Source organism: Ornithinicoccus sp. (genome assembly GCF_057176825.1).
Map to the genome: position 1 here is coordinate 2590224 of NZ_CM169976.1, position 54929 is coordinate 2645152.

Genomic DNA, 54929 nt, shown 5'->3' on the forward strand with positions numbered 1-54929 from the left:
GGTGATGTGGGCCAGGTCCTGCACGCCGCGCTCGCGCAACTGGTTGACCGCGACCCGGATCTGTTGCAGGGAGACCCCGGTGTCGAGCAGGCGCTTGATGATCTTCAGGACCAGGATGTCCCGGAAGCTGTAGAGCCGCTGCGTGCCCGACCCGGAGGGGTTGCGCACGGACGGCTCCAGCAGGCCGGTCCGGGCCCAGTAGTCGAGCTGGCGGTAGGTGACGCCGGCGGCGCCGCAGGCCGTCGGACCGCGGTAGCCGATGCCTTCCTCGAGGGCGGGGATGTCGTCGGTGAAGAGCAATCCCTGGGCAGGCTCGTGCCCGCTCGCTCCCTTGTCACCGCGCACTTCGGCTCCCGTGCCCACGGCATCCTCCTGGATCGATGGGGCGGTTCGCGTCTGGCACCGGGAGGCGCCGACACCGCACAGATCACAACGTCAGTATTTACTGACGGTAGGCCCAGCCAGCGAGAACGTCAACGACCGACGCGCCCCGGAGGTGGTCCGTCCGTGTGGCACAGGTCTCACCCGGGGCCCGGCTCCTGGCCCGGCTCACGCCCAGCCTCGAAGTCCTCGGCCGAGACCGAGTCGAGGAACTCGCGGAACCGTTCGACCTCGTCCTCATCCTCGTCCTCGTCGTCCTCCATCGCCAGGGTGACGCCCGCCGCATCGAGCACGGCGTCGGTGGCCACGATCGGGGTGGCCGAACGCAGCGCCAGGGCGATCGCGTCGGAGGGACGCGAGGAGATCTCGGTCGCGCCGCCGTCCAGGACCAGCACCGCGTAGTAGATGTTGTCCTCCATCGAGGTGATCTGCACCTGGTCCAGGGTGTGGCCCAACGTCTGCAGGACGGTGACCATCAGGTCGTGGGTGAGTGGCCGCGGCGGGGTGACGCCCTGCTGGGCGTAGGCGATCGCGGTGGCCTCGGGGGCCGCGATCCAGATCGGCAGATACCGCTGCCCCTCGCGTTCCCGCAGGAGCACGATCGGGTTGTTGGAGGGCATCTCCACCCGGACGCCGAGCACATCGAGTTCCTTCACCGGAACTACGCTACTCGCTGTTGCTGTGATGCGCGCCGTGGTGGGTGGCCCGACCGGCGCGCCCCCTCCCGGTCAGCGGCGGCGCTCCAGGCCGGCCCGCACCAGGGCCACGTGCAGGGCCAGGGTGTGGCCGAGCAGCTCGGCCTGCACGGCGTCCGGGTCGCCCCCCTCGGCACCGCGGGCGCGACGGCGGCGCAGCGGCTCCAGGATCTGCTCGGTCAGGCCCACCTCGCGGTCCGCAGCCACCCGGAACAGCCGCAGGTGCCGGGGCTCCAGTCCGAAGGAGGCCAGGGCCGCGCACTGGCGCGCGATGTCGACGTCGTCGGCGCCGTGGCGTCCGGCGGCGTCGAGTTGGAACAGCCCGTAGGCCTTGAGCGTGGCGTAGCCCGCCTGGTCCAGCCCGCTCTGCTCGCGCAACTCTGCGGGGCTGAGGCGGACCGAGCGGCGGCGACGCAGGTCCTCCGGTGTGGGCAGGGCCTGCGCGGCCGGGGCGCCACGGCCAGAGTCCGGGGGCACGGCCGAGGGCTTGTCCGGCTCCAGGCCACGGTCCATCCGGTCCAGCGCGTCCTTGATCACCTTCAACGGCCAGAACCGGTCCCGCTGGGCACTGAGCACGTAGCGCAGTCGCTCCAGGTCCTCCTCGGAGAACCGTCGCAGGCCGGACTCCCGGCGCTCGGGGCAGACCAGACCCTCGGACTCCAGGTAGCGGATCTTGGAGAGGGTGAGGTCGGGGAACTCAGGCTGTAGGCGCTTGAGCACCCCCCCGATGGACATACCCCGGTCGGCGTGCTGCGCTCCCCCGGCCAGAGTCACTGGCGACCGAGGTAGTAGACGAGTCGGAACTTGCCGATCTGGACCTCGTCGCCGGGCTCGAGCGTGGCCTCGTCGATCCGCTCACGGTTGACGTAGGTGCCGTTCAGGGAGCCGACGTCCCGCACCTGGTAGCCGTCGCCCTCCCGGGCGAACACGGCATGCCGCCGGGAGACCGTCACGTCGTCGAGGAAGATGTCGCTGTCCGGGTGGCGGCCCGAGCTGACCTCGTCGGCGTCGAGCAGGAAGCGCGCGCCGGTGTTGGGCCCGCGCAGCACGATGAGCAGGGCGGTGCCGGGGCGGAGGGCCTCGACGGTGCGCTGGTCCTCGGTGGAGAGCCGCGGCGGATCCTCCTCGAAGCTGTGCTCCACCGGGGGCAGGTCCACGCCCAGCGGGATCCGCGCCGTCGTCGGGTCCACACCAGGGTCGTGGTGCTCCCGTTCCCGATCGCTCACTGCGCGCCTACTTCCTCCCATGGCGGACCCGGGGGCCCGCGGTGACTGGTGCTGCAACTCTAGTCGAGTCAGTCGATGTGGCCCTGGTAGCCCTCGACGTCCAGCAGACCGTCCAGGGCGGCACCGTCGGACAGGCGCATCTCGAACATCCAGCCCTCGGCATACGGGTCGCTGTTGATCAGCTCCGGCGTTTCGTCCAGCGCACCATTGACGTTGGTGACCTCGCCGTCCAACGGGGCGTAGAGGTCACTGACTGACTTGGTGGACTCCACCTCGCCGCAGGCATCCCCCGCCGTGACCGTGTCCCCCACCGCCGGCAGGCTGACGTAGACGACGTCCCCGAGGGCATCCTGCGCGTAGGCGGTGATCCCGACCCGCACGACGCCCTCGCCGAGGTCCTTCACCCACTCGTGATCCGTCGTGTAGCGCAGGTCCTCGGGGTAGTCCAGGTCGCTCATGGGTCTCCTCATTCTGCTGGTGCGGACGCCGGGAGTGCTCCCGGCAGGGCTTCCTCGCGGCACCCCTCAGGGCTCCTCGGAAGGTACGGGTTGAGCGTAACGAGGCTCATCAGCCTCGTGCAATGCATCGATCCTGAGTGTCGCACTGTCCAGCACCGTCACGCCGCCGCCCACCCGGCGGACACTGTCGGTGAGACCGCCCGGGATCGCCAGGGCGCCGGCCAGGGTGTGCGAGTCCCCGATCGCGGTGACCAGGTAGGGCGAGGTCAGCGGGACGCCCTCGACGGTCAGCTGCCCGTCGGGCGTGATGCCGACCCAGGTGGACGCGACGACGCGCACGCCCCCCACCTGGATGGCCTCCGCCCCGGCATCACGCAACTCCTGAATCAGGTCCACCATGATGGTCGTGGTGACGGTCCCGTCCGGGTCCTCGATCAGGATCGTGACCCCGGGCCCCTGGACCGGCACGGTGCCGGCCAGCACCTGGTAGCTCTCCAGCCGCGCCTGCGCCGCGGCCTGCACGTCGCCCGACCCGCTCTCCAACTGACGCCGGTCGTTCTCCAGCTGGTTGACCTCCTCCTCCAGGGAGTTCGCCCGGGTGGTCACGTCGTCCAGCAGCGCGATGAGGTCGGCCTCCCGCAACTGGGACAGGTCGGCCTCCTGGGTGGTCCGCACCTGGGCGACCAGGGCGAGCCCGAGCGCGAGGGTGAGGACCCCGATCAACAGGTTGCCCCCGGACAGTCGCGGCGAACGGCCGCGCCGGGGCGGTGTGCTGCCCATCAGGCCCCCAGCAGGTGCCGCCGGATCGCGGCGACGTTGGAGAAGATGCGCAGCCCCAGCACCACGACGACACCCGTGGACAGCTGGGAGCCGACGCCGAGCTGGTTGCCGAGGAACACGATGAAGGCGGCCACGACCACGTTGGTCAGGAAGCTGATGACGAAGATCCGGTCGTTGAAGATGCCCTCCAGCGAGGCCCGGAGCCCGCCGAAGACCGCGTCCAGCGCCGCGATCACGGCGATCGGCAGGTAGGGCTCCAGCCAGGTCGGCACGCTGGGCTCCAGGAGGAGGCCCGCGACGATGCCGACGACCAGTCCGAGCAGGGGAATCATCGGTGGTCCTCCTCAAGGTCAGGAACGGTGGAGACGCGGGTGGTCAGCCTGGTGGCAGCGGGCACGGTGACCTCCTCCGCGGAGACCACCTCCACACTCAGACGGTAGTCGTCGCGCAGCTCCTGGACGTAGCGGCCGGTGGCACCGTTCGACATCTCCTGGAGCAGCACCTCGGGATCGCCGATGGCCGAGACGACATACGGGCGGGCGAGCCCGCGGAAGTCCACGACGATCGCCTCCCCCGCGAACCGGATGGACGCCGTGGAGGTGAGCCGTTGGTCGTTGATGGAGACGGCCTCGGCCCCCCGGGACCACAGGCCGTTGACAACCACCTGCAAGTCGCGGGCGAGCACCCGTTCGTCCGAGCCGGCCGGTGCCAGGTCGTCAGACGGCGCCGCGTCGTCCATGGTGATGACCACGCCGGGACCCACCAGGGGTGAGGCGCCCGCCCGCAGGCCGGCCACCCGCAGCTCCTCCGTGAGATCGCCGGTGCTGTCCTGGGAGGCGGCGTCCTGCAACTGCTCGACCTCGCCGCGCAGCACGGCGATGTCCTGCACCATCTGGTCGCCGAGGTGTTGTTGCTCCTCGATCCGCTGCACCAGCTCCTGGCGCGCGCCCGCCGCCGCCGGGTCCGGCGACCGCAGCGTCTGTGCCGCCACCGTCAGCAGGAAGCCGAGCAGGACCGCGGAGACGATCAGCAGCAGGCTGTGCGATCCGGTCGACGCGGGGAGCCCACGCTCCTGCCGGGTCCGGGCGGCGGTGGCGTAGCCGGGGTCCAACGGGCGGTCGCGCACCTCCCGGAGCAGCGCCATCGACGCGCCCGGGTCCGGGTCGGGCCGTCCCCTGGGCAGGCGCCACCGTGGCATCCTCACGGGGTCACCGCCCCGCGTTGCCGGCGCCGCTGCCCCACCATGTCCGCCACCTGCACGGCATACATCCCCGCGCCGATCCAGTACAACGCGGTGCCCCACCAGACAAACGCCCACCCGACGGGGAGTGCCACGTCGGCCAGCCAGGAGTCACCGTGCGCCAGGAGCAGCAGCGGGAAGGCATAGACCAGGTTGAAGGTGGCCGCCTTGCCGACAAAGTGCACGGGCGGCACGGGCAGCCGGTAGTAGCGGGCGATCGGATACATCGCGGCGATGCAGGCGTCGCGGGCGACGAGCAGAAGCACCAGCCACCAGGGGATGATCTCGCGCCAGGCGAGCCCGAACAGGGTGGAGGCGATGTAGAGCCGGTCGGCGATCGGGTCGAGATACTGCCCCACCCGCGAGGTCAGGCCGAAGCGGCGGGCGATCTTGCCGTCCAGGTAGTCGGTGACGCCCGAGAGCATGAGGACCACGAGGGCCCACCCGTCCTGGTGCACCAGGATCAGCCAGAGGAACACCGGCACCCCGGCCACCCGCAACACCGACAGGACGTTGGGCACCGTGAGCCACTCGTCCCGGACGGGGACGACCTGCGGCCCGCGCCGCGGCTCCCCTCCGGTGCCGCTCCCCTCGATGTTGCTCACGGTGCACAGCCTAGGCTGCGCCGGACCGATGAGTCCGCAGTGTCGCCCCGGTCGGTCAGGAACAGCGAGCCCGACCGGGCTCCCGCGTTCCGAGCAGAGAGTGAGCACCGCCATGCAGACCCCGATCACCCCGTGCTTGTGGTTCGACTCCCAGGGCGAGGAGGCGGCCGCCTTCTATGTCGACGTCATCGAGGACTCCCGGATCGTCAGGACGACGCACTACACGGCCGACACGCCGAGCCACAAGCCGTTGGGCAGCGTGATGACGGTCGAGTTCGAGCTGAAGGGCCAGCCGTTCACGGCACTCAACGGCGGCCCGCACTTCACCTTCAACGAAGCCGTCTCCCTGCAGTTGGTGTGCGACGACCAGGAGGAGTCGGACCGCTACTGGTACGCCCTCGGCGAGGGCGGGGAGTTCGGGCCGTGCGGCTGGTTGAAGGACCGCTTCGGCCTGTCCTGGCAGGTCTACCCCCGCGAGCTCAACGAGCTGGTCTCCGATCCCGATCCGGAGCGGGCACAGCGAGCGACCCAGGCGATGCTGGGCCAGTCGCGCATCGACGTCGCCGAGATCCGGTCCGCGATGAAGGGCTGAAACCGCAGGTGCCGGACCGCTAGGGTGGGCCCCGGTGTGCCGGGAAGTCTGGTCGGCCGTTCACCGGAAGGACCGGTGGACGTATCGGATGCCGAGGTGCCCAGATGACTGCTCCCGACACCACTCTCCGGGCCCGGCTGGTGCGGGCCGTCTCCCAGGAGACCACGGCCGGCGCGCTGCTGTTCACCGCGGCGGTGATCGCCCTGGTCTGGGCCAACAGCCCGTTTCGCTCCTCCTACCAATCACTATCCGAGACAGTGGTCGGCCCGGCCTCCCTACACCTCGACCTGTCCCTGGCCACGTGGGCCGCCGACGGTGTGCTCGCGCTGTTCTTCTTCGTGGTCGGGCTGGAACTGAAGCAGGAGTTCGTCTCCGGCAGCCTGAGCAACCTGCGTGAGGCGGCCGTGCCGGTGCTCGCGGCCGTCGGGGGGATGGCTGTGCCGGCGCTGTTGTATGTCGTGGTGGTCACCTCGATGGGCGACCGCGAGGCGTTGAACGGCTGGGCCATCCCGACCGCGACCGACATCGCCTTCGCGGTGGCCGTGCTCGCCGTCTTCGGCCGCGGCCTGCCCCTGGCGCTGCGCACCTTCCTGCTGACACTCGCCGTGGTTGACGACCTGCTGGCAATCGTGGTGATCGCGGTCTTCTACACGGCCCAGATCAACCTGCTGGCCCTGGCCGGGGCACTCCTCACCGTCGTCGCCTTCGGCGTGCTCGCCAGGATGGCCCTGATGCGGTGGTGGGTCCTGCTGCCCGTGGCCCTCGTGGCCTGGGTGCTGATGCACGAGTCGGGAGTCCACGCGACCATCGCCGGGGTGCTCCTGGGCTTCGCGGTGGCAGCGCGCCCGGTCCACGGCGAGCACCACCCCCGCACGCACCAACTGGTGGAGCGGCTGCAGCCGTTGTCCTTCGGGTTCGCCCTCCCGGTCTTCGCCTTCTTCTCCGCGGGGGTGACGATCGTGGACGGCGACGGCATCGGGTCCGTGCTCGGGCAGCCGGTGGTGGCGGCCATCGTCACGGGCCTGGTCGTGGGCAAGATCATCGGGGTCCTGGGCACGACCCTGCTGGTGACCCGGCTGACCCCGCTGGTGGCACCAGGTGGGATCGGCGTGCGCAACCTCGTGCCCATCGGCTTCCTCACCGGGATCGGCTTCACCGTCTCACTGCTGATCGCCGAGCTGTCCTTCCCCGACAGCGAGGACCATCTCGCGGGCGCCAAGATCGGCGTGCTGTTGGCCTCGTTGATCGCGGCGATCCTGGGTGCGGTCGCACTGCGCCTGGAGGCCCGGAGGCTGCACCAGACCTCTTCCTCAGAGCACCAGGAGAGCGACGCCGACGACACCGCCTGAGGAGCTGAGCGTGCGGCGAGCTCGCCACACGTGACAAGCCCTGATGAGGATCTCTCCTCATCAGGGCTTTTCGTCGGGATGACAGGATTTGAACCTGCGACCCCCTGACCCCCAGTCAGGTGCGCTACCAAGCTGCGCCACATCCCGTGAGCTATTCAGTTGCGGGCCGCCCGGCCCAGGGCTCACTCAGGGAAGCACATCGGTGAGGATGGTCCGCCCGGACAACTCGTGAGCGACCTGAACCTTATCGCACCGGATCGGGTGACTCCGAATCGGCCGGCCCGCGCGGAGCAGCCCGCCGAGCGGGAGCTCCGGAGCCATCACCGTCGGCGCTTCTCCCGCACCCGGACCGAGATCTCGATCGGGGTGCCGGGGAAGCCGAACTCCTCGCGCAGCCGACGCTCCAGGAACCGCCGGTATCCGTGCTCGATGAACCCGCTGGCGAAGACAACGAAGCGCGGCGGTCGGGTGTCGGCCTGGGTGGCGAACAGGATCCGGGGCTGCTTGCCGCCCCGCACCGGGTGCGGGTTGCCGGCGACGACCTCGCCGAGGAAGGCGTTCAGCTTGGCGGTGGGGATCCGCTGCTCCCAGGACTCCAGGGACGTCTCGAGCGCCGGGACGAGCTTCTGCAGGTGCCGGCCGGTGAGGGCGGAGATGTTGACCCGGGGGGCCCAGGTGATCTGGACGAGGTCGCGCTCGATCTCGCGCTCCAGGAAGTAGCGCCGCTCCTCGTCCACCTCGTCCCACTTGTTGTAGGCCAGGACCAGTGCCCGCCCCGCGTCGATGACCTGCTGGATCACCCGGATGTCCTGCTCGGCCAGGGCCTCGGAGGCGTCGACCAGGACCACGGCCACCTCGGCCTTCTCCAGAGCGGTTTGGGTGCGCAGCGAGGCGTAGAAGTCGGCGCCGCGGGTCTGGTGGACCCGCCGGCGGATGCCCGCGGTGTCCACGAACCGCCACACCCGGTCCCCGAGCTCGATCAGCTCGTCCACCGGGTCGCGCGTGGTGCCGGCGACGTCATCGACGACGACCCGCTCCTCCCCCGCCAGCTTGTTCAGCAGGCTGGACTTGCCGACGTTCGGTCGACCCAGCAGGGCCACTCGGCGAGGCCCTCCCCGGGCGTAGGCGCCCCCGACCGCGGACTCCTCGGGCAACACCTCGAGGATCGCGTCGAGCACGTCACCACTGCCCCGGCCGTGCAGGGCCGACACGGGCCAGGGCTGCCCCAGACCCAGCGACCACAACGCGGCCGCGTCGGCCTCGGTGCGTTGGTCGTCCACCTTGTTGGCGACGAGCACGACGGGCTTGCCGGAGCGGCGCAGGAGCCGGACCACGGCCTCGTCGGTGTCGGTAGCGCCGACGGTGGCGTCGACCACGAAGAGCACGGCGTCGGCCAGTTCGACGGCCACCTCGGCCTGCTCGGCGACCCGCAGGTGGATCCCGCTGGCGTCCACCTCCCACCCACCGGTGTCCACCAGGGTGAAGTCGCGCCCGGACCACTCGGCGTCGTAGGCGACCCGGTCCCGCGTCACACCCGGCACGTCCTCCACGACGGCCTCCCGGCGGCCGAGGATCCGGTTGACCAGCGTCGACTTGCCCACGTTGGGCCGACCGACGACCGCCACCACGGGACGGGTGGCCGGGACCGAGTCAGGACGGGCGTCCGCGTCACCGGCGTCGACCAGTGCCAGGTCCTCGTCGGTGAGCTCGAACTCCTCCAGCCCGGCCCGCAGCGCGGTCTCGACGGCGCCGTCGTCCCCGGCGGGGGCGGTGGTGTCGGTCGGGTCTGTCACGGGGTCTCCTGCGTCGCTTCTGCGGCCGGGGCCGGGGGGAGGCTGGTGCGGGCCCGCACCTGCCGCTTGATCCTGCCCAGCATGCCGACCATGCCCCGCATCCGCAGCGGTGACACCGCCTCGGCGAGGCCGAACCGGTAGGGGGCGTCGTCGGGCACGCCCAGCACGTCCCTGGCGGGTAGCCCGTCCAGGCTCTCTCGCAGGATGCCGGCGAACCCTTTGGTCGTGGGCGCCTCGGCCGGGGCGTCGAAGAACAGGTGCACCGTGCGCTCGCCCTCCTCCTCGACCTCGACGGCGAGGAAGACGGGAGACTGGCACTCGTCCACCCGCTCCATCTGGTCCAGCTTGCCGGCATACCGCTCGGGCAGGCCGGGCAGTTCCTGGCTCAGCTCGAGCAGCAGCTGCAGCCGCTCCTGCTGGCTCACGGCGTGGAAGTCCTGCGCCAACTCAGCCATCGGACCGGGCAGGTCGTCCAACGCACCGGGTGCCCCGGCATACGAGCTCGTCATCAACGCTCCACCGGGACCCGGACGGAGTTGCCCCACTCGGTCCAGGACCCGTCGTAGTTGCGCACGGCGTCGAAGCCGAGCAGGTGCTGCAGCACGAACCAGGTGTGGCTGGAGCGCTCGCCGATGCGGCAGTAGGCCACGGTCGGCTCGGTCGGGTCCAGCCCCTGCTCCTGCAGGTAGATGGCCTCGAGCTCGGCGCGGGACTTGAAGGTCCCGTCCTCGTTGGCGGCGCGGGCCCACGGCACGGACTTCGCGCCGGGGATGTGCCCGCCACGCATGGCGCCCTCCTGCGGGTAGTCCGGCATGTGCAGCAGTTCGCCGGAGAACTCGCCCGGGGACCGGACGTCGACCAGCGGGCCGCCCAGGTGCGCCAGGACGTCCTCCTTGAACGCCCGGACGGTGCTGTCGTCACGCTCGACGACGGGGTAGTCCACAGCCTCCGGCGTCGCCACGTCCGTGGTCATCTCGCGGCCCTCGGCCACCCACTTGGCGCGGCCGCCGTCCAGCAGGCGGACGTCCTCGTGGCCGAAGAGCGTGATCACCCACAGCGCGTACGCCGCCCACCAGTTGTTCTTGTCGCCGTAGATGACGATGGTCGTGTCGCGACCGATGCCGCGCTCGCCCATCACCTGGGCGAAGCGCTCTCCGTCCACGTAGTCGCGGGTGAGCGGGTCGTTGAGGTCGGTGTGCCAGTCGAGCTTGAGGGCGCCGGGGATATGACCGGTGTCATAGAGCAGCACGTCCTCGTCGGACTCCAGCACGACCAGGCCGGGGTCACCGAGGTGCTCGGCGAGCCACTGGGTGGACACGAGCCGCTCCGGGTGGGCGTAGTCGCCGAACTCGGTCTGCGGGTCGGTCTGGGTGGTCATCGGGTCCTCCGTCGGGTGGGGGGTCACTGGGTGGTCTCTCCGTATGCCGTGGCGCTGGCGGCCTCGAGCACCGCCGCCACTGACTGGGGGAACGTCAGGGAGGAGGTGTCGATTCCGACAACCCCCTCGGCGGGCTCGAAGAAGGCCGAGACGGTGGCATCGTCCCGGTCCCGGCGCACCACGAGGTCGTGGGTCGCGGCGATCGCCTCGGCGTCCGCGGAGTCGTAGAGCTCGCGGGCGCGGCGGGCGAGCCTGGCCTCCTCGGACGCGGTGAGCAGCACGCGGACCTCCGCGTCGGGTGCGACCACCGTGGTGATGTCGCGGCCCTCCACGACGATGCCCCGGCCGACCGCACGGGCCTCCTGGATGATGGCGCGCTGCTGCTCGCGCAACACCTCGCGCACACACAGGTTGGTGGCGACGGTGGAGACCACGGCCGAGGTCTCCTCGCTGCGGATCGCCTCCCCCACGTCGCGTCCCGCCAGGTGCACTGCCGGTGCCGAGGGGTCGGTACCCATCTCGAGGGGGAAGGTGCGGCACGCCTGCGCCACGGCGGCCTGGTCGGCCAGGTCGATCTGCTGCTCGGTGCACCACACGGCCAGCGCCCGGTACATCGCCCCGGTGTCCAGGTAGGCCAGCCCGAGCTCGCGGGCCACCGCCCGGGAGACGCTGGACTTGCCCGACCCGCTGGGTCCGTCCACGGCGATGGTGACAGGGGTGTCCAGCGTGCGGCTCATGGGGCACAAGCGTAGGCGACGCGGGAGGGTGACCCGCTCACAGACCAGCGGCCCGGTAGAGGGCGCCGACCTCCTCCTTGCTCAGGGCCCGCGTCTTGCCGGGTCGTAGCTCGGCCAACCGCACCGGGCCGACCTGGACGCGGGCCAGGGCCTGCACGGGGTGTCCCACCTCGGCGAGCAGACGTCGCACGACGTGCTTGCGACCCTCGTGCAGGATCAGCTCCACGATCGCCTTGCCGGGCTGGGAGTCCACCAACTTGAAGGAATCGACCGCGACCGGCCCGTCCTCGAGCTCGACCCCGGCCCGCAGCCGCTTGCCGACGTCGCGGGCGACCGGTCCGGGGACCTTGGCGATGTAGGTCTTGGGCACCCCGTACGAGGGGTGCTGCAGCCGGTGCGCCAGCTCGCCGTCGTTGGTGAGCAGCAGGAGCCCCTCGGTCTCGGCGTCGAGCCGGCCGACGTGGAACAGGCGCTCGGTCCGGTTGCCGACATAGTCGCCGATCGAGGGTCTGCCCCGGTCGTCGCTCATGGTGGACACCACGCCCAGCGGCTTGTTGAACGCCAGGTAGACCTTGTCCGCCTCCAGCACGACGCGGGTGCCGTCGACGTGCACCACCTGGCGGCCGGGGTCGACGCGGACGCCGAGCTCGGTGACGATCTGGCCGTCCACCTCGACGCGGCCCTCGGCGATCAGTCGCTCACAGGTCCGTCGGCTCCCCCAGCCTGCGGAGGCCAACAACTTCTGCAGGCGCACCCCTGACGGGTCGTGGACGTCGACATCGGGCACCGGTTGACGCGGGGCTGTCTGGCGCCGGGGGCCTCCCCCGCGTCCGCCCGCAGAACCGCCCGAGCCAGCTCTCGGCATACGGGATCCGCCGCGTTTGCCAGCGGGACCGCCACTGCCACCGCCGCGCTTGCCGCCCGGGCGTCCGCGCTTCTCACCCTGCGGACTCATGCCTGTCCCTCCGCCGCCAGCTCATCGAGCACTTCCTGGGCCGGGAGGTAGGGGGCCAGAGCCGGCAGGTCGTCCAGGCTGTCGAGCCCCATCCGCTGGAGGAAGAAGTCGGTGGTGCCATAGAGCACCGCTCCGCCTCCGGACTCCCCGTCCTGCCCCACTTCCTGCACCAGGCCGCGGGCCACGAGGGTGCGGACGACCCCGTCCACGTTGACCCCGCGGACGGCGCCGACCCGCGCCCGGGAGATCGGCTGCTTGTAGGCGATGACGGCGAGCGTCTCCAACGATGCCTGGGTGAGCTTGGCCTGCTGCCCGCCGAGGAGGAACCGCTCGACGACCGGGGCGTACTCGGGGCGGGTGTAGATCCGCCACCCCCCGGCCAGGCGCCGCAGCATGAATCCGCGTTCCTGATCGCGGTACTCCGTGGCCAGGGCGTCCAGCACGTCGACCACGTCGTCGACCGGGAGCTCCAGCGCGGAGGCCAGTGCGGCCTCGTCGATCGGCTCGTCGATGACCATCAGCACGGCCTCGACTGCCGAGCGGGCACCGCCGGGGAAGTCGTTGATGTCGAAGGCGACCTGCTCGATCTCGTCGGCCTCCGGGGGCGCGGCGCCTGATGGGTCAGTCATGGGATTCCTCGGTGCGGGCGTCGTCGTGGGATGGGTCGGTCTGGGGGCCAGCGGGTGCCTGCTCGTTGTGGGGCCTCGGGGGCGCCGTGGCGGCAGGAGCCTGATCGGTATCGGGGACCGCGTCGTCGAACTCGTCCTCGATCTCCACCGCACCGGTGTCCGGCCCCTCCCACTGCACGGACAGCTCGCCGAGGGCCTCGTCCTGCTGGAAGGACAGCAGCGACTCGCGGAACAGCTCCAACAGGGCCAGGAAACGCGCCACGATGACCAAGGTGGTGTCGGCGTCGGCCACCAGGTCGCGGAAGGTGGCGTGCCTGCGGCCGCGGAGGCGCTCCACCACGAGGGCGGCCTGCTCGCGCACCGAGACCTGTGGGGCGTGCAGGTGGGTCAGGCCCACCGTGGGTGGCTGGCGCGGGATCATCGCCCGGGCGGCGATCATCGCGAGCTGGTCGGGCGTGATGCTGAAGACCAGCTCCGGGAGGAGCCTGGTGAACCGGTCCTCGATGCCGACGTCGCGGGGGAAGATCCGGCCGACCGTGGACATCCTGCTGTCGAACTCGCTCGCGACCTGCTTGAAGGCGCGGTACTGCAACAGGCGGGCGAAGAGCAGGTCCCGGGCCTCGATGAGGGCCAGGTCCTCCTCGTCGTCCTCGCGGGTGGTGGGCAGCAGTCGGGCAGCCTTGAGGTCCAGCAGGGTCGCGGCGACCAACAGGAACTCCGAGGCCTGGGACAGGTCCCAGTCGTCGTGGCCCTCCTGCGCCTGACGCAGGTGGGCGATGAACTCGTCGGTTACCCGGGCCAGTGCGATCTCGGTGACGTCGAGCTTGTGCTTGGCGATGAGACCGAGGAGCAGCTCGAAGGGGCCCGAGAAGACGTCCAGGTGCACCTCGAACGGCGCGGCGCCCCGACGGGTGAGGACTCCCCCCGGTGTCTCGGCGGCAGGCTCGCCGGTGGTCTGGGCGGCGGGCTCCCCGAAGGCCTGGGCGGCAGCCGCCGCCAAATCCTCCGCGTCGGCCGGTCCCTCCGGACTGACCGGGCCTGGGGTGTCCGCCAGGTCGGGCGGGCCCGACTGGGTCTGCGACAAGGTCAGGGGGCGCCGCCGCGAGCGATGAGCTCGCGGGCCAGCTGGCGGTAGGCCTCGGCCCCGCTGTGCGTGCTGGCGTAGGAGGTGATGGGCTCGGCAGCCAGCGTCGCGTCGGGGAACTTCACGGTGCGGCTGATGACGGTGTGGAACACGGTGTCCTGGAAGTGGTCGACGACGCTGCGCACGACCTCCTTGGAGTGCAGCGTCCGGCTGTCGAACATCGTGGCGAGGATGCCGTCGATCTGCAGGCGCGGGTTCAGCCGCTCGGTGATCTTGTCGATCGTGTCGATGAGCAACGCAACCCCACGCATCGCGAAAAACTCGGTCTCCAGCGGCACGATGACACCGTGGGCGCAGGTCAGCGCGTTGACGGTGAGCAGCCCCAACGAGGGCTGGCAGTCGATGAGGACCACGTCGTAGTCGTCGAGCACCGGTCGCAGCACCCGCGACAGCACCATCTCCCGGGCCACCTCGCCCACCAGCTGCACCTCGGCGGCCGACAGGTCGATATTGGCGGGTAGCAGGTCCAACCCGTCCACGCGGGTGGTCTGGATCAGGTCGCGGACGTCGTGACCGCGCTCGACCAGCAGGTTGTAGACGGTGTGGTCCAACTCGTGGGTCCGCACGCCGAGACCGACCGACAGGGCTCCCTGGGGGTCGAAGTCGACGAGGAGCACGCGCCGGCCGTACTCGGTGAGGGCGGCACCCAGATTGATGGTGGTCGTCGTCTTGCCGACGCCACCCTTCTGGTTGCACATGGCGATGACCCGTGCGGGGCCGTGCCCGTTCAGGGGCTCGGGCACCGGGAAGTCAGGCATCGGCCGACCCGTCGGGCCGACCTGGCCGGACCCGACCGTCTCGGTCCCCGGAAGCCGGTCGTGCTGCTTGCCGCCGCCCGCGCTGGCCGCGTCCTGCGTCGTCGCCTCGGATGTCACGCTCACTCCGCCCTCACCTGTTGTGGTCGGCATCCCGCCGATCAGGTCGACCCTAACCGGACTCGCCGGGCCGGACCAACGTTGGGCGCGCGCGACTGCTCGTCGCCGACCCGCGGCATACTCACATCGCCGCCCCACGGCATACATCGCCGTCCCACGGCATACGGACCACGGGGACGATCGTGGTCACTGGGCCCGCGGGTGCGCCTGGGCGTAGACCTCCCGGAGGTGCCGTGCCGTCACCAGCGTGTAGATCTGGGTCGTAGTCACCGAGGCGTGCCCCAACAACTCCTGGACGACCCTGACGTCGGCGCCCCCGTCGAGGAGGTGGGTGGCGAAGGAGTGGCGGAGCGTATGCGGACTGAGGTGCCCGGTCAGGCCGGCCCGGTCAGCCGCTGCCTGGATGATGGTCCAAGCGCTCTGGCGCGACAGCCGACCGCCACGTTGGTTGAGGAAGACGGCAGGGCTCCCCCGCCCACGGGCAGCGAACGACGGGCGGCCCCGGACCAGCCAGGCCTCGAGTGCCTCCTGGGCGTAGCGCCCGAGCGGCACCACGCGCTCCTTGTTGCCCTTGCCGAACAGCCGTACCAGGCCGTCGTCCGCCGCGCCACCCGCCGCCACGTCGTCCACGTCCAGCCCGATCGCCTCGCTCACCCGGGCACCACAGCCGTAGAGGACCTCCAGCAGGGCGCGGTCGCGCAGCGAGGCCGGGGTGTCGCCCACCGACGCGGCGTCCAGCAGTGCCTCCACCTGCTCCAGCGAGATCGCCTTCGGCAGGCGGCGCGTCGGCACCGGCGGAGCCACCTCGCGGGCCGGGTCGGCTGGGGTGTCGCCCTCCACGGCGAGGAAGCGGTGCCACCCCCGCACGGCGACCAGGGCCCGGGCCGCGGATGACGCCGCGAGCGGGGGGTGGTCCTCACTGCCCTCCCGCAGGTGGGCGAGGAACTGCGTGACGTGGGCCTCCGCGATGTCCTCGGGCCGCCGCACGTCGCGGGCCTCCAGAAAGGCGATGTAGCGGCGCAGGTCGCGGGAGTAGGCCTGCTGGGTGTGCTGGGACACGCCCCGCTCGACGCGGAGGTGGTCGATCCAGCCGCGCGCGGCCCGCGCCAGTGCGCTCTGGCGGGGCGTCGGCGTAGCGGTCTGGGTCGCCATGGGGTCATTGTGGATCCCGTGACCGACAAACCGGCCGAGGCAGGCCGGGGAACGCCCACGAGGAGGACCCGATGAAGTGGTATGCCGAGACCCCCGCCCGTCGTAGCCGTCAGGTGGCCGGGGATCTGCTCCTGCTCGCCTGGGTCGTCGCGTGGGTGTTGGTGGGCCGGGGCGTCTTCGGTGTGGTGCGGCAGTTGGCTGCGCCCGCCGAGCCGTTGCAGGACGCCGGAACCACCTGGTCGGACCGCCTACAGGAGGTCGCCGCCAGCGCTGTGGAAGTGCCGTTGGTCGGGAGCCGTCTGGAAGCGCCCCTGATCGGGGCGGCTGGCGCCGGCGACCGGCTCGTCACCGCCGGCCAGCGACTCGACGAGGGTGTCACCAGCCTTGCCTGGCTGCTGTCCGTCGCGGTCGCCTCGCTGCCCATCCTGATTGTCGGCGGTCTCTACCTGGTCGTGCGCATCCTCGGCGCCCGGCGGATGACGGCGCTCGCCCGGGCCCGTGGTGTCGCCGGTGAGCAGGAGCTCCTCGCGCTGCGGGCCCTGGTGCGCCAGTCCCCCCGCCGGCTCGCCACGGTCGGCACGGATCCGGCCGGGGGTTGGCGTGCCGGTGACCCCGAGGTGGTTGCCGCCCTGGCGTCGCTGGAACTGCGCCGCGCGGGGCTCCTGCCGAGCGCGTAGTCGGGATGATCGGCGTAGCCGTAGTGGTCGGCGTAGCCCGGGTGGCGCGCTGCTGTGATCACCGCAGGTCAGCGCCCTCGATCGCCCCCGCAGAAGATTCGCACAAATTTTCTTGTCGAACGTATTGACGAAGCGGAGTCGGCACGCTAGATTAGGACAAAGTTCCGGTACGGGTGTTGGGGAGCACTTCCGGACCAGGCAGGCGGGATGCCGAGGGAGGTGTGGGGTTATGGCGGTACAGCCGCAGGAGTTGTGGGATCAGGAATCGTTGTCGGGGAGCACCCCCGCTGCCGACCCGGCGCCACATGGCGCCTCCGCCCTGCCACTACACGCCGTGCACGAGCCCGTGCCGCACCCTGTCGAGGAGATGCTCACGCACCTGGAGTCCGCCGTGAGCTCCGTGCCCCGCAACGCGTGGGGTGGGCTGGAGGCCCCGGTGATCAGGTCCCTGTACTCCCGACTGGCACGTGTCTCCGAGCAGGTGTCGGCGCACCGGATGGCCGCTGCCCGAGCGCTGGACGCAGCCGGCGCAGCGAAGAAGAGCGGAGCCACCTCCACCGGGGCGATGTTGGGCGACGACTTCGGCGGGAACCGGAGGGACGGCGACGACCTGGTCCGGCTGGGCGACAACCTGGAGCGGGCCAAGGCCAGCGCCACCGAGGAGGCCTTCGCTGCGGGGAAGATCACGCAGGCCCAGGCCGGCATCATCGCCCGGATCCTGGGTGGGCTGCCCAAGGACGTCAGCGACCAGGAGCGCGAAGCCGCCGAGACCACACTGCTCGCGGAGGCGCCGTCGCTGAGCCTGCGAGACCTGCGGGCACGCGGCGACCGGATCACCGAGGCATTCCGTCCCACCCGGGAGCAGGCCGACGCGGACGAGGAAGAGACCGTGCGCAGGCGCGAGCGGGCGGCCCGGGCGGCGACCGAGTTCTGGATGAAAGAGACCGGCGAGGGCACCTACAGGGGTGGCTTCACGATCCCGGCGCTGCACGGCGAGATGCTGAAGACGATGCTGGACGCCGTCGCCTCCCCCAGGCGTGCCCACCTGCGCGCCGCCGAGGAGGCGCAGCTCGGTGGAGCCGGGAGCCCCGAGGGAGCGAGCAACGGCGTGGGGAACGCGACGGGGGCGTTCGGCGCGGGTGTCGGTGGGGGCGGTGTCAGCGGGGGCGGTGCCGCCTCGGCCGAGGGCGAGGGCGCGACCGCGTCCTCCAGCATCAGGGCAGCGGACCTCGTCCCCGACACGCGGACCTACCCGCAGAAGCTGGGGCAGGCGCTCTGCACGCTGATCGAGCACACCCCGATGGAGGGCTTCGCGCGCTCCGGGGGCTCGGCCGCCGTGGTGGCCGTCTCCCTGTCGCAGGAGAAGCTGGCCTCGGGGATCGGGTGTGGCACGACGACCACGGGCGTGCGGCTGACCGCCGGGGAGATCCGTCGGCTCGCCTGCAACCAGCAGATCCTGCCGCAGGTCTTCAACGGGAGTTCCTTGCCGCTCGACCACGGCGCGCTACGCCGCCTGTTCAGCCGGCACCAGCGGATCGCGATCGGGCAGCGAGACATGGGATGCGCCATGCCGGGGTGCGATCGGCCCCCGGGCTGGTGCGAGCTGCACCACGCAGGGGACCCCTGGTCCGAGGGCGGCCCGACGAACCTGGATCAGGGTGTGATGCTCTGCGCGTTCCACCACCATCTGGTGCACGAGGAGCACTGGCAGATCCGGTTCCATCCCGAGGACGGGATACCGGAGTTCCGCAAGCCCGGGCAGACCGCGTGGGCCCGCAACCGCCGCTATCGACCGCCGCGAGATCTCGGGGTGGCGCCCGCAACAGCCTGACCCAACCCTCGACCGGAGAACGCCGACCCGGACCCCTGTGGGGGCCGGGGCACAGGCGTGCCTGGGGGCGCGGGCAGCCGATGTGAGGCAGGCTGTGCCCATGGCACCACACCGGGTGAGCGACGACATCGTGCGCCATGCGGTCCGGGAGTACGCCGCCCAACACGCGGAGCTGTCCCGGACGACCGAGGGGTTCGTGGGTCTGGTCACCCGCCTGTTGGACGACGCGGGGATCAACTACCTGAGCATCACGGGCCGCACCAAGAGTGTGGCTTCGTTTGCCGGCAAGGCGGTGCGGCAGAAGGACGGCCGCCCGCTCTATCAGGACCCGCTCCGAGAGATCACCGACCAGATGGGGGTGCGCGTGATCACCTACCTGGCGGCGGACGTCGCGGCGGTGGCGGAACTGGTCTCCGCCGAACTGACGGTGCTGGACGACCGGGACATGGGCCGGGAGACCGCGGCGGAGGGCCAGTGGGGCTACGCGAGCCGGCACATCCTGGTGTCGCCGGACTCCACGACCGATCTCTCGCCGGGCGAGGAGCCGCTCCGGGGCCGCAGTCTGTCGCTGCAGGTCCGCACGATCCTGCAGCATGCCTGGGCCGAGTTCGAGCACGACATCCGCTACAAGGGCCATCTGCCCGAGGAGCACGCCCCGGACCTCAACCGACGATTCACGCTGGCGGCGGGCCTGTTGGAGCTGGCGGACCGGGAGTTCACGGCGATCCGGGACCGGATCCAGGAGACGCTGACCGACCAGCAGACCGAGCACGACCCGAGCGACCCGCGGATCGGCGCGCAGGAACTGGCCGCCTTCCTGGCCGGCAAGTTTGCCGAGGCCGGGTGGTCCAAGACCGACCACTACGCGTGGATCTCCGGGTTGTTGCTCGAGCTGGGCATCACCTCGTTGGAGGAACTCGGTGGCCTGCTGGCCTCGGTGGACAGCGCAGCCATCATCGACCGGATGGGTTATCGCTACCCACCCGGTGCGGTGCGCCGCCTGGACGACGCGTTGCTGGCCGTCTTCGGCCCCCACTACGTCGCACTGCACGGCAACGACGACCGGCGGGCCCTGCTGCAGGATCGCCTGGAGAAGCTGACCTAGACCTGGTGCCGCTCGCGGAGCACCTGCTCGATCTCGGCCCACCCGAGACCGCGGCTGCGCAGGAGGACCAGCAGGTGATACACCAGGTCGGCCGCCTCGCCGGCGAGGTCAGCGTCCTCCTGGGCCACCGCGGCCAGGGCGGTCTCGACACCCTCCTCCCCCACCTTCTGGGCGATGCGGCGGGTGCCCGCCTCGAACAGCTCGGAGGTGTAGGACCCTGCGGGGCGTTCGGTATGCCGATCCGCCACGAGGGCGTCCAGCTCGGCCAGGAAGTGGCGGCCTGACCCGGCTTCGAAACCTGACCCGGCGTCGGAGCCTGACCCGGCGTCGAAGCACGACTCAGCGCCGGTGTGGCAGGTGGGACCGGCCGGGTCGGCGAGGATGAGGACGGCGTCCTGGTCACAGTCCAGGTGGACCGAGCGGACCGCCAGTGTGTTGCCGCTGGTCTCGCCCTTGACCCAACGGGCATCTCGGCTGCGGCTATAGAAGGTGGCCAGACCGGAGTCGAGGGTGTCTTGAGAGCGCGGCGGCGTCCTGATAGCCGAGCATCAGGACCCGACCGGTGCGGGCGTCCTGCACGATCGCGGGGACGAGCCCGCCCTGCTTGCTGAAGTCCACGTTCACACTGCCTCCAGTGCAGGCCGAACCTCGACGCCCTCGGCGGCGAGATACCGCTTGAGGTCTGGGATGGGGACGGCACCGGAGTGGAAGACGCTGGCGGCCAGCGCCGCGTCCACGTCCGCGTCGGCAAACACATCCCGGAAGTGCTCCATGGTGCCGGCGCCACCGGAGGCGACGAGCGGCACCGCGCACACGTCCCGGACCGCGCGGAGCTGCTCCACGTCATACCCGTGGCGGACGCCGTCGCTGCCCATGCAGTTCAGGACCACCTCGCCGGCGCCCAGCTCCTGGACCTGCTGCACCCACTCCAGCGTGGTGACCTGCAGCGCCTGGGTCTGGTCGGGGTTGCCGGTGAACTGGCGGATGCGCCACTGGCCGTCGGCGTCGCGCAGGCTGTCGACGCCCACGACGACGCACTGGACCCCGAACTCGCGGGCCAGCTCGCGGACCAGTTCGGGGCGCTGGGTGGCGGGGGTGTTGACCGAGACCTTGTCGGCGCCGGCGTGCAGCACGACGCGCGCATCCTCGACCGAGGAGATGCCGCCCGCGACGCAGAACGGGATGTCGATCACGCGGGCGACCCGCTCGACCCACCCGGCATCGACGCGGCGGCCCTGCGGGCTGGCCGTGATGTCGTAGAACACCAGCTCGTCCGCGCCCTCCTGGCGGTAGCGGGTGGCGAGCTCGACGATGTCGCCGACGTCAAGGTGGTCCCGGAATCGGGTGCCCTTGACGACGCGGCCGTCGCGCACGTCCAGGCAGGGGATGATCCGGCGGCCCAGGCTCATGCGACCCACTCCTCGGCGACGGCGTCGGTTACGGTGAGCCGGCCCTCGAACAGGGCCTTGCCCAACACCGCGCCGGCACAGCCCACCTTGCGGCAACTGCGCAGGTCGTGCACGTGCCGCATCCCGCCGGAGGCCTGGATCTGCACGCCCGGCACCGCGTGCGTCAGGAAGGTGTAGAGGTTCACGTTCGGGCCGCTGAGGGTGCCGTCCCGACCGATGTCGGTGCACAGCAGGTGCGTCAGCCCGGCCTCGGCATACGTATGCAGCATGGTCGGCAGGTCGTGCTCGGCGACCGAGGTCCACCCGGAGACGGGGAGCACCCAGGTGCCGTCCTCGGCGGCCTTGGTGTCCAGGGCCACGGTGATGCGGTCGGGGCCGAAGCGTTCCAGCCAGGTCGCGACCTCCTCCGGGTGGTGCACCGCCATCGAGCCGACGACGACACGCTGGGCGCCCGGCGTCGAGGAGCTTCTGGACGTCGTCGGCGGTGCGCACGCCGCCGCCGGTCTGGACCTGCAGGCCGGTGCGCTCCACGATCTGCTCCAGGACGGGGGCAAGCGTGTAACCGCCGGCCCGGGCGGCGTCCAGGTCCACCAGGTGCATCCAGCGGGCGCCGGCGCGGGCATAGCTGTCAGCGACGGCGACCGGGTCGTCGGAGTAGCGCGTCTCCTTCTCGTAGTCACCCTTGTGCAGCCGCACGACGCGGCCCTCAAGGACGTCGATGGCCGGATAGACGGTGAACTCACTCATGCAGGAACCTCCGAGACAAAGTTTGTCAGGAGTCGTGCGCCGACGTCGGCTGAACGCTCGGGGTGGAACTGGGCGCCCCACCGCGTGCCGCGTCGAACCACGGCGCTCCAGTCGCCGGCGTGCGTGGTGGCCGCGACCGTGTCGGGGGTCACCGGGACCCCGTAACTGTGCACAAAGTAGGCCCGGGAGCCAGCGGGTATGCCATGAACTGCCGGGTCGTCGCGTGTCCCCCACAAGGTGTTCCACCCCATGTGGGGGACGCGCTCGGTGGGGCTGCCGGGGATCGGAACCACCGAGCCGGGCAGGAGCCCCAGACACGTGGTGCCGCCGTCCTCGGCGGAGTCCTCGAACAACAGCTGCATGCCCAGGCAGACCCCGAGCAGGGGCTGCTCCAATCCCCGGAGCACCTCCACCAGCCCGGCGTCGTGCAGCCGGCGCATCCCTGGGCGGGCGGCGCCGACTCCGGGCAGGATGACCCGGTCGGCGGCGCGGATGGTGTCCGGGTCGGAGGTGAGCGCGGAGCGGACGCCGAGACGGTCCAGGGCGTAGCGGACCGAGCCGATGTTGGTGCCGCCGGAGTCGACAAGCGCCACGGTGGTGCTCACAGCACGCCCTTGGTGGAGGGGAGTTCGGCGCCCTCGACGCGCAGCGCCTGCCGCATGGCCCGGGCCACCGCCTTGAAGCCGGACTCGATGACGTGGTGGGCGTTGTCCCCGGACACGGTCAGGTGCAGGTTGAGCCGGGCGGACTCGCACAGGGAGCGCCAGAAGTGCTCGACCATCTCCGTCGGGAAGTCCCCGACCCGCTCCCGGTCGAAGGTGCTGTTAAACACCAGGTAAGGGCGCCCGGAGAAGTCGAGCGCGGCCTGGGCGTGGGCCTCGTCCATCGGCAGCGTGAAGCCGTAGCGGCCGATCCCCCGCTTGTCGCCGAGCGCCTCGTCCAGTGCCTGGCCGAGCGCCAGGGCGACGTCCTCGATGGTGTGGTGCTCGTCGATGTGCAGGTCGCCCTCGCACTCGACCGTGAGGGAGAAGCCGCCGTGCTTGGCCAGTTGGTCGAGCATGTGGTCCAGGAAGCCGACCCCGGTGGCTAGATCAATCCTGCCCGGTCGGTCCAGGTCCACCTCGACCCGGATCCGGGTCTCGCTGGTGTCGCGCTGCACGGTCGCGGTGCGGGGGCGGTCCACGAGGCGGTGGGCGATCTGGTCCCACGTCACGGTCGCCCCGGACCTGGTCGCCCGGCTGGGCACCAAATAGGCATCGATGCCCAGGTTGGCGGCCAGTTGGGCGTCGGTCTCCCGGTCGCCGACGACGACGCTGCGGTCCCAGTCGATGCCGCGGTCCTTGAGCAGCTCGGTGAACATGCCGGTGCCGGGTTTGCGGGTGGGGGCGTTGTCCTCCGGGACGGGTGCCGTCGATCAGCTGGTCGCGGAAGGTGATGCCCTGGCTCGAGAGGATCTGCAGCAGCAACTGGTGGGGGCCGTCGAAGTCCTCCTGGGGGAAGGAGTCGGTGCCCAGGCCGTCCTGGTTGCTGACGAGCACGAACTCCCAGCCGGCGTCGCGCAGCCGCAGCAGCGCCGGGATCACCCCCTCGACCAGTCGGAACTTGCCGTAGGAGTCGATCTGGAAGTCCTCGGGCTCCTCGATCAGGGTGCCGTCGCGGTCGACGAACAGGACGGGGCGGGCGGTGCTCATGGGTTCCTCTGCGGTGTCGGGCCGCTCAGGGCGGCGGCCAGTTCGGTGAGTTCGTCATCGGTGCCGACGCTGATGCGTACGGCCTCCGCCACTACGTGCCGCATATCGCGGATCACGATGCCGGTGCCGGCCAGGCGGGACAGCAGGGCCTCCGCGTCGCCCCGGACCAGCACGAAGTTGGCCTCGGAGGCGTAGACCGTCTGCACCAGGTCGCTGTCGGCGAGCAGGCGGGCCAGTCGCTCGCGGCCGGCGAGGGTTGCGGCGACCCGGCCCGCGGTGTGGGACAGGGCCTCGGGTGAGAGCGCGGCCAGCGCCAGCCGGGTGACGGGCTCGGGGATCGGGTAGGGGGCCTGCACGCGGCGCAGCAATTGCATCAGCACCGGGTCCCCCACCGCCACCCCGACCCGGGCCGCGGCCAGGGCGTGCGCCTTGGACAGAGTGCGCAGCACGACCAGGTTGGGGTGGTCCTCCAGGAGTGCCAGGGCCGAGGGGCCGGAGGCGAACTCCTGGTAGGCCTCGTCGACGACGACGACGGCCTCCTCGGCGAGGTCGCGGGCGAGCCGGGCGAGGGCCTCGGGCGGGACGGTGCTGCCGGTCGGGTTCCCCGGCGAGGCGAGGAAGACCACCCGGGAGCCGGTCGACCGTGTGGTGGCGGCCACCGCCTCGGTGTCCACCTCGAACCGGTCCCCCAGGTCCCGCTGCGGCACGTCGTGCAGGGGCACCCCGTGCAGCCGCGCGCTCACGGCATACATCCCGAAGGAGGGCGAGGCCACGACCACACCGTCCTCTCCGGGGCGGCACAGCGCGCGCACCAGCAGCTCGATCGCCTCGTCGCTGCCGCGGCCCACGACGAGGTTCGCCGGGGGCACGCCGTATGTCGTGGCGAGGGCCTCCACCAGCGGTGCCGGCTGGGGGTCGGGGTAGCGGCGGATGGCGCCGTCGGGGTCCGCGGCGTTGGGGGCCGCTGCCTCGTTGGCGTTGAGCCAGATGCGGGCGTCCCCGGACCAGCTGGTGCGGGCGGAGGAGTAGCCGGCGAAGTCGCGCAGGTCCTCGCGGACCAGCTGGGTCGGGAAGCCGGTCACGACTGCGCCCCGCGGGCCAGCCGGCGGGTGACTGCCACCTGGTGTCCGAGGAGGCCCTCCGCGCCGGAGAGTTCGACCGCGCAGGGACCGACCTCGGCCAGGCCCTCTGGGGTCACCGATTGCACGGTCATCGCGATCTGGAAGCTGGCGACGTTGACACCGCCGGTCCAGCGAGCGGCACCGGCGGTGGGCAGCACGTGGTTGGTGCCGCTGCAGTAGTCGCCGAGGGTCTCCGGGGCCCAGTCCCCCAGGAAGACCGAGCCGGCGCGCTCGACCCGGTCCAGCCAGGCCTCGGGCTCGCGCAGGGCCAGCACCAGGTGCTCGGGGGCGTAGTCGTTGCTGATCGCCACCGCCGTGGCCAGGTCGTCGGTCACCACCAGCCGGCTGGAGGCGAGGGCCTGACGGGCGATGTCGGCCCGGGGCAGTTCCGCCACCTGCGCCTCGACCTGCTCGGCGACCGCCCGGGCGAGAGTCGGGTCGTCGGTCAGCAGGATCACCTGGGAGTCCGGGCCGTGCTCGGCCTGGGACAGCAGGTCGGCCGCGACGAACTCCGGGTCGGCACCGGCGTCCGCGATCACCAGGATCTCGGAGGGGCCAGCGGGCAGGTCGATCCCGGGACCGCCCTCGGTGGTCGACACCTGACGCTTGGCCTCGGTGACGAAGGCGTTGCCCGGGCCGAAGATCTTGTCGCACCGGGGCACCGACTCCGTGCCGTGGGCCAGGGCGGCGATGGCCTGCGCTCCCCCGGCGACGACGACGGTGCTGATGCCACACTCGGCGGCCGCCGCGAGGACGGTGGCGTCCGGGCGACCGTCGGGGCCCGGCGGGGTGGCGAGCACCACCTCGGGGCATCCGGCCAGCTGGGCGGGGATCCCGAGCATGAGCGCGGTGGAGGGCAGCGGGGCGGTGCCGGCGGGGACGTAGAGGCCGACCCTGCGGATCGGTCGCACCACCCGGCGGCAGGAGACCCCGGGGGCGGTCTCGACCTGGTAGCCGGTCTGCATACCGGCCTCGTGGAAGGCGCGGATCCGCCCGGCCGCCTCGGAGATCGCCTCGCGCACCGACGCCGGGACGCCGGCGCCCGAGACGTCCGGCACGGTCAGCCAGGGCGGGGAGACGCCGTCGAACCGCTCCCCCAGCTCGCGCAGGGCGGCGTCGCCACCCGCGCGCACGGCAGCCACGATGTCGGCGACCGCGGCGGTGACCTCGGGACTGGCGCCGGCGGTGGCCCGGCGCAGCAGCTCGGCGCGGGCGGGCTCGTCCAGCTCGGACCAGACGGTGACGTTCACGGGAGCATCCCCTCCACCGGGAGCACCATCAGGGTGTGCGCACCGGCCCGCTTGAGGTCCTCCAGTCGCTGCCAGGAGACCGCGTTGTGGCACAGCACCTGGACCGACACCTCGTCGCGGCCGTCGACCTGCAGCACCGTCGGCTCGCCACCGTCGGGGAGCTTGTGGAGCACCTCGGGCAGGACGTCCCGTCCGGCCCGGAGCATAAGGAGGCGGGTCTCCTTGAGCCGCAGCGCGCCGTCCATCCGGCGCAGCAGCATCTCGGCGATGTCGGCACGGCCGTCCTCCAGGGCGTGCCGGGGGCCGGCGATGACAGCCTCGGAGTGCAACAGCGTCTCGACCGGTTTGAGGGCATTGGCCGCCAGCGTGCCGCCGGTGGAGACCAGGTCACAGATCAGGTCGGCCTGCCCCAGCCGCGGGGCGATCTCCACCGAGCCGGCGAGCGTGACGATCTGCGCGTCGACGTCGCGCTCGTCCAGCCACCGGCCCAGCGTGTGCGGGTAGGAGGTGGCGATCCGCTTGCCGACCAGTTGCTCCGGGCCGGTCCAGCGCTCGTCGTCGCCGATCGCGAGGTCCAGCCGGCAGGTGCCCCACCCGAGCTGGCGCCACTCCTCGAGCGCGCTCGGGGCGCCGCCGGCCTGGCGGCCCAGGTCGTGCTCGATCAGCACGTTGCGGCCGACGACGCCGAGGTCGCAGACCCCGTCGGCGATCAGGCCGGGGATGTCGTCGTCGCGGACCAGGAGCAGGTCGACCGGGAGCGACTCGCCGTAGCAGAAGAGCTTGTCGCGGCTCTCCCGCCAGGTGAGCCCGCAGGAGGCGAGCAGGTCCCGGGCCGGGTCGGCGAGGCGGCCGGACTTCTGGATGGCGACCCGGAGGCGGTCTCGGGTGATGGCAGGCGGGGTCATGTGACCTTCCGTGGGCGGTGGGGCGCCAGGTCGTTCGGGCGCGTGGGGGCGTGGGGCGGTGACGGCGCGGTCAGCCGGTGGCCGGCTGGGCACCGCCGGTATGCCGTGCGAGGGCCGCGCGGTAACCGCCGGCCCCGTGCTCCCAGCACCGGGCGACGCGGCCGATGGTGGTCACGCTCACGCCCGTCTCGTCGTGGATCTGCCGGTAGGGGGTGCCCGCGGCGAGCAGGGGCACCACGGCCCAGCGGTCGGCCAGCGCCTCGAGCTCGGCGGGCGTGCAGAGGTCGTCGAGGAAGGCCGCCATCTCGTCGGCGTCGGTGATCGCCACCAGCGCCTCGGCCAGCGACTGGCGGGGAACCAGGTGCTCCCGTCGCTTCATCGGTCGTCCCTCCGGGCGCGTCGGCGCCCGCTCGTCTCTGTCACAGTGCGCTATCACGCTAACACGTGATGACAGGGCCGGGTCAAACCAGGGGCTGGGCCAACTCGACGCGTAGGGCACGCACCGCCTCCGAGCGCGGCACGGAGAACTGGTCCTGGCGGCGCAGGTCCTTGACGGTGACGGTGCCGGACTCCAGCTCCTGGGGCCCGAGGAGGGCGACGAAGCGGATGCCGGCGCGGTCGGCATACTTCAGCTGCTTGCCGAGCTTGCCGCCGTCCAGCACCGCCTCGGTGTTGATGCCGCCCTGGCGCAGCTCGGTGGCCAGGGCCAGGGTCTGCGGGAGCAGCTCGGGGTCCATCTGCGGGACGAGCACCTGGACGGTGGACTCGGCCGCGTGCACCAGGCCCGCTTCGCGCAGCTGCCAGAACAGCCGGGAGAGCCCGATGGAGATGCCCACCCCCGGGAGTCGGGACCTGGTGTACTGCCCGGCCAGGTCGTCGTAGCGCCCACCGGAGCAGATGGAGCCGATCTCGGGGTGCTCGTCCAGGGTGGTCTCGTAGACGGTGCCCGTGTAGTAGTCGAGTCCGCGGGCGATGGACAGGTTCAGGCGGTAGTCCGACTCGGGCACCCCCAGGGCCCGGACCAGGTCGAGCACCTCCCGCAACTCCGCGACCCCCTCGGCCAGCGCCGGGGACCCCGCGGAGGCGGCGCGCACCTCCTCCAGCCGGGCCAGGGCGTCCTCGTGCGAGGTGGAGCGGACGGCCACGAACGCCAGGATGCGGTCCACCGCCTCCTGCGCGAGGCCGAAGTCGGCTCCGGTCAGGGTGGCGCGCAGGTAGTCCTCGCCGCGCTTGTCCAGCTTGTCCACCTCGCGCAGCACCCGCGCCTGCTGCTCGGCGTCGGTGACGCCGAGGTCCTCGAAGAAGCCGCGCATCAGCTTGCGGTTGTTCAGCTGGACGGTGAACGGCCCGATGGCCAGGTCGGTGAAGACCTGGTGGATCACGGCGGGGAACTCGGCGTCGTGCCGGGCGCTGAGGTCGTCCTTGCCGATGATGTCGATGTCACACTGGTAGAACTCGCGGTAGCGCCCCCGCTGGGGCCGCTCCCCGCGGTAGACCCGCTGCATCTGGTAGCGGCGGAACGGGAAGGTCAGCTGGTGCTCGTGCTCGGCGACGTAGCGGGCCAGTGGCACGGTCAGGTCGAAGCGCAGGGCCAGCTCCGGGAGACCGGCGGCCGCCTTCTCCAGGGAGCCTGTCGACTGGACGAAGTAGACCTGTCGCTCGGTCTCGCCGCCGGTCTTGGTCAGCAGCACGTCGGACAACTCATAGGCCGGTGTCTCGATCGGCAGGAAGCCGAAGCGCTCGTAGCCGGAGCGGATCACATCCAGCATCCGCTGGAAGGCGATCTGCTCGGCAGGCAGCAGTTCCAGGACCCCGGAGGGTGTGCGCGGCGTGATCACGTCGGCGAGTCTAACGAGTGGGGCACCCCGCGAGGCGGGGCAGGTGCACTTTCCCTATCGTGTCCAAACCGTCATCCGGCTGTGACCAATCCCCCGAGTTGGCCTGCCTAAACTGTCGGCCGACCAGCACATCCAGGCCCAGGCAGAGGAGTTCCATGACGCACCGTCCGAGCCGCCGGGTCTGGGCCTCGGCGGTGGCTGCCCTCGTGCTGCTCGGGGCGTGCACCACGGTGGACAGTGGCCGCGACGAGGCGCAGCCGAGCGCCGAGCAGGCGGCCACCAGCGTCGTCGCCACGGGCGAGTGCCAGGAGCCGCCCGCCCTGCCGGAGACGGTCCCGACCTTCGGGGCCCAGGAGGCGCCCACCGCCACCGAGGGCACGGTGCACCAGGCGATCCTGCACACCTCGTGCGGCGACATCGGCATCGAACTGCTCGGCGATGTGGCCCCGGTGACCGTCGCCTCCTTCGACTTCCTCGCCGCCCAGGGCTACTGGGACGGGAGCCCGTGCCACCGGCTGACCACGTCGGGGATCTACGTGCTGCAGTGCGGCGACCCGACCGGCACCGGGCGAGGTGGCCCCGGATACACCTTCGGCATTGAGAACGCCCCGGCGGACGGCGCGTATCCGCGCGGCACGATCGCGATGGCCCGCACCGCCGACCCGGACAGCAACGGGGGCCAGTTCTTCCTGGTCTTCGAGGACACCCACCTACCGGTGCGGGGGGGTGGCTACACCATCTTCGGTAAGGTCACCTCTGGAATGGACATCATCGACCGGATCGCCGAGCAGGGAGTGGACGGCGGAGGAGCCGACGGGCTGCCCGTGCAGCCGATCAGCATCCTCTCGGTCGAGATCACCGAGGAGAAGGCACCGGATTCGTGACTGAGCAGCCCAAGCCAACACCTGCGGCCCTGGCCGGACGCAAGGCGGCGGTGCACCCCGTGGCGCCCCCGGCCCCCGCGGTCGAGGCCGACAGCCGATCCGCCGAGTTCGGGCGGGTCGCCGAGGACGGCACCGTCTACGTGCGTACCGACGATGGGGAACGTCCGGTCGGGTCCTACCCGGGCCGGCCCCCGGAGGAGGCCCTGGCCTACTTCGCCCGCAAGTACGACGAGCTGGCCGCCCACGCCACCCTGCTGGAGCAGCGGGTGACGCAGACCGACCTGTCGGCACACGACGCCCGGGAGTCCCTGGGCAAGCTGCGCGAGCAGATCGGTGAGGCCAACGTGGTCGGCGATCTGCCGGCGCTGGCCGCGCTCGTCGGGCGGATCGAGACCGAGGTCGACGCCAAGCAGGTGCTGGAGAGCGAGGCCCGCACGGCCGCCAAGGCCGAGGCCGCGGTGGCACGCGAGGCGCTGGTCGCCGAGGCCGAGGAGCTCGCCGCCAAGGACCCCTCCAAGATCCAGTGGAAGGCCGCCAGCACCCGGATGCGCCAGACGCTGGATGAGTGGAAGCAGATGCAGCGCTCCGGCCCCCGCATCGACAAGGACCTCGAGAACCGCCTGTGGCAGCGCCTGAGCGCGGCCCGCGGCACCTTCGACCGCACCCGCAAGCAGTGGTTCAGCCAGCTGGACGAGGAGCACGCCGAGGCCAAGCGGGTCAAGCAGCGGCTGGTCGAGGAGGCCGAGAAGCTGGCGACCAGCAAGGACTGGGGCCCGACGGCGGGCGCGTTCAAGCGCCTGATGCAGGACTGGCGCCGTGCCGGGCGGGCCCAGCGCGGGGAGGACGACGCCCTGTGGGAGCGGTTCAAGACCGCGCAGGACTCCTTCTTCGAGGCTAAAGACCAGGTCGTGGCCGAGGAGAACAAGGTGTTCGCGGCCAACCTGGAGGTCAAGGAGGCCCTGCTGGTCGAGGCCGAGGCGCTGCTGCCGGTGGACTCCGACAACATCGACTCCGTGAAGGCGTCGCTGCGCGGCATCCAGGACCGGTGGGACGCCGCCGGCAAGGTGCCGCGCGAGGCGATGTCCCGGGTCGAGGGGCGGCTGCGCAAGGTCGAGCAGGCGGTCCGCGACGTGGAGGACCAGAAGTGGAAGTCCTCCAACCCCGAGGTGTCCGCCCGGGCCCAGTCGATGGTCGATCAGCTCGAGCGTGCGGTGCAGGGTCTGGAGCAGGACCTGGAGGCCGCCCGTGCCAGTGGCAACGAGAAGAAGATCGCCGAGGCGGAGCAGGCCCTGGAGGCACGGCGCACCTGGTTGGAGTCGGCCCGCGGCGGTCTCGCCGAGTTCGGCGGCTGATCGCGGTGTTGCAGCGATTCGACGTCGATGACGTCGCCGCGGGGCTGTGCGCCTACCTGGACGCCTCCCCCTCCCCGTTCCACGCCGTCCGGGCAGCCGCGGACCTGCTGGCCGCCCACGGGTTCCGTGAGGTCGCCGAGAGTGAGCCCACCCCCGCCGAGCCCGGCCGCTACCTGACGGTGCGCGGCGGCTCGCTGCTGGCGTGGTCCTCGGAGTATGCCGAGGGGCCGGCCACGCCGTTCCGCGTGGTCGGGGCGCACACCGACTCCCCCAACCTGCGGGTGAAGCCACAACCGGACGGCGCCAGCGCCGGGTGGCAGACGCTGGGCGTAGAGGTCTACGGCGGCCCCCTGCTCAACTCCTGGCTGGACCGTGACCTGGGCCTGTCGGGGCGCGCCGCGGTGCGGGACGGACACGGCATACGGCAGCACCTGGTGCGCGTGGACGACCCGGTGCTGCGGGTCTCCCAGCTGGCCATCCACCTGGACCGCACGGTGCACACCGACGGCCTGAAACTGAACGCCCAGCAGCACCTGGCGCCACACTGGGGCCTGGGTGCGACGCCGGGGGACTTCCGCGGCTTCCTGGCCGAGCAGGTCGGGGTCGACCCGCAGGACCTGCTGGCGTGGGACGTGATGACCCACGACCTGACGCCCGCGCGGCGCATCGGGCGAGAGCGGGACCTGGTGGCCTCGGCCCGGCTGGACAACCAGGCGACCTGCTACGCGGGCGTGCGGGCGCTGCTCGACGCGGTGGAGCACCACGACGGGCCGGCCGTGGTGCCGGTGCTCGTCCTGTTCGACCACGAGGAGGTGGGCAGCACCTCCGAGCGCGGGGCGCACTCCACCTACCTGCCGGCGGGGCTGGAACGGATCGTGCTGGCCGCCGGCGGCGGCCGCGAGGACTACCACCGGGCACTGGCCGGGTCGGTCATCGCCTCCGGCGACATGGCCCACGCGACCCACCCCCACTACGCCGAGCGGCACGAGCCGACCCACCGGATCCGGATGAACGGCGGGCCGGTCCTGAAGGTCAACGCCCAGCTGCGCTATGCCACGGACTCCCTCGGCGCCGCGGCCTTCACCGAGGCCTGTCACCGGGCCGGCGTGCCGGTCCAGACGTTCGTGTCCCGCACCGACCTGCCCTGTGGGTCCACGGTCGGCCCCACCACCTCGGCCCTCACCGGTGCGACCACCGTCGACTTCGGTGCGCCGACCCTGTCGATGCACTCGACGCGCGAGCTGGCGGGGGTCGCCGACCAGGCGATGTATGCCGCAGCGCTCGCCGCGTTCCTCTCCCCGGTGTCGTAGACCGGCTCAGGACGCGGCGGTGCGGCGGTCCGGGTCGGAGCTGGACCCGGTGATCCGGTAGGCGTCCAGGACCGCGTTGACGCGACGCACGCCACGGATGACCGACTCCAGGTGGCTCGGGTCGGCCATCTCGAAGGTGAACCGTGATTGGGCGACGCGGTCCCGGCTGGTCTGGACGCTGGCGGACAGGATGTTGACGTGGTGCTCGGTCAGCGCACGGGTGATGTCGGAGAGCAGACCCGGCCGGTCCAGGGCCTCCACCTGCAGCTGCACCAGAAAGACGCTTGACTCGGTCGGCGCCCAGGCCACCGGGATGATGCGCTCGGGGTAGCGCTGCAGACCCTCGACGTTGTTGCAGTCGGTGCGGTGCACCGAGACCCCGTTGCCCGTCGTGACGAAGCCCATGATGGGGTCGCCCGGCACCGGGGTGCAGCACTTGGCGAGCTTGACCCACACGTCCTCGGCGCCGACGACGGTGACCCCGGGGTCCACGGACTGCTGCTGGCGCGCCCGCCGCGGGGTGGTGGCCTCGGCCAGGTCCTCGGTGGCGCCGTCCTCGCCCCCGAGCGTCGCGACCAGCTGCTTGACCACGTGCTCGGGTGAGACGTGGCCCTCGCCGACCGCGGCGTAGAGCGCGTCGATGCTGTTGTAGCGCAGGTCCCCCGCGACGGCGACCAGGGTCTCGTGGCTCATCAGCCGCTGCAACGGGAGGTTCTGCTTGCGCATCGCCTTGGCGATGAGCTCCTTGCCGGACTCGATCGCCTCCTCCCGGCGCTCCTTGGAGAACCACTGGCGGATCTTGTTGCGGGCCCGGGCGCTGGCCACGAACCCCAGCCAGTCCCGGCTGGGGCCGGCGCTGTCGGACTTGGAGGTGAGGATCTCCACGACGTCGCCGTTGACCAGCTTGCTGTCCAGCGGCACCAGTTTGCCGTTGACCCGTCCGCCGACGCAGTGGTGACCGACCTCGGTGTGCACCGCGTAGGCGAAGTCGACGGGGGTGGCGCCGGCCGGCAGGGCCATGACGTCCCCGCCGGGGGTGAAGACGTAGACCTCGGCCGCGCTGATCTCGAAGCGCAGCGACTCCAGGAACTCGCCCGGGTCGGAGGTCTCGCGCTGCCAGTCCAGCAGCTGGCGCAGCCACTCCATCCCCTCCATGGGACCGGTGCCGCCGTCCGGGCCCGTGGTGATCTTGCCGCCCTGGGGCCCGTCCTCCTTGTACTTCCAGTGTGCGGCGACGCCGTACTCGGCGCGGCGGTGCATCTGGTGAGTGCGGATCTGGATCTCCACCGGCTTGCCGTCCGGGCCGATGACCGTCGTGTGCAACGACTGGTACATGTTGAACTTCGGCATCGCGATGTAGTCCTTGAAGCGCCCCGGCACAGGGTTCCACCGGGAGTGCAAGGCACCCAGGACGGCGTAGCAGTCCTGCACGGTCTCCACCAGGACCCGGACGGCGATCAGGTCATAGATCTGCTCGAAGTCGCGCCCCCGCACGATCATCTTCTGGTACACCGAGTAGTAGTGCTTGGGGCGGCCGGTGACCACGGCCTTGATCTTGGCGCCCTTGAGGTCGCCGGAGATCTGCTGGCGCACCTTGGCCAGGTACTCCTCGCGGGCGGGTGCGCGCTCGGCGACCATCCGGACGATCTCGTCGTAGACCTTGGGGTAGAGCTGGGCGAAGGACAGGTCCTCCAGCTCCCACTTGATGGTGTTCATCCCCAGCCGGTGGGCCAGCGGGGCGTAGATCTCCAGGGTCTCCCCCGCCTTACGGGCTGCCGACTCCGCCGAGACGTAGCGCCAGGTGCGGGCGTTGTGCAACCGGTCGGCGAGCTTGATTACCAGGACCCGGATGTCGCGGGACATGGCGACGACCATCTTGCGCACCGTCTCGGACTGGGCGGCCTCGCCGTACTTGACCTTGTCCAGCTTGGTGACCCCGTCGACCAGCATCGCGATCTCCTCACCGAAGTCCTTGGTGAGGTCGTCGAGGGTGTATGCCGTGTCCTCCACGGTGTCGTGCAGCAGGGCCGCGGCGATGGTCGAGGGCGTCATGCCGAGCTCGGCCAGGATCGTGGACACCGCGAGCGGGTGGGTGATGTAGGCGTCACCGCTCTTGCGCAACTGGCCCCGGTGCGCCTTCTCCGCGACGCCGTAGGCGCGCTCGATCAGGCTCAGGTCGGCCTTGGGGTGCGTCGCCTTCACGGCGCGCAGCAGGGGCTCCAGCACCGGGTTGGCCCCGGTGCGGGTCCCTCCCAGCCGGGCCAACCTGGCGCGCACACCCGTGCTCTGGGAGGAGGTCGGGGCAGCGACGTCCTCACTCATACGGGGATTCTAGGCCGGTTGCGCGCTCAACTCGTCAACAAGGCCGTCAGGGGGTAGTCGCCGAGTCGCGCCCGCCCCTGGAGGAAGGCGATCTCGAGCACCACCTCGACGGCCGCGACGGTGCCGCCGCACCGCTCGACCAGGTCACAGGTCGCCGCCGCCGTGCCGCCGGTGGCCAGGACGTCGTCGACGACCAGGACCCGTTGCCCGGGAGCGATCGCGTCCTCGTGGACCTCGATCGTGGCGCTGCCGTACTCCAGGTCGTAGGACACCGCGTGGGTGCGCCACGGGAGTTTGCCCGCCTTGCGCACCGGCACGAAGCCGACGCCGAGCTCGTGCGCCACGACGGCGCCCAGGATGAAGCCGCGGGCCTCGATCCCCACGACGGAGTCGACCCCGTGGCGGTGCCGGCCGACGATGTCGTCGACGATCCGGGTGCGCAGGTCCGGGTCGAGCAGCAGCGGGGTGAAGTCCTTGAAGACCACCCCGGGCTCGGGGAAGTCCGGGATGTCCCGCAGTGCGGTCGACAACTCGGCGGCGAGGTCCATGGCCAGCTCAGCGCTTGGAGCGGGGGGTCCGTCGTGGCTGGTTGCGCGGGCCCCGCTGGGCCATCGGGTGGATCTGTCGGCCCGGGGCGGCGGGATCGGCGGCCGGGCCCGCGGCGGGTGTCGACCCGCTGGCCACGCCGCTGGCGAGCGGGGCGCCGACCTCGTCGACCTCGATCTCCTCGTCCTCGACCACGGGTGCCGGGTCGGGCTCCAACTTGCGCTTGCGGGCCACCTTCTTGTCCAGCTCGCGGATCTCCTCCTCGTTCTGGCGCAGGTGCACCAGCAGCGGGGTGGCGATGAAGATGGAGGAGTAGGTGCCCACCGCGATGCCGATGAAGAGGGCGGTGGACAGGTCCAGCAGGGTGCCGGGCCCGATGTAGAGGATCCCGATGACCATGATCGCGGTGACCGGGAGCAACGCCACCACCGAGGTGTTGATGGAGCGGACCATGGTCTGGTTCACCGCGAGGTTGGCGGCCTCGCCGTAGGTCTGTCGCTTGGTGTCGAAGGCGTGCTCGGTGTTCTCCTTGACCTTGTCGAACACCACGATCGTGTCGTAGATCGAGTAGCCGAGGATGGTCAGGAAGCCGATCATCGACGCTGGGGAGATCTCGATCCCGAGCAGGCCATAGGCCCCGACGGTGAACACCACGTCGTGCAGCAGCGCCACGAGCGCGGCGAACGCCATCTTCAGGGTGCGGAAGTAGAAGGCCAGCACGATGGTGACCAGCACCAGGAACACCACGAGCGCCTGGATCGCCTTGGTGGTGACCGTGTCTCCCCAGGAGGGTCCCACCACCGAGGAGGTGACGTCGTCGCCGGTCACGCCGAACTCCTCCGCCAGCGCTGCCGCGGCCTCGTTGGCCTCGTTGGCGGGCATCTCCCCGGTCTGGATCCGGACGGTGCTGTCACCGATCTGGGTCGAGGCGACCTCCCCGCTGTCGGTGGTGACGGTCCTGATGGCCTCGGTGGCGCGGCTCTCGTAGCCCTCCATCTGGGTCACGTTGCCGACGCGCAACTCGGTGCCGCCCGTGAACTCGATGCCGAAGTTGAGGCCACGACCGAAGATCCCGAGCAGCGACACCAGGAGCAGGACACCGGCGACGGCATACCAGACCTTGCGTCGGCCGACGACGTTCACCGACCGCTTGCCGGTGAACAGGTCGTTGCCGAGCTGGGCGAAACTGGACATCAGACGATCCCTCCCTCGAGCTCCTCGCGGGTATGCCGTCTGCGTTTCGGCTCGGGCACCGAGAACTGACCGCGGCCCAGGTAGGTGGAACGCTTGGCGCCCAGCCGCTCCGGGTCCATCCCGGACCACTTGTGGCCCTGACCGAAGAACTGGGTGTTGGCCAGGATGCTGACCACCGGGTGGGTGAACATGATGACGACCAGCAGGTCGATGATCGTGGTCAGGCCGAGGGTGAAGGCGAACGCCTTCACGCTGGCCTCGGACAGCCAGTACAGGACGCCGGCCGCGATCAGGTTGACGACGTCCGAGATGATGATCGTCCCGCGGGCCCGCTGCCAGCCGGTGTCGACCGCGTAGCGCAACGGCCGACCGGACCGCACCTCGTCGCGGATGCGCTCGAAGTAGACGATGAAGCTGTCCGCGGTGATACCGATGGCCACGATGACACCGGTGACCCCGGCCATCGTGAGTCGGTAGTTGTGCGTCGTCCCGAGCAGTGTCAGCGTCGCGTAAGTCAGTCCGGTCGCCACGATCAGGGAGCCGACGGTGACCAGGCCCAGCGCGCGGTACTGCAGCAGGGAGTAGACGAACACCAGGAACAGTCCGATGATGCCCGCGATGATCCCCCAGCGCAGCTGCTCGCCACCGAGCGTCGGGCTGATCTGCTCGCTGGTCTGGATCGTGAAGGACATCGGCAGCGCACCGAACTTCAGCTGGTTGGCCAGGGTCTCGGCGGACTCGTTGGTGAAGCCACCGGCGATGCTGGCGGTGCCGTTCGGGATCGCCTCGTTGACCCCGGGCGCGGAGATGATCTCGCGGTCCAGCACGATCGCGAACCGGTTGCGGGGGTCCGGCTGCTGGAAGCCCACCAGTCGGGAGGTGATCTGGCGGAAGGCCTCGCGGCCCTCGTTGTCGAAGGTGAGGCTGACCTGGATCCGGCCCGTGGGACCGGCCTGGCCCATCTCCAGACCCGAGTCGGCGTCGGCCACGCTGGCCCCGGTGAGCTCGGCCGGGCCCAGGATGAACTTCTCCAGGCCCCCGGCGGAGCAGGCGACCGTGGCCTCGTTGGTGTTCTCGCTGGTGGCGTCGTAGGCGGCCTCGGGGTCGGAGCAGTCCAGGGCCATGAACTGCTCCTGCAGCTCCGGGGTGATCCAGGCGAAGTCGCTGGCGTCGGTCGGCGCCGCCCCGTCGGTCTCCGCGGGAAGGTCGGTGACCTCCACCTCGTCCTCTGTGGTGACCTCCTCGTCCGGCGACCCGGTCGCGTCCCCCGCGGACAACAGGCCCTCGGGGTAGGCACCGTCGGTCGCGGTCGCCTCGTCCTCCAGCGGGCCGCTCGGCTCGCTCACGGACGGATCCTCGCCGGGGACGGCGGTCTCGGACGCGTCGTCGGGGGCACCGGTCGGCAGCGGGATCTGCCGGGTCGGGGTGGACTCGCTCTGGGACGGGATGTTGTCCTCGGCGTGCAGGACCGCGCGGAACTGCAGCTGCGAGGACCGCGACAGGGCATCCAGCTGGGACTGGGTCGGGTTGCCGGGGATCGCCACCGAGATGCTTGTGCTCCCCAGCCGCGAGACCTCGGACTCCGCCACGCCGCTGCCGTCGATGCGGCGCCGGATGATGTCGATCGCCTGCTCGACCTGCTCGCCGGAGACCTCGGCGTTCCCCTCGACCACCGGCTCCAGCACGATCTGCCGCCCACCGGCGAGGTCCAGCCCCAGCAGCGGTGTCAGCTGCCCCTTGGGGTTGCCCCAGATCGCGGCACCCGCCACTCCCCCGAAGATCATGGCGATGATGAAGCCGAGGGCGACGATCGTGCGGATTGCTGTCCTGTTGCGGGAGTGCTTGCGCTTCCTGGCCATCAACGCATCACTCCGTGGGCTCGGTGCCGGGTTCGTTCGGGGCACCGGCCCGCGGGGAGCGCACGATCGCACGTCGGTCCCACTGCACCTGCACCCCCGGGGCAACCTCCAGGTGCACGATCCCCTCGTCCAGCAGCGCGATGCGGCCGTACAGACCCGTGCTGGTCATCACCTCGTCGCCGACCTGGAACTCGGACTGCATCTGCTGCATCGCCCGGGCCTTGCGCCGCTGCGAGAAGATCATGTAGGCGATGAGCATCAGGGGCAGGGCCAGCAGGATCAGCGTCCCGAAGCCCCCGCCCGTCGACGAACTCGCCGCGGCCTGAAACGACATGGTGGGTCCTTACAAACGTCCGGTGGAGCAGCACCCCGTGGGGCACGCGCGGGGCACGCACCACACGGCGTGCACCCGGGGCAGTCTAGGTGAGCGACCTGTAGCGACCAAAGACACCCCGCTCCTCGGCGGGTCAGCCCCCGAACCGGCCGCCCTCATCGAGCGAGGGCAGCGGCTCCTGCGCGGTCGTGCCGGCGGGTGCTGACAGGCCCAGGTGCTGCCAGGCCAGCGGTGATGCGGCCCGTCCCCGCGGGGTGCGCACCATAAATCCCTCCCGGACCAGGAACGGCTCCGCGACCGTCTCCACGGTGTCCGGCTCCTCCCCGACCGCCACGGCGAGCGTGCTCAGCCCCACCGGGCCGCCACCGAACCGCTGGCACAGCGCCTCCAGGACGGCGCGATCCAGCCGGTCCAGGCCGCGGGCGTCGACGTCGAACAGGGTCAGGGCCGCCTCCGCGGCGGGCAGGTCCACGATGTGACGTCCGTGCACCTGCGCCCAGTCACGCACCCGGCGCAGCAGGCGGTTGGCGATCCGTGGGGTGCCCCGGGAGCGGGAGGCGATCTGCTCGATACCCGCGGGGTCGGCCTCGATGTCGAGCAGCGTGGCGTTGCGGGTCAGGATGTGCACCAGGTCCTCGGTGCGGTAGAAGTCCAGGTGCCCGGTGAATCCGAACCTGTCCCGCAGCGGCGCCGGGAGCAACCCGGACCGGGTGGTCGCGCCGACCACGGTGAACGGCGGCAGCTCCAACGGGATGGCGGTGGCCCCCGGCCCCTTGCCCACGATCACGTCGACCCGGAAGTCCTCCATGGCCAGGTAGAGCATCTCCTCCGCGGGACGGGACATCCGGTGGATCTCGTCGAGGAAGAGCACCTCGCCCTCGCTCATCGAGGAGAGGACGGCAGCCAGGTCCCCGGCGTGCTGGATCGCCGGCCCGCTGGTGATCCGGATCGGCTGCTCCAGCTCGGCGGCGATGATCATCGCCAGGGTCGTCTTGCCCAGCCCGGGCGGGCCCGACAACAACACGTGGTCCGGTGGGGACTGGCGGCGCCGGGCGGCCTCCAACAGCAGCCCCAGCTGCTCGCGCACCCGCTGCTGCCCGGGGAAGTCGGCCAGCCGGCGGGGCCGCAGGGCCGCCTCGATGCGCCGCTCCTCCTCCGTGGAGTCCGCGTCCACCACCCGGGCGGTGGCGTCCAGCGAGCCGTCCTCCTCCGGCCCGCTCACCGTCCCAGCTCCCGGAGCGCGGCCCGCAGCAGCTCGGACACCTGGTCGGGCACGGCGTCGGCCTTGGCGACCCTGCCGAGCGCGTCCTCGGCCTGCTTGGCGCTCCACCCCAGCCCGACCAGGGCCTCGCGGACCTGCTCCTGCGCGGCGTCCAGCGTGCCGGAGCCCGGGGCGCCGGCCGCGGCATCCGGCGTCGCCGGGCCGGCGACAGTCATCTTGTCGCGCAGCTCTAGCACCAGGCGCTCGGCGCTCTTGCGCCCGATGCCCGGGACCTTGGTCAGCGCGGCCAGGTCACCGGCGGAGATCGCCCGGCGCACCTCGTCGGGGGCGTGCACGGACAGCATCGCCAGCGCGAGGCGGGGCCCGACGCCCGACACCGTCTGCACCTGCTCAAAGAGGGCCCGGGAGTCCGCACCGGGGAACCCGTAGAGGGTGAGCGACTCCTCCCGCACCACGAGCGTCGTGGCCAGCCTGGCCTCGCTCCCCGTCCGGCACTCGGCGGCGGTGGCGGGGGTCGTGTGGACGTGCAGCCCCACCCCGCCGACCTCGACCACCACATGGTCGAGTCCGACGTGCAGGACGGTGCCGCGCACCGAGGAGATCATCGTGCTGGTCCGTTCTGTGGTGAACTACCGGGCCGGATCACCCGGCCCGGGACGGTGCCGCGCGGGGCCACGATCTCGCGCCGGCCGGCCACCGGCTGGGAGCGGGCCTGGGCGTGGAGCTGGGCCAACCGGTTGGGCCCGGCGGCCGCGGCCTGGCGCTGGGCGCGCACCATCAGGTCCGAGGCCGCTGCAGCGTGCCGGCGGTCGTGGGCGTCGCCGCGCCAGACGTGGCAGATGGCCAGGGCCAGGGCGTCGGCCGCGTCCGCCGGCCGGGGCGCGACGTCCAGGCCCAGGATCCGGGTGATCATCGAGGTGACCTGGGCCTTGTCGGCCCGGCCGTTGCCGCTGACGGAGGCCTTGACCTCGGTGGGGGTGTACATCGCCAGGGGCAGCCCCAGCCGGGCCGCGGCCAGCATCGGCACCGCCGAGGCCTGGGCGGTGCCCATGATCCCCTTGATGTTGGCCTTGGCGAAGACGCGTTCCACGGCCACGGCGTCGGGCTGGTAGTCGGCCAGCCACTGGTCGAGCTCGGTCTGCAGGCTCAGCAGACGCTCCTGCGGCTCGTCGGACACCGGGGTGCGCACGACTCCCACCGCGACCATCCGCAACGGGCGCCCGGCGCGTCCCTCGACGACGCCGAGCCCGCACCGGGTCAGCCCGGGGTCGACCCCGAGGACTCGCACCGTACTCGCCTCCCTCACACCGTCTGCGAACACCTGTTCGCAGCACCACGGTACGTCACCCATCCCCCGTCCGGGGGGCCGACGCGCCGAGGGTGCGGATCGGCATACGGCCTCAGTCCTCCTCGGCGTCCAGCTCTGCCAGCACCTCGTCGCTGACGTCGCCGTTGGCGTAGACGTTCTGGACGTCGTCGCAGTCCTCCAGCGCCTCGATGACCCGGAACATCTTCTTGGCCCCCTCCAGGTCCAGGGGCACCTCGACGCTGGGAAGGAACTGCTGGTCGGCGGAGTCGTAGTCGATGCCCGCGTCGACCAGGGCTGTGCGGACGGCGACCATGTCGGAGGCCTCGCTGACGATCTCGAAGGACTCCCCGATGTCGGTGACCTCCTCGGCGCCGGAGTCGAGCACCACCTCGAGGATGTCGTCCTCGGAGCGGCCCTCCTTGGCGACCAGGACCACGCCCTTGCGGTTGAACAGGTAGGACACCGAGCCGGAGTCGGCCATGCTGCCGCCGTTGCGGGTCAGCGCGGTGCGGACCTCCATCACGGCGCGGTTCTTGTTGTCGGTCAGGCACTCGATGAGCAGGGCGACACCACCGGGGGCGTAGCCCTCGTAGGTCAGCGCCTGCCAGTCCGCGCCGCCGGCCTCCGCGCCGGAGCCCCGCTTGACGGCCCGGTCGATGTTGTCGTTGGGGACGCTGGTCTTCTTGGCCTTCTGGATGGCGTCGTAGAGGGTCGGGTTCCCCGCCGGGTCACCACCGCCGGTCCGCGCCGCGACCTCGATGTTCTTGATCAGCTTGGCGAACAGCTTGCCGCGCTTGGCGTCGATCGCCGCCTTCTTGTGCTTGGTGGTCGCCCATTTGGAATGCCCGCTCATCGGTCTCCCTTGCTCCTGCTGGTGCTCGGTCCGGATCGGTGCCCGATGTTACCTGCCCGCACGATGTCGACGAACAACTCGTGCACGCGGGTGTCCGCCGTGACCTCCGGGTGGAAGGAGGTGGCCAACACCGCGCCCTGGCGGACCATGACCACCCGCTCGCTGCCCTCGTGGTGCACCGTGGACAGGACCTCCACGTCCGGACCGACCCGCTCGACCCAGGGTGCCCGGATGAACACGGCGCGCAACGGCCCCTCGGCGGCCCGCGGCAGCCCCGGGATCTCGAGATCGGCCTCGAAGGAGTCGACCTGCCGGCCGAAGGCGTTGCGCCGCACGGCGACGTCCAGTCCCCCGAGACACCGCTGGTCGGGCCGGCCGTCGAGCACCTGGGAGCCGAGCATGATCAGCCCCGCGCAGGAGCCGTAGGCGGGCATCCCCTCGCGCAGCCGTTGCCGCAACGGCTCCTCGAGCTCGAAGATCCGCAGCAGCCGGTCGATCGTGGTCGACTCACCACCGGGCAGCACCAGGCCGTCGACCGCGGCCAGCTCGGCGGGCCGGCGCACCGTGACCGCCTCGGCGCCCAGCGCGGTGAGGACCCTCAGGTGCTCGGCGACGTCGCCCTGGACGGCGAGGACCCCGATCCGCACGGGTGCGTCGGGCCGGTGGTCGGTATGCGGTGTGGCGGCGGGGGCGGTGTCGGGTCACCAGCCGCGCTCGGCGAGCCGGTGCGGCTGCGGGATCTCGTCGACGTTGATGCCGACCATGGCCTCGCCCAGGCCGCGGGAGACCTTGGCGATCACGTCGGGGTCGTCGTGGAAGGTGGTCGCCTTGACGATGGCCGCGGCGCGCTCCGCCGGGTTGCCGGCCTTGAAGATGCCCGAGCCGACGAAGACGCCCTCGGCGCCCAGCTGCATCATCATCGCGGCGTCGGCCGGGGTCGCGATGCCGCCGGCGGTGAACAGCACCACCGGCAGCCGTCCCTCGCGAGCGACCTCCCGCACCAGGTCGAACGGCGCCTGCAACTCCTTGGCGGCGACATACAGCTCGTCCTCCGACAGGCTGGTGAGCCGCCGGATCTCGGCGCGGATGGATCGCATGTGGGTGGTCGCGTTGGACACATCGCCGGTGCCGGCCTCGCCCTTGGAGCGGATCATCGCCGCGCCCTCGGTGATCCGGCGCAGCGCCTCGCCCAGGTTGGTGGCACCGCACACGAACGGCACGGTGAAGGCCCACTTGTCGATGTGGTTGGCGTAGTCGGCGGGGGTCAGCACCTCGGACTCGTCGATGTAGTCGACGCCGAGGGACTGAAGCACCTGCGCCTCGACGAAGTGCCCGATGCGGGCCTTGGCCATCACCGGGATGGAGACGGCCTCGATGATGCCGTCGATCATGTCGGGGTCGCTCATCCGGGAGACCCCGCCCTGGGCCCGGATGTCGGCCGGGACCCGCTCCAGGGCCATCACGGCGACGGCGCCGGCGTCCTCGGCGATCTTGGCCTGCTCGGGGGTGACCACGTCCATGATCACCCCGCCCTTAAGCATGTCGGCCATCCCCCGCTTGACCCGGGTGGTCCCGGCCTGGTGCTGGTTGGGGGCTTCGTTGCTGCTCATGCGCGTGACGTCCTTCGGTGACAGGGGGGTGATCGGGGTGGGTATGTCGTGGGGCGCGGGGGCCGCAGCCTCAGTCTACGGCGATGGGCGGCCAGGCATCCTCGAAGGTCACCGGTTGCGGCAGCTCCGCGTGCCCGGCGAGCCGGAACCAGCGGACGACCCAGCTGCCGCGCAGCGCCGCGACGTCGCGCACCGCCTCGTTGTGGAACCGGCGGGCGAGCTGCACCCGCACCCCGGCCCCGTGCAGCCGCTGCAGCGCCTCGGCGCCCGCCTCGTCGGCGGGACCCTCCAGCGTGCCCAGCGCCTCGGAGGCGGCCTGCAGCACCCCGGTGAGCTCGGCCTCGGCGGCCGCCCGCTCGGGGGTCCAGGCGCCGCTGGCCCCCATCACCTGGTTGGCGGCGGTGGCCAGCAGGGTGGAGGTGGCCGGGTCCAGGTGCATCCCGAGGGCGACCTCCAGGGTGGCGTCGGCACGGCGCACCAACTGGGCGTCCAGGGCCGCGGCGGTGGCCTGGATCCGGTGGTGCAGCCGGTCCAGCCGCACGGCGGTGTAGGACAGGAACCAGCCGACGGCCAGCACCAGGGCCAGCGCCAGCCCGGCATACATCAGGGCCTCGGTCACCGGGGACACCGTCATCGACGCCACCATCCTGTCCAGGGTCTCGGGCTGGGCTCGAGCGCGACCTGCGGCAGGTTGGTCGAGCGGACCGAGTCATAGACCGCGAGCACCTGCTCCCCCACCCGGGACCAGTCGAACATCCAGGCGCGGGCCGACCCGGCCTCGGCGATGCGTCGGCGGCGCTCCGGGTCGGACAACAGGCCGCAGACCTCCCGGGCCAGCCCCTCTGCGTCACCGACGGGGAAGGTCACCCCTGCCCGCCCGTGGTCCAGCACGGCCTCGAAGGCGTCCAGGTCCGAGGCCACGACCGGCGCACCGGCGGCCATCGCCTCGACCAGGATGATCCCGAAGCTCTCGCCTCCCGTATTGGGCGCCACGTAGACGTCGGCGCCGGAGAGCAGCGAGACCTTCTCCGCGTGGCTCAGGGATCCCAGGAACCGGGTGACCTTGGCGATCCGGTCGGGCAGGGCCCGCGCGGTCTCCGCCACGTCGCCCGGACCGGCGACCAGGATCTGGGCATCCGGGTGCTGCCGCAGGATCGCGGGGACGGCCCGGGTCAGCACCGACAGCCCCTTGCGGGGCTCCCCGAACCGGCCGAGGAAGACGATCCGGGGGCCCTCGGTGCGGGCTCCCCAGCGGCGGTGGTCGCCCGCCTCGGGCCGGAAGTCCTTGACGTAGACGCCGTTCGGGATGACCACGGTGGTGCCCCCGAGATGGGCGGTGACCGTCTGCCGGGCGGCTTCGGACACGGCGATCCGGGCCGAGAGCTTCTCCAGGCTGGGGCGCAGGATCGGGTTGGCCACCAGCATCGCGCGGGACTTCAGGGTGGCGGTGTGGAAGGTCGCGACCACCGGCCCCTGCGCGGCCCACAGCGCGAGGAGGGAGACGCTGGGTGCAGCCGGCTCGTGGATGTGCACGACGTCGAACTGGCCCTCCCCCAGCCACGCGTCGACCCGGGCGGAGGCCTGCGGCCCGAAGGCCAGCCGGGCCACCGACCCGTTGTAGCGGACCGGGACGGCGCTCCCGGCGCTGACCACGAAGTCGGGCAGCGCGGTGTCGCCCTCGGCGGGCGCCAGCACGCTGACCTGGTGCCCCCGCCGGATCAGCTCCATCGCCAGGTCCTTCACGTGCAGCTGGACCCCGCCGGGCACCGCGAAGGAGTACGGACTGACCAGACCGACCCTCACCGGGGGACCTCCGGACCGGTGGCCGGCTCCGGGACGAACACCCGCTGCATCATGTGCCAGTCCTCGGTGTGGGCACGCACGGCCCCGGTGAGGAAGTCGGCGCACTGCTGGGTGAGGTCCCGGACCTGCTCCTCCCGCTGCGCGGCGGAGTCCCGCGGGGTGAGCGCCGGGCCGAAGGTGATGACCAGCCGGTGACCCCCGGCCTCGGGGCGCGGTGCGGGGTCGGGCTCGTAGTGGGTGGTGACGGGATAGAGCGGCGCGCCGGTGGCCAGGGCCAGCGCCGCCGGGCCCGCCGCCATCTGGGCCGGCCGGTCGCAGAAGGTCACCTGGACCCCGGAGTCGGTGAGGTCCCGGTCGGCCAGCAGTGGGACGAATCCCCCCGCCCGCACCGTGCGGACCAGCTCCCGGAACGGCGACGCACCCCCGCTCAGGGGCAGGATCCGCATGCCGAGCCCCTCGCGGTAGCGGACGAACTCGTCATACAGCTCCTCGGGCCGCAACCGCTCGGCCACCGTGGTGACGGGAGCCAGGTGGTGGGTGGCCCAGGCCCCCGCCGTGTCCCAGTTGCCCAGGTGTCCGAGGAAGCAGACCGCGCCGGTGCCGGCCGCCAGCCCCGTCCTGACCGGGCCGTCGCCCTCGGCGCGCACCGTCCGGGCCAACTGGTCGGCCGTGCGGTCCTGCAGCCGGAAGGACTCGCACCAGTAGCGCAGGTAGGAGCGCAACCCCTCCCTGGTGAGTTCCTCCAGCGCGGCGTCGTCCAGCTCGGGGCGGACCCGGCGGTAGTTCTCCCGCATCCGGTCCACGCCCGTGCCGCCGCGTCGGTGCATCGCGGCCGCGATCCCGTCGAACAGCCGGTAGGCCGCAGCCGCGGGCAGCAGGCGGACCCCGCGCCAGCCGAGCCGGTAGGCGGTCAGCGACGCCGTGTCCGAGGCCCGCCCCGCCACCGCGCGACCGGCACCGACGGCGCCCACCGGGCTCACGGCATACCCACGCGGGTCTGTCGTCGGACCGTGCCGACCCGCTGGACCACGGTGACCAGGCTGGCCACCGTCAGCAGCGCCAGGACCGTGGTCAGCACCCACATCGGCAGGAACAGGCCCACCAGGCCGGTCGTGACCAGGACGGCGACCAGCCGGTCGGCGCGTTCGGCAATCCCCACGTCGGCGGTCAGCCCCAGGCCCTCGGCCCGCGCCTTGGCGTAGCTGGTGACGAAGCCGAGCACGAGGCAGGCCAGCGCGAGGGCGGCGGACAGGTCGTCGCGGCCGACCCCGGTGAAGTAGAGCACCAGCCCGCCGAAGACCGCGCCGTCGCCGAGCCGGTCCATGGTGGAGTCCAGGAACGCGCCCCAGGGACTGGTCCGGCCGGAGATCCGGGCCATCGTGCCGTCGATGAGGTCGGTGAAGACGAAACAGGTGATGAAGATCGTGCCCCAGAACAGCTCGCCGCGAGGGTAGAAGGCCAGGGCCCCCACGCACACCCCGAGGGTCCCGACCAGGGTCACGGCGTCGGGACTGACCCCCCACCGCAGCAGGATCCGGGCGATGGGGGTGAAGATGGCCGTGAAGAGCGCACGGGCGTAGCGGTTGAGCATGGCGAGGACAGCGTAACTGGGTGGTGGCGTGCTCAGGCGGTGGGCCACGCGGCCACGAGCCGGGTGCGGACGTCCTCGAGCAGCTGCGGCAGCGCCTTGGTCTGGGCGATGACCGGGAGGAAGTTGCTGTCCCCGCCCCAGCGCGGGACGACGTGTTGGTGCAGGTGGGCGGCGACGCCGGCCCCGGCGACCTGCCCCTGGTTCATCCCGATGTTGAACCCGGCCGGCCCCGAGGCCTCACCCAGCGCGGTGACCGCGGCCTTGGTCAGGGCGGTGAACTCCGTGGTCTCCTCGTCGGTCAGCTCCGTGTAGAGCGGCAGGTGCCGGTAGGGGCAGATCAGCAGGTGCCCGGGGTTGTAGGGGAACAGGTTGAGGACGACGTAGCAGTGCTCCCCCCGGTGCACGATGAGGCCCTCGCCGTCCTCCTTGCCCGGCGCGTCGCAGAACGGGCAGCCCTCCCCCGCCTGGCTCGGCGGCCGCTCCCCCTGGACGTAGACCATCCGGTGCGGCGTCCAGAGGCGTTCGAACCCGTCGGGAGCCCCCACGAAGTCGGCCGCGTCCTCGACCCGGTCCTCACCCTGCGCCATGCGGGCATCTTAGGCCCGGCGGAAGAAGTTGGGGGCGGAGGGACTTGCACCATCATGACCAACAGCGAGGACTACATCCAGCCGGCAGAGGGCTGGGTCAAGAAGCAACTCCATGCCATCGACGCGGCGGGGACGACCGACGCGGCGGACGTCTACGGGCGGCCGGTGGTCGTGGTGACCATGCGGGGCGCGCGCAGCGGTCTGCTGCGGCGGGTCCCGCTGATGCGGGTGGAGCACGAGGGCACCTATGCGGCGGTCGCCAGCAAGGGCGGCAGTCCGACCGACCCGGTGTGGGTGCACAACCTCACCGCGCACCCGCAGGTCGCGGTCCAGGACGGCACCGAGCATCACGCCGGGCTCGACGGTCCGCCTCGCCGAGGGGGCCGAGCGGGAGGAGTGGTGGGAGCGGTCGGTGGCCGCCTTCCCGCCGTACGCGGAGTACCAGGAGAAGACCGACCGGCAGATCCCGGTGTACCTGCTCGAGCCCGCCAAGACCGCCTGACGGCAGCCCGGCGCCCCCCAGGACCGCCTGACGGTGCGCCGCTCAGAGCGCGGTGACGACCTCGTCGAACTCCAACCGGGGAAGGCGCTGCATCCAGGCGTCCTCGGCCGGCTGCCCCAGGTTGACGACCACGAGCACCTCGTGCTCGCCGTCGGGGAAGAACTCGGCGTTGATGCCCGCGGCGTCGAAGCCGGTCATCGGTCCGGCAGCAAGGCCCGCCGCACGGGCACCGAGGATGAAGTAGCCGACCTGCAGGGCGCTGTTGAGCCGCGCCGCGCCCCGCCGGCCGTCCTCGTTCGCCTCGAACATGTCCTTCAGGCCCGCCGCGTGCGGGAAGGTGCGCGGCAGCTCCTCGTGGAAGGCGGTGTCCGCGGCCAGGATCGCCGTGAGCGGGGCCGCACCGGTCTTGGCCCGGTTGCCCTCGCCCAGGTGCGGCAGCAGGCGGGCACGCGACTCCGCGCTCTCCAGGAGCACCACCCGCAGCGGCTGGGCGTTCATCGCCGTCGGAGCCCACTTGATCAGGTCGTAGATGGCCTCGACCTGGGCGCGCGTCACCGGCTCGTCGGTGAAGGCGTTCGCGGTCCGCGCCTCGCGGAACAGCAGGTCCTGCGCCTGCGGGTCGAGGGCGATCAGGTCGGTGGCTGCGGCAGTGTCAACGGTCATGGTCATTTGAACGATCAACTACATCGAGGGATTCCGCCAGCGCGCTGTGGTCCCCCTCACAACGTGCCCGGCGGATATGTTGGCCAGCATGTACCCGACCCTGGGCGACCTGCTCGGCACGGACCTGCCGGTGCCGACGCACGAGTTCTTCGTGGGGTTGGGCGTGCTGGTCGCGCTCGCGGTCTTCGTGGTGCAGGCCAGGCACACCGGGCAGACCGACGAACGGCTGCTGTATGTCGTCACGGGCGCACTCTTCGGCGGCGCCGTGTTCATGCGGTTGGGGACGTGGCTGCAGGACGCCGACCTGCGCACGAACGCCACGCTGATGGAGCAGTGGGCGTTCGGCAACCGGAGCATCCTGGGCGGCCTGGTCGGGGCCTGGCTGGGCGTGCACATCGCCAAGCGGCTGTGCGGCTACCGCGCACGGACCGGGGACCTGTTCGCCCCGGCGGTGGCGCTCGGGATGGCCGTCGGCCGGTGGGGGTGCCTGCTCACCGAGCTGCCGGGGACCCCCAACCCGCTCGGCTTCGGCCCGGTCCTCGACGCGGCGACCGCGGAGCGTCTCGGCCCGCCTGCCGGGGTCGCCCTGCACCCCTCCTTCGGCTACGAGATCGCCTTCCACCTGGTCGCGTTCGCCGTCCTGTGGTCGGTGCTGCGGGACCGGCTGCCCGCCGGCGAGTCGTTCGTGCTCTACGTCGCGGCCTACGGCACCTTCCGGTTCCTGGTCGAGTTCGTCCGCGGCAACGAGGTCGTCTGGTGGGGGCTGACCCGCCCGCAACTGTTCCTGGGCCTGGTGCTGCCCCTGCTCCTGGCCCGGGTAGCGTGGCAGGCCCGCAGGGGCCGCTACACGTTGACCCCCCGACCTGGTCCGCAGCATCCGATGAGGAGTCTCTCGTGACACAGACCATCGGCCCCGGCGCCCGGCTGCGCGACTTCCGGGTGCACCGCTACGTCAACGCGTTCTGCCCCCACTGCCACGAGGAGGCGCCGGACCGCCCGCTGGAGGAGGTGCGCCGCCTGTCCGGGTGGCTGGCCGAGCGCGACGGCAGGGTCTTCCTGGAGCGCGGCTGTCCGGACCACGGGTTCGTGCGCACCCTGTATGACGAGTCGGCCGAGATCCTGCGCTACCTGGAGCAGTGGACGGCACCGACCAAGGAGCACACCGCGGACCTGAGCGGCAACTTCAAACCGGTCCCCTCGGCATACCTGGACGGCCTGCCGCAGATGCAGACCCAGCACACCTGCATCCTGCTGGAGGACATCACCGACCACTGCAACCTGCGCTGCCCGACGTGCTTCGCCGACTCCGCCCCCCAGCTGATGGCGACGGCGCCGCTGGAGGAGATCCTGGCCTCCATCGACACACGGCTGTCCCGCGAGCACAACCGGCTGGACGTGCTGATGCTCTCCGGTGGCGAGCCCACGCTGCACCCCCAGTTCGCCGAGCTCATCGAGGCTGCAGTGGCCCGCCCGATCGTGCGGATCCTGGTCAACAGCAACGGGCTGCGCATCGCCCAGGACGACGCGCTGCTCGCGCTGCTGGCGAAGCACCGCGAGCGGGTCGAGGTCTACCTGCAGTTCGACGGTCTGACCGCCCGGGCCTCGAAGCACCACCGGGCGGCCGACCTGCGCCGGTTCAAGGAGCGGGCCCTCGAGCGGTTGTCCGCGGCAGGGATCTTCACCACGCTCACGATGACCGCGGCCCTGGGCGTCAACGACGACGAGATCGGCGACGTGCTGGACCTGGGTCTGCGCACCCCCTACGTCGGCGGGGTCACCATCCAGCCCGTCTTCGGCTCCGGGCGGTCCACAGGCATCGACGCGATGGAGCGCCTCACCCACACGGGGGTGCTGGCGCGGCTGGGGCCGCAGACCGACGGGAGGGTCACCTGGCGCGACCTCACCGCCCTGCCGTGCTCGCACCCGCACTGCTGCTCCGTGGGTTACCTGCTGCGCGACGACGGCGGCGAGTGGCGGTCCCTGGTGTCCCTGATCGGCCCCGACCGGCTCAAGGAGTTCCTGGACCTGGAGCCGGACATGCTGGCCAACCGGATCGCCGACCAGGCCCTCCCGGCCCAGCTGAAGAGGGTCGTCAAGGACTCGATCCTGGACCTGCTCAGCGAGCAGTCCTCGCTGTCCCACCCCGACATCGGCAGCATCTGGCGGGACATCTGCACCCACTGCGACCTCGGGATCGGCACGCTGACCCAGCTGGCCTCCTCCTCCCTGCCCGGTGGTCAGAAGCGGCTGCGGGCGATGCTCGGCGAGCGGGTGCTACGGGTGACCGTCAAGCCATTCATGGACATCAACACGATGATCGAGGAGCGGCTCACCCAGTGCTGCGTGCACGTGGCCACGGTGCACGAGGACACCTCCCACCAGTGCGCGCCGTTCTGTGCCGTGCAGGCATGGGCGCCGCTGGCCCGGACCCGCATCTCCACCGCCACCGGTATGCCGGATGGTCGGGACAACCTGCTGCGCACCGGGGCGCTGTCGTGAGCGCCGCGCCTCCCCCCGTCACTCCCGGGATCCCGGGCTCGCCGGCATCGCACGCCGAGGCCGAGGCGGCGCCGTTCGACCCGTTGCGACTGTGCATCTTCGCCACGGTCGCGCTGCTCGGCTGGCTGGCGGGGCCATTCGCCCTGGCGCTCTTCGCCGGGCTCGGGTTCGTCGGCTACTGGCGCGCCCGCCGGGCCGGGCTCACCCGCTCCCGCTGCCTGTTGGGCGACACCCGGGTGGTGCTGGCCTACCTCGGGGTGCTGGTCGTCCTGGCCGGAATCGGCGTGTGGCTCGGGTCTCTGGTGGTGGTGACGTGACGAACTGCACGGTCAGGGCCCCGAGGACGAGGGACAGCCCAGGGACCCGTATGCCGCACCTCCCCCGGGCGGTCAGCCTCCCCCGGGTGGTGGGCAACCGCCGTACGGCCACCAGCAGCCCTACCGCGCAACCAGCAGCCCTACGGCCAGCAGGTCCCCTACGGTCAACAACCGCCGTACGGCCAGCAAGTCACCCGTACGGCCAGCAGTCCCCCGTACGGCCAGCAGTCCCCCTACGGCTCCCCCCATCCCCCGCAGCCGAAGAAGTCGGCCGTCCCGCTCTGGGTCGGGGCGGTGCTGGGGGTGGTCCTGGCCGTCGTGCTCACCCAGGCCTACTGGGTGCTGGACGACCTGGGCACCGTCGTGGCGCTGGCCGCGACTCCTCGCCGTGGTCGCGCTGACGGCCCTCCCGGCGACGCGCCGGTGGGGCAGTCGGCCTCTTCATGGGCCTGATGCTGTCGGTGCCGCTGGGCGATGATCGTGTTCGCCGGGCTGTGCGTGTACTGGATCGCCAACTACAACCCCGGCTGACCGCCGTCAGCGCGGCTGGGACCCGGACCTGCCGCACCTGCTCGACGCGGGCGCCGAGCGCATCCAGCACCGACGCGGGCACGGCGACGTCCTCGGCCAGCTCCAGGTCTGCCGGACCGTCGCCGGCGTCCTCGCGGACCCAGCGGGACGCCGTGGCCAGCAACGCGTGAGCGGCGCGCTCGGCCGGCCCGGTGGACACGGCATACAGCAGGACGACGCGGGGCCGCGGCGGCGGAGCCGACCCCGGCGGGCAGCGGGGCAGGCAAGCTGCACCATCAGCAGCCCGGCGTGCTCGCCGTCGCCCTCGGCGACCCAGGTCGGCAGCTGTGCCCACCCCCGCGACCAGGCGTCGGCGAACCGGTCGAAGTGGCCCGCCGGGTGCGGATCGCCCGGCCGCCCGCAGCGACTGGACGTGCAGCGCCGCAGCCAGCAGTCCCTCCTCGGGGGCCAGCCGCCGGACGACGACATCCTCGCTCACGGCCGACCTGCCCTGCTCAGACCTGGACCCGGTCCCGGACCGCGGCGACGATCTCGGCGACGGCGTCGGCGACCGGCACACCGTTCTTCTGCGACCCGTCGCGGTAGCGGAAGGACACGGCCCCGGCCGACCGGTCGTCCTCGCCGGCGATCAGCATGAACGGGACCTTGGACTTCTGGGCGGTCCGGATCTTCTTGGGGAACCGGTCGTCGGAGGTGTCCACCTCGACCCTGATCCCCTGCTCGCGCAACGTCGCCGCGACCTCGTGCAGATAGTCCTCGAAGGCCTCCGCGACGGGGATCGCGACCACCTGCACCGGCGCCAGCCACGGGGGGAAGGCACCGGCGTAGTGCTCGACGAGCACCCCGATGAAACGCTCGATGGAGCCGAACTTGGCCGAGTGGATCATGACCGGGCGCTGCCGGGTGCCGTCGGCGGCCTGGTACTCCAGCTCGAAGCCCTCGGGCTGGTTGAAGTCGTACTGGATGGTCGACATCTGCCAGGTGCGGCCGATCGCGTCGCGGGCCTGGACCGAGATCTTGGGGCCGTAGAACGCGGCCCCGCCCGGGTCGGGCACCAGCTCCAGGCCGGTCTCCCCCGCGACCTCCTCCAGCACCGCGATGGCCTGCTCCCACTGCTCCGGGGTGCCCTGGAACTTGTCCTTCTTCTCCCCCTCCATGTCCGGGGTGGACAGCTCCAGGTAGTAGTCGTCCAGCCCGAAGTCGCGCAGCAGCCCGAGGATGAAGGTCAGCAGGTGCCGGATCTCATCGGGCGCCTGCTCGGCGGTGACATAGGAGTGGGAGTCGTCCTGCGTCATCCCGCGCACCCGCGTCAGGCCGTGCACCACGCCGGACTTCTCGTAGCGGTAGACCGAGCCGAACTCGAACAACCGGATCGGCAGCTCGCGGTAGGACCGCCCGCGCGACCTGAAGATCAGGTTGTGCATCGGGCAGTTCATCGCCTTGAGGTAGTAGTTGCCGCCCTCGAGCTCCATGGGGGGAAACATCGTGTCCGCGTAGTACGGCAGGTGCCCGGAGGTGTGGAACAACCCCTCCTTGGTGATGTGCGGCGTGCCGACGTAGTCGAAGCCCTCCTCGATGTGCCGGCGCCGGACGTAGTCCTCCATCTCCCGCTTCAGCACGCCGCCCTTGGGGTGGAAGACCGGGAGACCGGAGCCCAGCTCGTCGGGGAAGGAGTAGAGGTCCAGCTCGGCGCCCAGCTTGCGGTGGTCGCGCCGCTCGGCCTCGGCGAGGCGGTCCAGGTATGCCGTGAGGTCGGGTTTGGTGGGCCACGCCGTCCCGTAGATGCGCTGCAGCTGGGGGTTCTTCTCACTGCCGCGCCAGTAGGCGGCGGCGCTGCGCATCACCTTGAAGGCGTTGCCGATGATCTTGGTGTTGGGCAGGTGCGGCCCCCGGCACAGGTCCCCCCAGACGACCTCACCGGTGCGGTCGAGGTTGTCGTAGATCGTCAGCTGGGCGCCGCCGACCTCGACCGAGGCACCCTCCGCAGCCTCGTCGGCGGCACCGCCCTTGAGACCGATGAGCTCCAGCTTGTAGGGCTCGCCGGCCAGTTCCTGCCGGGCCGCGTCGTCCTCCACCTCGCGCCGGGCGAAGGTCTGCCCGGAGTTGATGATCTTCTGCATCACCTTCTCGAGCTGCTTCAGGTCCTCGGGGGTGAACGGCTCGGCGACGTCGAAGTCGTAGTAGAAGCCGTCGCGGATCGGCGGGCCGATGCCCAGCTTGGCGTCCGGGTTGACCTGCTGGACGGCCTGGGCGAGCACGTGCGCGCAGGAGTGGCGCAGCACGTCCAGCCCGTCCGGGGAGTCGATGGTGACCGGCTCGACCGTCTCGCCGCCGGTGAGCACGTGGACGAGGTCGCGCAGTTCGCCGTCGACCCTGGCGACGACCACCGACCGGTCCCCCGCGAAGAGGTCGCCGGCCGTGGTGCCCGGGTCCACCGATCGCTCGTCTCCGGCGACGGTCACGGTGATCTGGGCGGACACGTGGGGCTCCTATCGGTCGGGTCGGGGTGCGAGTCGAAAGCGTACCTGTCAGCGCAGGAGCGACCAGCACAGCAGTGCCAGCCAGGCCCATCCGGTGAGGATCATGACCCGCTGCACCAGGCCGGTGAGCCGGTGGTCGGACTCCCACGCCTGGCCGAAGGCCAGGAACAGCACGACCAGTGCGGCGGCGACCCCGGCGGAGCCCCAGCGGCCCGGCCCGTCGAGGACGAAGGCGGCGACCACGGCGGCAGCGGGCAGCAGGCTGAAGACCGCCGCCCCCGCGTGGTCGTGCAGGTCGTGGGTGCGGCTGGTCCCCCCGGGCGTGCCATCCGGTGTCCCGGGCGGGTAGCCCCGCATCGGGTCCATGGGGAACACCCCGGACGCGACGAGCGCCAGGCCGAACAGCACGACCAGACCACCCAGCAGCACGCTGCCGGACCGGGTGGCGATGCCGATCCCCGAGAGCGCGATGAGCGCGCCGCAGAGCAGGAAGTTGGCGGTCTGCACCCACCCGCGGCTCCCCAGCGCGAGGGCGCTCACCGGGTGATAGGTCGGGCGGTATCCCGGCCGGGTCGCCCCGTCGACCAGGAAGGTCACG

General features: G+C 71.5%; 60 protein-coding genes, 1 tRNA gene and 1 pseudogene (2 of these 62 cut by a window edge). 13 read left to right on the top strand and 49 right to left on the bottom strand.

What is annotated here, in order from left to right; translation table 11 throughout:
• The 9 genes from AC1QRC_RS12900 to clsA all read right to left on the bottom strand — a co-directional run.
• Positions 1 to 363, bottom strand: partial view of a MerR family transcriptional regulator gene (locus AC1QRC_RS12900; RefSeq protein ID WP_484203699.1) — the 5' portion only. It extends 219 nt beyond the left edge of the window; the window shows 363 of its 582 coding nt (coding positions 1–363); its start codon is at positions 361 to 363; its stop codon lies beyond the left edge, outside the window.
• Positions 364 to 521: 158 nt separating this feature from the next.
• Entirely contained in the window at positions 522 to 1037 is a 516-nt protein-coding gene (locus tag AC1QRC_RS12905) for a bifunctional nuclease family protein (protein WP_484203700.1), read from the bottom strand.
• Between the two features lie 72 nt (positions 1038 to 1109).
• Positions 1110 to 1850, bottom strand: a complete 741-nt coding sequence (gene ftsR / locus AC1QRC_RS12910; RefSeq protein WP_484203701.1) for a transcriptional regulator FtsR — start codon at positions 1848 to 1850, stop codon at positions 1110 to 1112.
• Complete coding sequence (locus AC1QRC_RS12915; protein WP_484203702.1) at positions 1847 to 2323, bottom strand: FHA domain-containing protein; 477 nt, start codon at positions 2321 to 2323, stop codon at positions 1847 to 1849. Before AC1QRC_RS12915 ends, ftsR begins: the two co-directional genes overlap by 4 nt.
• Positions 2324 to 2370: 47 nt before the next feature.
• Positions 2371 to 2760: a glycine cleavage system protein GcvH gene (gene gcvH, locus AC1QRC_RS12920; protein ID WP_484203703.1), complete on the bottom strand. Its 390-nt coding sequence runs from the start codon at positions 2758 to 2760 to the stop codon at positions 2371 to 2373.
• A 66-nt stretch (positions 2761 to 2826) separates the two neighbouring features.
• Entirely contained in the window at positions 2827 to 3540 is a 714-nt protein-coding gene (locus tag AC1QRC_RS12925; RefSeq protein WP_484203704.1) for a DUF881 domain-containing protein, read from the bottom strand.
• On the bottom strand, positions 3540 to 3872 hold the full coding sequence (locus AC1QRC_RS12930) for a small basic family protein (RefSeq protein ID WP_484203705.1): 333 nt from the start codon (positions 3870 to 3872) through the stop codon (positions 3540 to 3542). The genes AC1QRC_RS12925 and AC1QRC_RS12930 overlap by 1 nt, the downstream gene beginning before the upstream one ends.
• The gene (locus AC1QRC_RS12935; RefSeq protein ID WP_484206637.1) at positions 3869 to 4738 is read right to left on the bottom strand and encodes a DUF881 domain-containing protein; all 870 of its coding nucleotides are present in this window, start codon (positions 4736 to 4738) and stop codon (positions 3869 to 3871) included. The genes AC1QRC_RS12930 and AC1QRC_RS12935 overlap by 4 nt, the downstream gene beginning before the upstream one ends.
• A gap of 2 nt (positions 4739 to 4740) precedes the next feature.
• Positions 4741 to 5385 (bottom strand): cardiolipin synthase ClsA, encoded by a 645-nt coding sequence (gene clsA, locus AC1QRC_RS12940; RefSeq protein WP_484203706.1) that lies wholly within the window; start codon positions 5383 to 5385, stop codon positions 4741 to 4743.
• 112 nt (positions 5386 to 5497) lie between these two features.
• On the opposite strand from clsA, the gene AC1QRC_RS12945 reads away from it, so the two are divergent.
• Both AC1QRC_RS12945 and nhaA read left to right on the top strand, forming a co-directional pair.
• Positions 5498 to 5977 carry a VOC family protein gene (locus tag AC1QRC_RS12945; RefSeq protein WP_484203707.1) on the top strand — a complete coding sequence of 160 codons (480 nt, stop codon included), beginning with the start codon at positions 5498 to 5500 and terminating at the stop codon, positions 5975 to 5977.
• Positions 5978 to 6081: 104 nt separating this feature from the next.
• Positions 6082 to 7326, top strand: coding sequence for a Na+/H+ antiporter NhaA (nhaA, locus tag AC1QRC_RS12950; RefSeq protein WP_484203708.1), 1245 nt, complete (start codon positions 6082 to 6084; stop codon positions 7324 to 7326).
• 73 nt (positions 7327 to 7399) lie between these two features.
• On the opposite strand, the gene AC1QRC_RS12955 is transcribed toward nhaA, so the two are convergent.
• From AC1QRC_RS12955 to xerD, 10 genes are all read right to left on the bottom strand, one after another.
• Positions 7400 to 7473: transfer RNA gene (locus AC1QRC_RS12955), tRNA-Pro, on the bottom strand.
• 173 nt (positions 7474 to 7646) lie between these two features.
• The gene (gene der / locus AC1QRC_RS12960; protein ID WP_484203709.1) at positions 7647 to 9119 is read right to left on the bottom strand and encodes a ribosome biogenesis GTPase Der; all 1473 of its coding nucleotides are present in this window, start codon (positions 9117 to 9119) and stop codon (positions 7647 to 7649) included.
• On the bottom strand, positions 9116 to 9628 hold the full coding sequence (locus AC1QRC_RS12965) for a SufE family protein (RefSeq protein WP_484203710.1): 513 nt from the start codon (positions 9626 to 9628) through the stop codon (positions 9116 to 9118). The genes der and AC1QRC_RS12965 overlap by 4 nt, the downstream gene beginning before the upstream one ends.
• Positions 9628 to 10497 carry a sulfurtransferase gene (locus tag AC1QRC_RS12970; RefSeq protein ID WP_484203711.1) on the bottom strand — a complete coding sequence of 290 codons (870 nt, stop codon included), beginning with the start codon at positions 10495 to 10497 and terminating at the stop codon, positions 9628 to 9630. Before AC1QRC_RS12970 ends, AC1QRC_RS12965 begins: the two co-directional genes overlap by 1 nt.
• 23 nt (positions 10498 to 10520) lie before the next feature.
• A complete protein-coding gene (cmk, locus tag AC1QRC_RS12975) occupies positions 10521 to 11234 on the bottom strand; it encodes a (d)CMP kinase (RefSeq protein ID WP_484203712.1) in 714 nt (237 codons plus the stop codon).
• A 37-nt stretch (positions 11235 to 11271) separates the two neighbouring features.
• Positions 11272 to 12189, bottom strand: a complete 918-nt coding sequence (locus tag AC1QRC_RS12980; RefSeq protein WP_484203713.1) for a pseudouridine synthase — start codon at positions 12187 to 12189, stop codon at positions 11272 to 11274.
• The gene (scpB, locus tag AC1QRC_RS12985) at positions 12186 to 12818 is read right to left on the bottom strand and encodes an SMC-Scp complex subunit ScpB (RefSeq protein WP_484203714.1); all 633 of its coding nucleotides are present in this window, start codon (positions 12816 to 12818) and stop codon (positions 12186 to 12188) included. Before scpB ends, AC1QRC_RS12980 begins: the two co-directional genes overlap by 4 nt.
• Positions 12811 to 13818: a segregation and condensation protein A gene (locus AC1QRC_RS12990; protein ID WP_484206638.1), complete on the bottom strand. Its 1008-nt coding sequence runs from the start codon at positions 13816 to 13818 to the stop codon at positions 12811 to 12813. The genes scpB and AC1QRC_RS12990 overlap by 8 nt, the downstream gene beginning before the upstream one ends.
• Before the next feature lie 86 nt (positions 13819 to 13904).
• Positions 13905 to 14720 (bottom strand): ParA family protein, encoded by an 816-nt coding sequence (locus AC1QRC_RS12995; RefSeq protein ID WP_484206639.1) that lies wholly within the window; start codon positions 14718 to 14720, stop codon positions 13905 to 13907.
• 303 nt (positions 14721 to 15023) lie between these two features.
• On the bottom strand, positions 15024 to 15989 hold the full coding sequence (xerD, locus tag AC1QRC_RS13000; protein WP_484203715.1) for a site-specific tyrosine recombinase XerD: 966 nt from the start codon (positions 15987 to 15989) through the stop codon (positions 15024 to 15026).
• Between the two features lie 71 nt (positions 15990 to 16060).
• On the opposite strand from xerD, the gene AC1QRC_RS13005 reads away from it, so the two are divergent.
• The 3 genes from AC1QRC_RS13005 to AC1QRC_RS13015 all read left to right on the top strand — a co-directional run bounded on the left by AC1QRC_RS13005 (position 16061) and on the right by AC1QRC_RS13015 (position 19602).
• The gene (locus AC1QRC_RS13005) at positions 16061 to 16666 is read left to right on the top strand and encodes a hypothetical protein (protein ID WP_484203716.1); all 606 of its coding nucleotides are present in this window, start codon (positions 16061 to 16063) and stop codon (positions 16664 to 16666) included.
• A 334-nt stretch (positions 16667 to 17000) separates the two neighbouring features.
• Positions 17001 to 18497: an HNH endonuclease signature motif containing protein gene (locus AC1QRC_RS13010; protein WP_484203717.1), complete on the top strand. Its 1497-nt coding sequence runs from the start codon at positions 17001 to 17003 to the stop codon at positions 18495 to 18497.
• Positions 18498 to 18597: 100 nt separating this feature from the next.
• On the top strand, positions 18598 to 19602 hold the full coding sequence (locus tag AC1QRC_RS13015) for a GTP pyrophosphokinase (RefSeq protein ID WP_484203718.1): 1005 nt from the start codon (positions 18598 to 18600) through the stop codon (positions 19600 to 19602).
• Here the strand turns inward: AC1QRC_RS13015 and hisIE are convergent.
• The 11 genes and pseudogenes from hisIE to hisS form a co-directional block, all read right to left on the bottom strand.
• Positions 19599 to 20141: a bifunctional phosphoribosyl-AMP cyclohydrolase/phosphoribosyl-ATP diphosphatase HisIE gene (gene hisIE / locus AC1QRC_RS13020; RefSeq protein WP_484206640.1), complete on the bottom strand. Its 543-nt coding sequence runs from the start codon at positions 20139 to 20141 to the stop codon at positions 19599 to 19601. The genes AC1QRC_RS13015 and hisIE overlap by 4 nt on opposite strands.
• Positions 20142 to 20222: 81 nt before the next feature.
• Complete coding sequence (hisF, locus tag AC1QRC_RS13025) at positions 20223 to 21011, bottom strand: imidazole glycerol phosphate synthase subunit HisF (RefSeq protein ID WP_484206641.1); 789 nt, start codon at positions 21009 to 21011, stop codon at positions 20223 to 20225.
• Positions 21008 to 21436 (bottom strand): 1-(5-phosphoribosyl)-5-[(5-phosphoribosylamino)methylideneamino]imidazole-4-carboxamide isomerase, encoded by a 429-nt coding sequence (locus AC1QRC_RS13030; protein WP_484206642.1) that lies wholly within the window; start codon positions 21434 to 21436, stop codon positions 21008 to 21010. The genes hisF and AC1QRC_RS13030 overlap by 4 nt, the downstream gene beginning before the upstream one ends.
• 85 nt (positions 21437 to 21521) lie before the next feature.
• A pseudogene (locus tag AC1QRC_RS13035) lies at positions 21522 to 21758 on the bottom strand (HisA/HisF-related TIM barrel protein); the annotation flags it as partial.
• Positions 21755 to 22363 carry an imidazole glycerol phosphate synthase subunit HisH gene (gene hisH, locus AC1QRC_RS13040; protein ID WP_484203719.1) on the bottom strand — a complete coding sequence of 203 codons (609 nt, stop codon included), beginning with the start codon at positions 22361 to 22363 and terminating at the stop codon, positions 21755 to 21757. The gene hisH and the pseudogene AC1QRC_RS13035, both read right to left, overlap by 4 nt.
• Complete coding sequence (gene hisB, locus AC1QRC_RS13045; protein ID WP_484203720.1) at positions 22360 to 23118, bottom strand: imidazoleglycerol-phosphate dehydratase HisB; 759 nt, start codon at positions 23116 to 23118, stop codon at positions 22360 to 22362. Before hisB ends, hisH begins: the two co-directional genes overlap by 4 nt.
• A 327-nt stretch (positions 23119 to 23445) precedes the next feature.
• Positions 23446 to 24531, bottom strand: a complete 1086-nt coding sequence (hisC, locus tag AC1QRC_RS13050; RefSeq protein WP_484203721.1) for a histidinol-phosphate transaminase — start codon at positions 24529 to 24531, stop codon at positions 23446 to 23448.
• Complete coding sequence (gene hisD / locus AC1QRC_RS13055; RefSeq protein ID WP_484203722.1) at positions 24528 to 25820, bottom strand: histidinol dehydrogenase; 1293 nt, start codon at positions 25818 to 25820, stop codon at positions 24528 to 24530. Before hisD ends, hisC begins: the two co-directional genes overlap by 4 nt.
• Entirely contained in the window at positions 25817 to 26725 is a 909-nt protein-coding gene (gene hisG, locus AC1QRC_RS13060) for an ATP phosphoribosyltransferase (protein WP_484203723.1), read from the bottom strand. Before hisG ends, hisD begins: the two co-directional genes overlap by 4 nt.
• Positions 26726 to 26795: 70 nt before the next feature.
• Entirely contained in the window at positions 26796 to 27104 is a 309-nt protein-coding gene (locus tag AC1QRC_RS13065; RefSeq protein WP_484203724.1) for a YerC/YecD family TrpR-related protein, read from the bottom strand.
• A gap of 82 nt (positions 27105 to 27186) precedes the next feature.
• A complete protein-coding gene (gene hisS, locus AC1QRC_RS13070) occupies positions 27187 to 28563 on the bottom strand; it encodes a histidine--tRNA ligase (RefSeq protein ID WP_484203725.1) in 1377 nt (458 codons plus the stop codon).
• Between the two features lie 155 nt (positions 28564 to 28718).
• Here hisS and AC1QRC_RS13075 point away from each other — a divergent pair, with 155 nt between their 5' ends.
• Genes AC1QRC_RS13075 through AC1QRC_RS13085 form a run of 3 tightly spaced genes read left to right on the top strand, consistent with a single transcriptional unit; the run spans position 28719 to position 32109 of the window.
• Positions 28719 to 29447 carry a peptidylprolyl isomerase gene (locus AC1QRC_RS13075; protein ID WP_484203726.1) on the top strand — a complete coding sequence of 243 codons (729 nt, stop codon included), beginning with the start codon at positions 28719 to 28721 and terminating at the stop codon, positions 29445 to 29447.
• Positions 29444 to 30799 carry a DUF349 domain-containing protein gene (locus AC1QRC_RS13080; protein ID WP_484203727.1) on the top strand — a complete coding sequence of 452 codons (1356 nt, stop codon included), beginning with the start codon at positions 29444 to 29446 and terminating at the stop codon, positions 30797 to 30799. The genes AC1QRC_RS13075 and AC1QRC_RS13080 overlap by 4 nt, the downstream gene beginning before the upstream one ends.
• A 5-nt stretch (positions 30800 to 30804) precedes the next feature.
• Positions 30805 to 32109, top strand: coding sequence for a M18 family aminopeptidase (locus AC1QRC_RS13085; protein WP_484203728.1), 1305 nt, complete (start codon positions 30805 to 30807; stop codon positions 32107 to 32109).
• Between the two features lie 6 nt (positions 32110 to 32115).
• On the opposite strand, the gene AC1QRC_RS13090 is transcribed toward AC1QRC_RS13085, so the two are convergent.
• From AC1QRC_RS13090 to AC1QRC_RS13165, 16 genes are all read right to left on the bottom strand, one after another.
• On the bottom strand, positions 32116 to 34431 hold the full coding sequence (locus tag AC1QRC_RS13090; RefSeq protein ID WP_484203729.1) for a RelA/SpoT family protein: 2316 nt from the start codon (positions 34429 to 34431) through the stop codon (positions 32116 to 32118).
• A 26-nt stretch (positions 34432 to 34457) separates the two neighbouring features.
• Positions 34458 to 34979 (bottom strand): adenine phosphoribosyltransferase, encoded by a 522-nt coding sequence (locus AC1QRC_RS13095; RefSeq protein ID WP_484203730.1) that lies wholly within the window; start codon positions 34977 to 34979, stop codon positions 34458 to 34460.
• A gap of 7 nt (positions 34980 to 34986) precedes the next feature.
• The gene (gene secF, locus AC1QRC_RS13100) at positions 34987 to 36171 is read right to left on the bottom strand and encodes a protein translocase subunit SecF (protein ID WP_484203731.1); all 1185 of its coding nucleotides are present in this window, start codon (positions 36169 to 36171) and stop codon (positions 34987 to 34989) included.
• Positions 36171 to 38030, bottom strand: a complete 1860-nt coding sequence (gene secD / locus AC1QRC_RS13105; protein WP_484203732.1) for a protein translocase subunit SecD — start codon at positions 38028 to 38030, stop codon at positions 36171 to 36173. The genes secF and secD overlap by 1 nt, the downstream gene beginning before the upstream one ends.
• Before the next feature lie 7 nt (positions 38031 to 38037).
• Entirely contained in the window at positions 38038 to 38364 is a 327-nt protein-coding gene (gene yajC, locus AC1QRC_RS13110) for a preprotein translocase subunit YajC (RefSeq protein ID WP_484203733.1), read from the bottom strand.
• A gap of 133 nt (positions 38365 to 38497) precedes the next feature.
• Positions 38498 to 39586: a Holliday junction branch migration DNA helicase RuvB gene (gene ruvB / locus AC1QRC_RS13115; protein WP_484203734.1), complete on the bottom strand. Its 1089-nt coding sequence runs from the start codon at positions 39584 to 39586 to the stop codon at positions 38498 to 38500.
• Complete coding sequence (ruvA, locus tag AC1QRC_RS13120) at positions 39583 to 40191, bottom strand: Holliday junction branch migration protein RuvA (protein WP_484203735.1); 609 nt, start codon at positions 40189 to 40191, stop codon at positions 39583 to 39585. Before ruvA ends, ruvB begins: the two co-directional genes overlap by 4 nt.
• On the bottom strand, positions 40188 to 40874 hold the full coding sequence (ruvC, locus tag AC1QRC_RS13125; protein WP_484203736.1) for a crossover junction endodeoxyribonuclease RuvC: 687 nt from the start codon (positions 40872 to 40874) through the stop codon (positions 40188 to 40190). Before ruvC ends, ruvA begins: the two co-directional genes overlap by 4 nt.
• A gap of 112 nt (positions 40875 to 40986) precedes the next feature.
• A complete protein-coding gene (locus AC1QRC_RS13130) occupies positions 40987 to 41748 on the bottom strand; it encodes a YebC/PmpR family DNA-binding transcriptional regulator (protein WP_484203737.1) in 762 nt (253 codons plus the stop codon).
• Entirely contained in the window at positions 41745 to 42395 is a 651-nt protein-coding gene (gene pdxT / locus AC1QRC_RS13135; protein WP_484203738.1) for a pyridoxal 5'-phosphate synthase glutaminase subunit PdxT, read from the bottom strand. Before pdxT ends, AC1QRC_RS13130 begins: the two co-directional genes overlap by 4 nt.
• Before the next feature lie 54 nt (positions 42396 to 42449).
• Positions 42450 to 43358: a pyridoxal 5'-phosphate synthase lyase subunit PdxS gene (gene pdxS / locus AC1QRC_RS13140; RefSeq protein WP_484203739.1), complete on the bottom strand. Its 909-nt coding sequence runs from the start codon at positions 43356 to 43358 to the stop codon at positions 42450 to 42452.
• A 70-nt stretch (positions 43359 to 43428) separates the two neighbouring features.
• Positions 43429 to 43992, bottom strand: a complete 564-nt coding sequence (locus tag AC1QRC_RS13145) for a LemA family protein (protein WP_484203740.1) — start codon at positions 43990 to 43992, stop codon at positions 43429 to 43431.
• Positions 43989 to 45161, bottom strand: a complete 1173-nt coding sequence (locus AC1QRC_RS13150; RefSeq protein ID WP_484203741.1) for a glycosyltransferase family 4 protein — start codon at positions 45159 to 45161, stop codon at positions 43989 to 43991. The genes AC1QRC_RS13145 and AC1QRC_RS13150 overlap by 4 nt, the downstream gene beginning before the upstream one ends.
• Entirely contained in the window at positions 45158 to 46132 is a 975-nt protein-coding gene (locus AC1QRC_RS13155; RefSeq protein ID WP_484203742.1) for a phosphatidylinositol mannoside acyltransferase, read from the bottom strand. Before AC1QRC_RS13155 ends, AC1QRC_RS13150 begins: the two co-directional genes overlap by 4 nt.
• Before the next feature lie 5 nt (positions 46133 to 46137).
• Positions 46138 to 46752, bottom strand: a complete 615-nt coding sequence (pgsA, locus tag AC1QRC_RS13160) for a phosphatidylinositol phosphate synthase (RefSeq protein ID WP_484203743.1) — start codon at positions 46750 to 46752, stop codon at positions 46138 to 46140.
• Positions 46753 to 46784: 32 nt separating this feature from the next.
• Positions 46785 to 47339 (bottom strand): HIT family protein, encoded by a 555-nt coding sequence (locus AC1QRC_RS13165; RefSeq protein ID WP_484203744.1) that lies wholly within the window; start codon positions 47337 to 47339, stop codon positions 46785 to 46787.
• Positions 47340 to 47393: 54 nt separating this feature from the next.
• Between AC1QRC_RS13165 and AC1QRC_RS13170 the strand changes: the two genes are divergently transcribed.
• Positions 47394 to 47897 (top strand): nitroreductase/quinone reductase family protein, encoded by a 504-nt coding sequence (locus tag AC1QRC_RS13170; RefSeq protein ID WP_484203745.1) that lies wholly within the window; start codon positions 47394 to 47396, stop codon positions 47895 to 47897.
• Here AC1QRC_RS13170 and AC1QRC_RS13175 read toward each other — a convergent pair.
• Complete coding sequence (locus tag AC1QRC_RS13175; protein ID WP_484203746.1) at positions 47884 to 48504, bottom strand: malonic semialdehyde reductase; 621 nt, start codon at positions 48502 to 48504, stop codon at positions 47884 to 47886. The two genes, AC1QRC_RS13170 and AC1QRC_RS13175, sit on opposite strands and share 14 nt — an antisense overlap.
• A gap of 88 nt (positions 48505 to 48592) precedes the next feature.
• Here AC1QRC_RS13175 and AC1QRC_RS13180 point away from each other — a divergent pair, with 88 nt between their 5' ends.
• From AC1QRC_RS13180 to AC1QRC_RS13195, 4 genes are all read left to right on the top strand, one after another.
• Complete coding sequence (locus AC1QRC_RS13180) at positions 48593 to 49402, top strand: prolipoprotein diacylglyceryl transferase (RefSeq protein WP_484203747.1); 810 nt, start codon at positions 48593 to 48595, stop codon at positions 49400 to 49402.
• Positions 49399 to 51003 carry a radical SAM protein gene (locus AC1QRC_RS13185; protein WP_484203748.1) on the top strand — a complete coding sequence of 535 codons (1605 nt, stop codon included), beginning with the start codon at positions 49399 to 49401 and terminating at the stop codon, positions 51001 to 51003. The genes AC1QRC_RS13180 and AC1QRC_RS13185 overlap by 4 nt, the downstream gene beginning before the upstream one ends.
• Positions 51000 to 51320 (top strand): hypothetical protein, encoded by a 321-nt coding sequence (locus AC1QRC_RS13190; protein ID WP_484203749.1) that lies wholly within the window; start codon positions 51000 to 51002, stop codon positions 51318 to 51320. The genes AC1QRC_RS13185 and AC1QRC_RS13190 overlap by 4 nt, the downstream gene beginning before the upstream one ends.
• A 294-nt stretch (positions 51321 to 51614) precedes the next feature.
• A complete protein-coding gene (locus tag AC1QRC_RS13195; RefSeq protein WP_484203750.1) occupies positions 51615 to 51773 on the top strand; it encodes a hypothetical protein in 159 nt (52 codons plus the stop codon).
• 572 nt (positions 51774 to 52345) lie between these two features.
• Here AC1QRC_RS13195 and thrS read toward each other — a convergent pair.
• Together thrS and AC1QRC_RS13205 are read right to left on the bottom strand one after the other, a co-directional pair.
• Positions 52346 to 54331, bottom strand: coding sequence for a threonine--tRNA ligase (thrS, locus tag AC1QRC_RS13200; protein ID WP_484203751.1), 1986 nt, complete (start codon positions 54329 to 54331; stop codon positions 52346 to 52348).
• A gap of 48 nt (positions 54332 to 54379) precedes the next feature.
• Positions 54380 to 54929 carry the 3' portion of a DUF998 domain-containing protein gene (locus AC1QRC_RS13205; protein WP_484203752.1) on the bottom strand. Its footprint extends 47 nt past the window's final position, so only the last 550 of its 597 coding nucleotides appear in the window; its start codon lies off the right edge, out of view — the gene reads right to left on this strand; it ends in the stop codon at positions 54380 to 54382.

Coding starts and splice junctions, on each gene's coding strand:
- AC1QRC_RS13170 (WP_484203745.1), top strand. CDS start 47,394: ATGACCAACAGCGAGGACTACATCCAGCCGGCAGAGGGCTGGGTCAAG.
- AC1QRC_RS12970 (WP_484203711.1), bottom strand. CDS start 10,497: ATGACCACCCAGACCGACCCGCAGACCGAGTTCGGCGACTACGCCCAC.
- AC1QRC_RS13165 (WP_484203744.1), bottom strand. CDS start 47,339: ATGGCGCAGGGTGAGGACCGGGTCGAGGACGCGGCCGACTTCGTGGGG.
- pdxS (WP_484203739.1), bottom strand. CDS start 43,358: ATGAGCAGCAACGAAGCCCCCAACCAGCACCAGGCCGGGACCACCCGG.
- AC1QRC_RS13180 (WP_484203747.1), top strand. CDS start 48,593: ATGTACCCGACCCTGGGCGACCTGCTCGGCACGGACCTGCCGGTGCCG.
- AC1QRC_RS12980 (WP_484203713.1), bottom strand. CDS start 12,189: ATGAGTCCGCAGGGTGAGAAGCGCGGACGCCCGGGCGGCAAGCGCGGC.
- pgsA (WP_484203743.1), bottom strand. CDS start 46,752: ATGCTCAACCGCTACGCCCGTGCGCTCTTCACGGCCATCTTCACCCCC.
- secD (WP_484203732.1), bottom strand. CDS start 38,030: ATGGCCAGGAAGCGCAAGCACTCCCGCAACAGGACAGCAATCCGCACG.
- yajC (WP_484203733.1), bottom strand. CDS start 38,364: ATGTCGTTTCAGGCCGCGGCGAGTTCGTCGACGGGCGGGGGCTTCGGG.
- cmk (WP_484203712.1), bottom strand. CDS start 11,234: ATGAGCCGCACGCTGGACACCCCTGTCACCATCGCCGTGGACGGACCC.
- hisB (WP_484203720.1), bottom strand. CDS start 23,118: ATGTTCACCGAGCTGCTCAAGGACCGCGGCATCGACTGGGACCGCAGC.
- ruvA (WP_484203735.1), bottom strand. CDS start 40,191: ATGATCTCCTCGGTGCGCGGCACCGTCCTGCACGTCGGACTCGACCAT.
- secF (WP_484203731.1), bottom strand. CDS start 36,171: ATGTCCAGTTTCGCCCAGCTCGGCAACGACCTGTTCACCGGCAAGCGG.
- AC1QRC_RS13075 (WP_484203726.1), top strand. CDS start 28,719: ATGACGCACCGTCCGAGCCGCCGGGTCTGGGCCTCGGCGGTGGCTGCC.
- xerD (WP_484203715.1), bottom strand. CDS start 15,989: ATGGCGACCCAGACCGCTACGCCGACGCCCCGCCAGAGCGCACTGGCG.
- AC1QRC_RS12925 (WP_484203704.1), bottom strand. CDS start 3,540: ATGGGCAGCACACCGCCCCGGCGCGGCCGTTCGCCGCGACTGTCCGGG.
- AC1QRC_RS13030 (WP_484206642.1), bottom strand. CDS start 21,436: ATGGCGGTGCACCACCCGGAGGAGGTCGCGACCTGGCTGGAACGCTTC.
- AC1QRC_RS13095 (WP_484203730.1), bottom strand. CDS start 34,979: ATGGACCTCGCCGCCGAGTTGTCGACCGCACTGCGGGACATCCCGGAC.
- gcvH (WP_484203703.1), bottom strand. CDS start 2,760: ATGAGCGACCTGGACTACCCCGAGGACCTGCGCTACACGACGGATCAC.
- AC1QRC_RS13175 (WP_484203746.1), bottom strand. CDS start 48,504: ATGACCGTTGACACTGCCGCAGCCACCGACCTGATCGCCCTCGACCCG.
- AC1QRC_RS13005 (WP_484203716.1), top strand. CDS start 16,061: ATGAAGTGGTATGCCGAGACCCCCGCCCGTCGTAGCCGTCAGGTGGCC.
- nhaA (WP_484203708.1), top strand. CDS start 6,082: ATGACTGCTCCCGACACCACTCTCCGGGCCCGGCTGGTGCGGGCCGTC.
- hisG (WP_484203723.1), bottom strand. CDS start 26,725: ATGACCCCGCCTGCCATCACCCGAGACCGCCTCCGGGTCGCCATCCAG.
- AC1QRC_RS13130 (WP_484203737.1), bottom strand. CDS start 41,748: ATGAGCGGGCATTCCAAATGGGCGACCACCAAGCACAAGAAGGCGGCG.
- hisF (WP_484206641.1), bottom strand. CDS start 21,011: ATGAGCCTGGGCCGCCGGATCATCCCCTGCCTGGACGTGCGCGACGGC.
- AC1QRC_RS13015 (WP_484203718.1), top strand. CDS start 18,598: ATGGCACCACACCGGGTGAGCGACGACATCGTGCGCCATGCGGTCCGG.
- AC1QRC_RS13065 (WP_484203724.1), bottom strand. CDS start 27,104: ATGAAGCGACGGGAGCACCTGGTTCCCCGCCAGTCGCTGGCCGAGGCG.
- AC1QRC_RS12935 (WP_484206637.1), bottom strand. CDS start 4,738: ATGCCACGGTGGCGCCTGCCCAGGGGACGGCCCGACCCGGACCCGGGC.
- AC1QRC_RS12915 (WP_484203702.1), bottom strand. CDS start 2,323: ATGGGAGGAAGTAGGCGCGCAGTGAGCGATCGGGAACGGGAGCACCAC.
- AC1QRC_RS12995 (WP_484206639.1), bottom strand. CDS start 14,720: ATGCCTGACTTCCCGGTGCCCGAGCCCCTGAACGGGCACGGCCCCGCA.
- AC1QRC_RS12930 (WP_484203705.1), bottom strand. CDS start 3,872: ATGATTCCCCTGCTCGGACTGGTCGTCGGCATCGTCGCGGGCCTCCTC.
- AC1QRC_RS12945 (WP_484203707.1), top strand. CDS start 5,498: ATGCAGACCCCGATCACCCCGTGCTTGTGGTTCGACTCCCAGGGCGAG.
- AC1QRC_RS12965 (WP_484203710.1), bottom strand. CDS start 9,628: ATGACGAGCTCGTATGCCGGGGCACCCGGTGCGTTGGACGACCTGCCC.
- AC1QRC_RS13145 (WP_484203740.1), bottom strand. CDS start 43,992: ATGACGGTGTCCCCGGTGACCGAGGCCCTGATGTATGCCGGGCTGGCG.
- scpB (WP_484203714.1), bottom strand. CDS start 12,818: ATGACTGACCCATCAGGCGCCGCGCCCCCGGAGGCCGACGAGATCGAG.
- AC1QRC_RS13090 (WP_484203729.1), bottom strand. CDS start 34,431: ATGAGTGAGGACGTCGCTGCCCCGACCTCCTCCCAGAGCACGGGTGTG.